The organism is Halochromatium sp. NSM3, from assembly GCF_059621085.1.
The window spans coordinates 1-54,893 of sequence record NZ_JCAQIA010000006.1 but is presented as its reverse complement, the minus strand read 5'-3'; the positions used below and the strand labels follow the sequence as shown (position 1 = coordinate 54,893).

The following is a 54,893-nucleotide window of genomic DNA, read 5'->3' as shown; positions in this document are numbered from 1 at the left end:
TCAGCATCCTCCATGCCCTCAATGCTTCCGAAATCGACACTCGAATTTAGCCGGCCTGCCGACGGGCCTGCACGAGATACAGGCGATGGAGCTGCGCGATGCGGGGGCTGAGCGCGCTCGGCTCCCCGCTGTTGTCGATCACCTCATCGACCGCAGCCAAGCGCTCGGCGCGGCTGATCTGGCTGGCGATGATGCGTTTGATCTCGGCGGGATCGAGACCACTGCGGTGCTGAACACGGGCAATCTGTACGGCTTCGGGCACGTCGACCACCAGCACGCGATCGACCAGTGCCTGTTGGCCGGTCTCGAACAGCAGCGGGATCACCAGCAGCGCGTAAGGCGCGGAAACCGCCTCGGTCTGCGCGAGCATTCGGGCGCGAATCAGCGGATGTAGGATGCCTTCTAGCTGGCGACGCGCGCCGGGGTCGGCGAAAACCCGGCGGCGCAGCCGGGCGCGATCCAACACGCCGTTGGCATCGATTATCTCGGCACCGAAGGCCGCCGCGATCGCGGGTAATGCCTCGCCGTCCGCAGCGGTTAATTGGTGCGCGATGGCATCGGCATCGCTGACCGCCACGCCGAGGGCAGCGAATTGCTCGGCCACGGTGCTCTTGCCGCTGCCAATCCCGCCAGTGAGTGCGACACGATAAGTCATGGATGCGATGCGTGCTGAGGCCGGCTCAGATAAGGCCAGCCCAACGCAGGTAAGCACCGGTGATGGCCTCACCCCAGAGCAGACTGACCCAGCCGGCGATGGCCAGGAAGGGGCCATAAGGGATGGGCTCTCCAACCCGCGCGCGGCCGCTGGCGATGAGCGCGAGCCCGACCAGGGCGCCGGGCAACGACGACAGCAAAATCACCTGCGGCACGGCTTGCCAACCGAGCCAGGCGCCGAAGAGCGCAAGCAGCTTGAAATCGCCGCGCCCCATGCCCTCCTTGCCGGTGGTGAGTCGGAATGCTTGGTACACCAGCCAGAGCAGCAGGTAACCGCTGGCGGCGCCGAGGATGGCCGAGGCGGGATCGGTGAAGGTGCCCGCGAGGCTCAGTAAGAGACCCAGCCAGAGCAGTGGCAGCGTTAGGCTGTCGGGTAATAACTGGGTATCCAGGTCGATCATTGCCAGCGCGATCAGCCCCCAGGTCAGGATGAGCGCCGCCAGTGCGGCGCTGGTGAGGCCGAGCTGCCAGACCACCACCACCGACAACATCGCCGTGAGCGCCTCGATCAGCGGATAGCGCAATGGGATACCGACCTTGCAGGCGCGGCAGCGGCCGCGCAACAGCAGCCAGCTCAGGATCGGGATGTTGTCCCAAGGCTTGATTGTCGCGCCACAGGACCAGCAATGCGAGCCCGGTCGGGCCAAGCCCAGATGCGCCTCCTGGGGTGGCGCCTGATGTGGCTCGGTCGCCTTGGCCTCGGTTGCCTTGGGCTCGGTTTCCTGAGCTGCGGTTGACGCCTCGGCGGCGAGAAACTCCAGGCACTCCTGGTGCCATTCCTGCTCCATCATGCGCGGCAGGCGCAGGATCAGCACATTGAGAAAACTGCCCACGAGCAGTCCGACGAGCGCGGTGCTCAGGTAGAGCAGGGTCGGCGCCTGCTCGAAGAGACGGATGAGGTCGCTCGGCATCCTGGTGTCCCGGGCCTAGATCACGGTCGCGAGCTTGAAGATGGGCAGGTACATGGCGACCACCAGACTGCCGACGAGGCCGCCGATCACGATCATGATCAGCGGTTCGAGGAGACTGCTCAAGGCGTCGACGGCATTGTCGACCTGCTCTTCGTAGAAATCGGCGACCTTGCCGAGCATGGCATCGAGGGCGCCGGATTCTTCGCCAATCGCGGTCATCTGGATCACCATGGGCGGGAACAGGCCGCGCTGGCGCATCGCGAACTGCAGGCTCTGGCCGGTGGCCACCTCGTCGCGCATCGTCTTCACCGCCTCGGCATGAACGACGCTGCCGGTCGCGCCCGAGACCGAATCAAGCGCGTCCACCAGGGGCACGCCAGCGGCAAAGAGGGTCGACAGGGTGCGCGCGAAGCGGGCCACCGCCGCTTGATGCAGGAGCGGGCCGATCACCGGCATGCGAAGCGCGCCGCGCTCGAGGATCTCGCGAAAGGCCCGCGAGCGCTTGAAGGCGGCGTGGATGGCATAGCCCAGCGCCGCAGCCGCGCCGGCCATCGGCAGCCAGTCATCGCGCATGAGGTCGGAGAGCGCGATCACCAGTAGCGTGAAGGCCGGCAGGTCGGCACCGAAGCTCGCGAACAGGGCTTTGAACTGCGGGATCACGAACAGCATGATGACCACAGTGACGATGATCGCAACGACAATCACCGCCGCTGGATAGAACATCGCCTTCTTGAGCTTGCCCTTGAGCGACTCGGTCTTTTCCTTGTAGGTCGCGATCTTGTCCAACAGGATGTCGAGCACACCGGCCTGCTCGCCGGCCGCGACCAGATTGCAGACCAGGGCGTCGAAACAGGCCGGGTGTTTGCGCAGTGCCGCCGCCATGCTGGTCCCGCTCTCGATGTCGCCCTTGATGCGCAGCAAGAGTTCCTGCATCGAAGGATTATGATGACCACGGCCAACGCTCTCGAAGGACTGCACCAGCGGCACGCCAGCGGCCATCATGGTCGCGAGCTGGCGACTGAAGAGGCTGATATCGGCGGCGGTGATCTTCTTCTTGCCGCCGCCGAACAGCGGTTGCGGTTTCTTGCGCACCTTGAGCGGTTTGATGCCCTGGCGGCGAAGCTCAGCGCGGGCTAGCGCGGGACTCGAGGCGCGTAGATCCCCTTTGACGCGCGCGCCGCGCCGATCGACCCCTTCCCAGAGGTAGATCGCTGTCTTTTCCTTGCGTTGCTTGGTTGCGGCTGCCGCGACCATCGGGCTCAATCCCGGGTCACGCGGTTGAGTTCGAGCAGGCTGGTGAGGCCCTCCTTGACCTTCTGCAAGCCGGACTGTCGCAGGTCAAGATACCCTTCTTGCGCGGCCTGGTGGGCGAGGTCGAGGGAATTGCCGCCTTCCATGATGGTGCGTCCCATCGCCTCCGAGACCTCAACCACTTGGAAAAGACCGATGCGCCCCTTGTAGCCCTCGGTGCAGCGCTCGCAGCCGACGGCCTTGTAGAGGGTCAGCCCCGCGTCGACCTCTTGCGCGCTGAAGCCCTCCTCGAGCAGAGCTTCGCGCGGCAGCGTTTCCACAGTGCGGCAATGCAGGCAGAGCCGACGCGCAAGGCGCTGCGCCATGATCAATAACACCGATGATGCGATATTGAACGGGGCTACGCCCATGTTCGCCAGCCGCGTCAGTGATTGCGGCGCATCGTTGGTGTGCAGCGTCGAGAGCACGAGATGACCTGTTTGCGCCGCCTTGACCGCGATCTCGGCGGTTTCCTGATCACGGATCTCGCCGACCATGATGATGTCCGGGTCTTGGCGCAGGAACGCCCGCAGCGCAGCGGCGAAGGTCAGCCCGGTCTTGGCATTCATGCTGACCTGGTTGATGCCGGGCACCTGGATCTCGACCGGGTCTTCGACGGTGGAGATATTCACGGCGGTCCGATTCAGGATGTTCAGCGCCGAGTAGAGAGTGACCGTCTTGCCGGAGCCGGTGGGCCCGGTGACCAGGATCATGCCATAGGGACGGGCGATCGCCCGCCGAAAGAGCACCTGCTGCGCAGGGTCCATGCCGAGCTTGTTGATGCCAACCGTGCTGCCCGCCGAGTCGAGGATACGCAGCACGACCTTTTCGCCATAGAGCGTCGGCAAAGTGTTGACGCGAAAATCGATATCGCGTGAGGCGCCGAGCTTGAGCTTGAGCCTGCCATCCTGAGGCACGCGACGCTCGGCGATATTCATGCGCGACATGACCTTGAGCCGCGCGATTAACCGCGAGGCAATGCTCAGTGGGGGGTGAGCGATCTCGTGCAGCACCCCGTCCTGGCGGAAGCGGATGCGGAAGGAGCGTTCGTAGGGCTCGAAGTGGGCATCGGAGGCGGCGGCATTGATCGCATCGAGCAGGATCTTGTTGACGTAGCGCACGACCGGGGCATCGTCGACGTTGGGGTCGGCATCGATCACCTCGACCCCCGCCTCGGCGATGCCCTCGGCCTCACCGAGGTCGGCATCGATGAGATCGGAGAGGGTGGTGTCTTGCGCCTGCAGCACCTGCTTGATGGCGGCGGCGAGTTTGTCGTCCTCGACCAGCACGGCGCTCAGGCTCAAGCCGGTATTGAAACGGATGTCGTCTAGGGCCTGATCATTGGTCGGGTCCGACACCGCGATGAACAGACGATTGCCCCGGCGCAACAGCGGCAGCACGCGATGTTTTTGCACCAGGCGCGTATCGACCAGGCCCATGGGCACATTCAGCAGATCGACAGCAACCAGGTCCAGCAGCGGCACCCCGAACTCCTCGGAGGCCGCCACCGCGATGCTGTGGCTGTCGAGCAGCTTCTGCTCGACTAGATATTGCACGAAGGCTTGTTGCCGGCCTGCGGCTTCACGCTGCGCTGTTTGCGCCCGTTGTTCCGAGAGCAAACCATCCTGAACCAGGCGCCGCGCCAGGCCGGAGGGGTTGATCGCAGATGCCGCAGTGGCCATGGGTGATGGGCGCTGTTGCTCGAAGCCTTGTCGTTAGCGACTGATATTGAACGCGAGCCTGACGTTATTGGCAACCAAGCCGTTGTCCTTTTGTTCGCTCTCGTTGAGATAGAACTCAAGGATCGTTTCGCGATTCATCAGCATGTCCTCGGTCACATCCTCGGCGACCTCGTTGGCATGGCAAAAGACACTGACATAGGGCGATTCCGGCTCGCGCGGATCGGTGATCCAGAGATCGGGCGAGATGTCCTGAATGAAGCGCAGGAAGCCGTAGCCCTTGTCCGGGAACCACTTGGTGCAGACCCCGCGCACACAGGAGCCGGACTTGCCCCATTCATTGCGCGGCTCGTAGGAGACCGGCAACAGATCCGGGATCAGGAAGCCTGGCCAGAATGCGTCAACTTCCTGCTGCAGCGCGCGCGAGACGTTCTTGAAGCCGATCAGCTCGACGCGGCAACCGCGATTCTGCAGGGCTTCCACGACCTGTAGGAAATCGCCATCGCCAGTGACCAGGATCACCTGATCGAGCTTCTCTGCCTGCAGCATGGCGTCGACCGCCATGTCCAGGTCGGCGTTGGCTTTCATCGAGATATTGCCGGCTTCATCGGTATACCGGCGTACATATTTCACCGTGATCTTCCAACCGAAGTCGCGCACCATCTGCTGATAGCCGCGGCTCTTCTTCGCGTATTCAGGATCTTCGCGGGCGCGTTCCGAATCGTAGGAAATATAAGTATTGAGTCGTTGCAAGATGCCATTTTCACGCGCGGCGAACCGTCGCAGCACGTCGTAACGCATCTGATAACCACCGTTGTAACGGACATTCTCGGCGTCGACGTAGACGCCTACTCGCTGACATAAAGGCAAGGAGGTGGACCTCGTGGGGGCTGAGCGCTTACCAGGATTCCGTTCGTGATGGGGCGTAATTTGGGGGGCGGCGGAGCCGCCGGGAATCGCATGACCGGTTGCGGCCGATGGCGCCGCAACCGGGGCTGGATGGCCTATTGATTGGCGCGGTTGTCGATGAGTTCCTCGACCACGCCAGGATCGGCCAGGGTCGAGGTATCGCCCAGGGTGCTGATCTCGTTGGCGGCGATCTTGCGCAGGATGCGGCGCATGATCTTGCCCGAGCGGGTCTTTGGCAGGCCCGGTGACCACTGGATGACATCGATGGTGGCGATCGGGCCGATCTCCGTGCGCACTAGCTTGATCAGTTCCTTCTTCAGCTCATCGCTGGGTTCGACGCCGGTCATGGTGGTGACGTAGGCATAGATGCCCTGGCCCTTGAGGTCGTGCGGATAGCCGACCACGGCCGCCTCGGCGACACCATCGTGCAGCACCAGCGCGGACTCGATCTCGGCGGTGCCGAGGCGGTGACCGGAGACGTTGAGCACATCATCGATGCGCCCGGTGATCCAGTAGTAGCCATCGGCATCGCGCTTGGCGCCGTCGCCGGAGAAGTAATAGCCCGGATACTGCTTGAAGTAGGTGTCGATGAAGCGCTGGTGGTCACCGTAGACGGTGCGCATCTGCCCAGGCCAGGGCCGGGTGATCACCAGCGCGCCCTCGGCCTCGCCCTCAAGCAGGGTGCCGCTGGCGGCATCGACCAGCGCCGGCACCACGCCGAAGAACGGCTTGGTCGCCGAGCCCGGCTTGGTCGGCGTGGCGCCGGGCAGCGGCGTGATCAGATGACCGCCGGTCTCGGTCTGCCACCAGGTATCGACGATCGGGCAGCGTTCGTCGCCGACCACGCGGTGATACCACTCCCAAGCCTCGGGGTTGATCGGCTCGCCGACGGTGCCAAGGATGCGCAGGCTCTTGCGCGAGGTCTTTTTCACCGGCTCCTCGCCGGCGCGCATCAGCGCGCGGATCGCGGTCGGCGCGGTGTAGAAGGTGGCGACATTGTGCTTGTCGATCACCTGCCAGAAGCGCGACATATCCGGATAGTTCGGGATGCCCTCGAACATCAACGAGATGGCGCCGTTGGCCAGCGGACCATAGACGATGTAGGTGTGCCCAGTGACCCAACCGACATCGGCGGTGCACCAGTAGACCTCGCCCTCGCGGTAATCGAAGGTGTACTTGTGCGTCATCGCCGCAAAGACGAGATAGCCGCCGGTGGTGTGCAGCACGCCCTTGGGCTTGCCGGTCGAGCCCGAGGTGTAGAGGATGAACAGCGGGTCCTCGGCGTCCATCGGCTCGGCCTCGCATTCGGCGGAGGCATCGGCGAGGGCTTCGTGGTACCAGAGGTCGCGGCCCTCGCTCCAGGCTATCTCGCCACCGGTGCGGCGCACGACGATGCAGCTATCAATGCTCGGGCATTCCTCGAGCGCCTTGTCCGCGTTCTTCTTCAGCGCCACGTTGCGTCCGCCGCGCACGCCCTCGTCGGAGGTGATCAACAGGCGACACTCGGAATCCTGGATGCGGTCGCGCAGCGAATCGGGCGAGAAGCCGCCGAAGACGATCGAGTGCACGGCGCCGATGCGGGTGCAAGCGAGCATGGCGACGGCCGCCTCGGGGATCATCGGCAGGTAGATACAGACCCGGTCACCCTTGCGCACGCCGCGTGCTTTCATCACGTTCGCCAGCTTGCAGACCTCGGCATGCAGCTCGCGATAGGTGAGCTTGCGGTCTTCTTCTGGGTTGTCGCCCTCCCAGAGGATCGCGACCTGATCGCCGCGCGTGGCCAGGTGTCGGTCCAGGCAGTTGTGCGACACATTCAGCTTGCCGCCCTCGAACCAACGGATGTGGACATCCTCCGGACCAAAGTTGTAATCCATCACCTTGTTCCACTTCTCGAACCAGGAGATGTGCTTTTCGGCATGCTCGGCCCAGAAGCCCTCGGGATCATCGACCGAGCGCTGATACAGGCTGCGGTAGGTTTCTTCGTCGATCAGCGCCTCGGCGGCGATGTCGGCGGGCACGGGGTAGATTTTCGAATCCGACATGAGAGTGAGTCCTCCTCGGGGCAGCTCTGATGATGACAAGCGCGGCGCCCCTTTTGCTTGTTGCGCTTTGGAATGCTAAGCCTGCGAAGTCTAAACCCTCGCTCGCGGGGCTGCCAGATCAGCGGTCAATGCGTTGCGCTAATGCGACCGTGTAATGGGCGCCCTGCTTGAGCTTGTCGTAGTTGCCGAAAACCTCTTGCAGGTTGCGCTTGAAGAAGGCGCGTAGACCACTGATGGTCACCAGATAGAGCTGGCCGCCCGGGCGCAGGCGTGCATGGGCATCGTGCAGCAGGATCGAGAGCAGCTCCTTGCCGACCTTGGCCGGGACATTGCTGGCGATCAGGTCGAAGCGCGCCTCGGGCGGCACCTGCGCGAAGCCATTGCTCAACAGGCTGCTGGCGTTCTTCAGGCCGTTCAGGGTGGCGTTGCGCTGGGCGAAGTCGACAGCGACGAAGTCCTTGTCGATCATCAGGGTCTGGCCATGCGGCGCCAGTGCCGCCAGGGTCAGCCCGATGGGGCCATAGCCGCAGCCGAGGTCGAGACAGTCGGCCTCCGGCGCGACCCGCACATGCTGCAGCAGCAGGCGAGTGCCTTCATCAATCTCGCGTGGGGAGAACAGTCCCCAGGTCGATTCGAACCGCAGCCGTTGCCCGCGCGGGTCGGCCTCGAACTGGATTGGCGCGCGCAGGGCCGCAAGTTGGTCGGGGTCAAGCATCCGGGAGGCTGTCCATCGATCAAAAGCCCTTAGTCTACAGGGCTATCAGTGCTTGCGCGTTGGTTAAACTGCAGGATGTGATTTGGAATTAGGTCTGTGCCAGCGCTTGTTCCTGGTGCTTACGGCGCGGCGCTGGAAGAGAAACCGCTTGTCATGCACGGTAAACCTGGTGTGTTCGATGTCCGATCTCGCCGGCCAGCTCAAGATTCGCCTGGATACGGGCAGCAGCGCGGTTACCATTCACTCAAGCCGCCCGGTGACCGCCGCGCGCGTCTTCGCCGGTAAGTCGCCCGCCGAGGTCGTGCGTCAGTTGCCGACGCTCTTCAGCCTTTGTGGGACCGCGCAGGCGGCGGCCTGTGTCGGTGCCTGCGAGCAGGCGCTCGGCCGCCGGCCGAGCGCGGCCGTTTTGGCGCGCCGCCAGGCATTGGTGCATGCCGAGACGATCAAGGAACATCTGTGGCGGTTATTACTCGACTGGCCACGGATCTTGGCGGCGACTCAGGCCAGGTCGCCTGCAGCGTCGGCGATGCCGCAGGTCATGCGTGCCTTCATGGCGCTGCGTCAAGCTCAGCAAGCGGTCGCTGACCCTTTCACAGTGCATCCGCAACAGGCCGAGCAGAGCACCGCCGCCGCTCTCGATTCGAGCGCGCTGCTGGACCTGGTCACCGAGCAGGCATTGGGCACCGTGCCAGATGCCTGGCTGCAAGCGCTGGATCGTCCGGCGGCGGTGCGGCGCTGGGCTGAGCAGACCCGAACCCCAGCGGCTGGCTTGGTGCGCGCGGTGTTCGCGCAGGGGCTTTTTGCGTGTGGTGCAAACGCAGTTGCGAGGCTGCCGGAAGCGCCTTGGCGGTGGCTCGCAGAGTCGTTAGCGAATGCCGACGCCGATTCGTTCATCGCCGCGCCCCACTGGCAGCAGGAATGCGCCGAAACCGGCCCCTTGGCGCGGGTGGCCGCGCAACCGCTCATCGCAGCCCTGCTCGCCGAGTACGGCAATGGCTTGCTCACGCGGCTGATGGCGCTCCTCGTCGATCTGGCACAGAGCGCGCGCGGGCTTGAGGCCACCCTGGACGCCGGAATGGACAATCCGGGCAGCGCAGTTCAGTTGGCGATAAAAGAGGCTGGCGTTGATGCCGAGGTAGATGCAGGCGTTGGCATCGGCGTGGCCGAAGCCGCCCGCGGGCTGCTCGTGCATCGCGTCCGCATCGCGGCTGGCCGGGTCGAGCAGTATCAGGTCCTGGCCCCAACTGAGTGGAATTTTCACCCCAAGGGCGTGGTCGCTCAGGGGCTTGCCGCCATCGCGCGCAGCGGTGTCCAGGGGCCGGAACTCGAACGCCTAGCCCGGCTTTACATCACCGCAGTCGATCCCTGTGTCGACTACCAACTTTCTTTGATGCCTCCCCCGGCTGAAGCCGGGAGATTCCCGGCAATCGTAGGGACTTCGTCTAGTGAGATTGGCACCCCAATCCGGCATTGAGTATATTGATCGCGGCATTCACGTCGCGATCATGTTCTGCTCCACAGTCCGAGCACACCCAATGCCTTACTCCAAGACCTGCTCTACCTTTCGGACTGCTGTCGGGAATGCACCCGCAGCACGAACAGGTCTGGGTACTGTACATTTCGCTGACTTCCGCAAACACAACTGACTGCCCAATGGCTTTATACTTCAACTGTGTTTTGAGCATGTGCCAACCTGCATCTAAAACAGACTTTGCCATGTCTGTTTTGGCCAGCTTGGAACTTATCAAGCCGAGCGATTGAGGCTTAATCAACTGTTGGGCTGCATGAAACTCAACCGTGGACGACGCTCGGTAGCGAAATCGAAAAATGCATGTTGGTTCCCCAGCTACTTTGCGAGTAGCACTGATGGCGCTCCAACCGAGACCAGAACAGGCCCGATTGAAGACCTCCGCCCTAGAAGGGCGGGGCTTGTCGTTTTGGTCAAAGTCCATTATTTTCTTCTGAACGCCGCCGGCGTCGCTCAGCCCCTTCGGATCATCGCCTATGTGTCTTGCCATTCCCGCCCAGATCCTTGCGCTCGATCCGGCAACCGACGTCGCTACCGTCTCGCTTGGTGGTGTGCGCCGGCCCGTCTCTCTGGCGCTGATCGAGGATGCCGAGGTCGGCGATTTCGTCCTCGTCCATGTCGGCTATGCGTTGAACAAGATCAGCGCCGAGGAGGCCGAGCGCACGCTGGCCATGATGCGCGAGATCGGCGAACTCGCTGATCAGGCTGCCGAACTGGCCGATCACGAAGCCGAATTGATCGATCAGACCCATCAGGCCAATCAGGCCACCGAGCTGGATGCCACCCACTCAGAGCATGCCACCAACTCGGAGCCGGGCCGATGAAATACATCGATGAATTCCGCGACGGCAATCTGGCGCGGGGACTGGCCCGGAGCATCAGCGCCGAGGCCGATCCCGCTCGGACCTATCGGCTGATGGAGTTCTGCGGCGGTCATACTCACGCCATCTTCCGCTATGGGGTCCAGGACCTGATGCCGGCCAATGTCCGCTTCGTGCACGGCCCTGGCTGTCCGGTCTGCGTGCTGCCGATGGCGCGCATCGATCAGGCCATCGCCATGGCCGTCGAACACGGGGTCACGCTCTGCACCTACGGCGACCTGATGCGCGTGCCGGCCAGCGAGCGCAAGAGCCTGCTCAAAGCCAAGGCCGAGGGCGCCGACATCCGCATGATTTACTCGACCCAGGACGCGCTGACCATCGCGCGCCGGGCGCCAGAGCGCCAAGTCGTGCTGTTCGCGATCGGCTTCGAGACCACCACACCGCCGACGGCGGTCGCGCTCAAGACCGCCCGCGCCGAGGGGCTCGAGAACTTCTCGGTCTACTGCAATCATGTCCTCACGCCGGCCGCGCTCGGCACCATTCTCGCCGCCGCCAAAGAGACGTCTGGCGACAACGCGGGCGTGCAGCTCGATGGCATCCTCGGCCCCTCGCATGTCAGCACGGTGATCGGCAGCCGGTCCTATGAATGCGTGCCGGCCGAGTTCGGCAAGCCGGTGGTGATTGCCGGTTTCGAGCCGCTGGATGTGATGCAGAGCGCGCTGATGCTGATTCGTCAGATCAACAGTGGCCAGGCGCGGGTCGAGAACCAGTACACGCGCGCGGTGACCCGCGACGGTAATCGTAAGGCCCAGGCGTTGATGGCGGAGGTCTTCCGCCCACGCGAGACCTTCGAATGGCGCGGGCTCGGTTTCCTGCCAGGGAGTGCGCTGCACATTGCCGAGGCCTATGCCGATCTCGATGCCGAGCAGCGCTTCCCGGTCGCGCCGAGCAGCGGCCGCGAGATCAAGGGCTGCGAATGCCCGAGCGTGCTGCGCGGTGTGATGGAGCCGACCGACTGCAAGCTCTTCGGCACCGTTTGCACGCCGGAGAATCCGATGGGTGCCTGCATGGTTTCCTCGGAAGGGGCCTGTGCCGCCTATTGGAGCTATGGGCGGTTTCGGCAAACTGCTCGGCCATCGGGCCAGGCGCCGGGTCAGCCATCAGGGCAGCCGGCGGCCACGACTGCGGGTGTCGCCTGATGGCCAGTGCGGACACCAAGCAGTCGCCGGCGCCACGCCGTTTCGCCTGCCGACTCGATATCAAGCACGGCACCGTTGATATGAGCCACGGCAGTGGTGGCCGTGCGATGGCGCAACTGATCGACGAGCTGTTTCGCGTGCATCTGAATAACGCACTACTGGCGCAAGGTAATGATCAGGCGCTGTTCGAGCCGCCGCCCGGTCGCCTGGTCACCAGCACCGATGGCCATGTGATCTCGCCGCTGTTCTTTCCGGGAGGCGATATCGGCGCGCTGGCGGTGCACGGTACCGTCAACGATGTGGCCATGGCCGGCGCCCGTCCGCTCTATCTGACCGCGAGCTTCATCCTTGAAGAGGGGCTGCCGCTGACCGATCTCGAGCGCATCGTCGCCAGCATGGGTGCCGCCGCCCGTGCGGCCGGCGTGCAGGTGATCGCGGGCGACACCAAGGTCGTCGAGCGCGGCAAGGGCGATGGCTGCTTCATCTCGACGACCGGGATCGGCGTGGTGCCGGACGGCATCCAGATCAGTGGCGATCGTGCCCGACCCGGCGATGCGATCCTGGTCAGCGGCAGCATCGGCGACCACGGCGTCGCCATCCTCTCAAAACGCGAGAACCTTGGTTTCGAGACCGAGATCGCCTCCGACAGCCAGTCACTGAATGATCTTGTGGCCGCGATGATCGAGGCCGTGCCGGACATCCATTGCCTGCGCGATCCGACCCGTGGCGGCTTGGCGACCACCCTCAACGAACTGGCGCTGCAATCGCGGGTCGGCATGCAGATCCGCGAACCCGCGATCCCGGTTCGCGCCGAGGTCAGCTCCGCCTGCGAGCTGCTTGGCCTCGACCCCCTCTATGTCGCCAATGAAGGCAAGCTGATCGCGATCTGCCCCGGCGATCGGGCTGAGACCCTACTCGCGGCGATGCGCGCCCATCCCAAGGGCCGGGAGGCGGCGATCATCGGCCAGGTGGTCGCCGACCCGCATCAGTTCGTGCAGATGGAGACCGCGTTCGGCGGCAGCCGCATCGTCGATTGGCTGGCCGGCGAGCAACTGCCGCGCATCTGCTGAGAAGCTGTCTGACATCCCAATCGCGGCGGCCAAGTCCCGGGCTCGAAAGGCTTCTGGGGCGCCGCCGCCGGCTCAGCGCAATGAACTCAGCAGGCGCACCACCTCCATGCTGGCAGTGAAGACATCATCCTCGGGGTTGGCTTTGCAGTGGCTCAGGATGCGGCGCATCAGGGTGTCGATCCCGGAACCGCTGAGCACATCCTCATCGAGGGCCAGGTTGAGCCCGGAGACGAAGCCGGTCACCCAGTCTTCATAGCGTTGATACTCCGCCGTGTCGCCGTCGTCGGCGGCGCTGGCCCGCTCATACGCGGCGCAGCTGCGTACGCCGTAGCCCCAGAGCGTGGGCTTCAGCGCGAGCGCGCTCTGACTGGTTCCCGCGAGCAGCAGGAGCAAGAGGAGGCGCCCGACCCTGGAAATCGAAAGCCGCCCTGCCCAACGTCGAGCTGGTACCATCTGTAACTTTGCGCCCGCGCGCCACGGGTCTTTGCGAGGTCTGGTCTGCCGATGCGTGTCTTGATGATTTCGGACGTCTACTTCCCCCGCGTCAATGGGGTGTCGACGTCTATTCAGACCTTTGGTCGCGAACTCGTCGCCAAGGGGCATCAGGTGACGCTGATCACGCCCAGCTATGGCGTCGAGATCCCGGACCCGTTGGACCCGTTGGACCCGTTCGAGATCATCCGCGTTCCATCGCGTTACCTCCCGTTCGACCCCGAGGATCGCATCATGCGTTGGGGGTTGTTGCGCGGCTATCGCCAGCGCTTGCGCGCGCAACGCTTTGATCTGGTTCACATTCACACCCCCTTCGTTGCCCACTACGCCGGGTTGGCGCTGGCGCGTTGGCTCTCGATACCGGTGGTGGAAAGCTATCACACCTTCTTCGAGCAGTACCTGGATAAGTACATCCCCTTGATCCCCGGGGCCTGGCTGCGCTTCGCGGCGCGGCGTTTCTCCGCCGAGCAGTGCAATGATGTCGATGCCCTCGCGGTGCCCTCGCAGGTGATGCTCGATGTGCTCACCCGCTATGGCATCCAGCGTCCGGCCGATGTGGTGCCGACCGGGATCGATCTGGAAAAGTTCAGCCGGGGCGACGGTGAGCGCTTCCGCCAGCGCTGGGGGATCGCCGCCGAGCGCCCGCTGCTGGTCCATGTCGGACGGCTGGCGTTCGAGAAGAACTGCGACTTTTTGCTGCGCATGCTGGTGCGGGTCAAGGCCGAGATGCCGGACGTGCTGTTGGTGATCGCCGGCGATGGCCCCGCCCTGAAGCGCTTGCAACGGCTCACCCATCGGCTCGGGCTGCGGGAGCAAGTGTTGTTCACCGGCTATCTGGCGCGCGACGGCTCGCTCGAAGACTGTTACAGCGCGGGTAAGGCCTTCGTCTTCTCCTCGCTGACCGAGACCCAGGGCCTGGTGCTGCTGGAGTCCATGGCGCTGGGCACGCCGGTGGTTGCGATCGCCGAGATGGGCACGCGCGAGGTGCTGCGCGACAGCGAGGGCTGCCTGATCGCCCAGCATGACGAGGGCCATTTTGCCCAGCAATGCCTGCGACTGCTGCATGAGCCCGAGTTGCGGGCCCAGCTCGCCGTGCGTGCCCGCGCCTATGCGCGTCGTTGGTCCGCACCGGTGCTCGCCGAGCGCATGCTCGCGTTCTACGCCGGCACCCTGCTGCGTGCCGAGGCCAAGAAGGAGCGTTCGGCGCAGGAGGGGATCGGCATTGCTGATGTCGCTGCGGGGCTGCCGCCGAGCATCGATGCATTGGATCTAGAGAGTGAACCTAATCGGAGCACATCATGACGACCCAGGACATCCTCGACGCCTTCGAGCTGCTTGATGAGTGGGACGCGCGTTACGAGTTCATCGGCGAACTCGCGCGCGAGCTGGTCCCGGTCAGCGATGAGGAGCACCAAGAGGCCAATCTGGTACCCGGTTGCAACACCCGCACCTGGCTCACCGCCGGCCCTCGGCCCGGCGACCCGGCGCGTCTCGAATATCGCGCCGATGCGGAGACCCCGCTGGTGCGGGGCTTGGTGGCGCTGCTGCTGGTGCCCTTCCAGCATCGAACGCCGCAACAGGTGCTCGCGACCGATCCGGGCGACTACATCGCTCGCCTCGGGCTAACCGAGCATCTGAGCGCCAACCGTCAAGCCGGTATGGAACACTTCATCGAGCGCGTCTATCGGCTCGCGCGCGAGGTACAGGCGAGCGCGTAAAACGTGCTCGGACTCCAGCGCGAGCCGGCGCTCTCGCGGCGAATAGGTTGGATGATCCGCTCAGCACGGGATGGATTCGCCCAGCATCTGCCCGGCGCCGGCGCATCTAGGGTGACTACTTGATCGCTTCCATCGTACGGTCAAGGCGTTCGCGGACCTTCGCGGCGAGTTCGGGAATCTGGGGATTGTCGACCAATCCGAGGACGGTCAACGGGTCCATGAACAGCACGCGCACGTCGCCCTCATCGTCCACGCGCACGACGACATTGCAGGGCAGCAGCGCGCCGATATCGGGCTCGGCGGTGATTGCCTGGTGCGCCAGCTTCGGGTTGCAGGCACCGAGGATGCGATAGGGGGCTTGATCCACACCGAGCTTGCTGTTCAGGGTCTTGGCCACATCGATGTCGCTGAGCACACCGAAGCCTTCGTCTTTTAGCGCCTGGGTGACGCGCTCGATGGTCTCATCGAAGCCGGTGCTGACCTTGGTTGATACGCTGTACATCGTTTGGGTTCTCCTGCTGGTTAGGGGGTCACCCTAGACGTGGGGCTGATGCGCTCGATTTGCGAAACCGATGCACATTCGGATTGCGTTTGGCGGTCCGGTATAGTGCTGAAGGATTGGCGCCGACGCTTGTAGGGCGGTCGGCGCTTTAGGTCGCTTCACATCAAGGGCCGAGCATCAACAGGCTGAATCGAGACGAACCATGTCGACAAAAAGGGCACACTCGGTGTCTGCGGGGCCAGGCCCTGGAGCCGAATCTGGACTGCTATGGGGGCTGTTGCGTCCACTCTTGTTTCGGCTCGATGCGGAGCGGGCGCATGGCCTTGCCCTCACATTGGCCGCGCGTTGGTCAAAGCATTTCAGCGGCCGGCTTGGCGCCTCGGATGTGGCACGGGCTCCAGCGCTAGGGGTCGAGAAGATGGGACTGCGCTTCGCGAATCCGATCGGGCTGGCGGCCGGGCTCGATAAGGATGCGGAGGCGGTGCCGCTGTGGCAGCGCTTGGGGTTCGGCTTTGTCGAGGTCGGTACGGTCACGGCCCTGGCCCAGCCTGGCAATCCGCGCCCGCGTCTGTTTCGACTGCCGGCCGATGCGGCGTTGATCAACCGCATGGGCTTTAATAACGCCGGTGCCGAAGCGATGGCGGTGCGCTTGGCGCGTCTGCGTGAGCGAGAAATCCTGCAAGTGCCGCTCGGGGTCAATCTGGGCAAGTCCAAGGTGACGCCGCCCGAGCAGGCGGCGACGGATTACCAGCGCAGCTGCGCCTTGCTCGCCGAGTTGGCCGATTATCTCGTAGTGAACATCTCAAGCCCGAATACGCCCGGGCTGCGGGATCTGCAAACCACGGAGCAGGTCCGCGTGCTGGTGGATGCGGTGCAGGGGCCAAACCAGCGTCTGCGCAAACCACGGCCGGTGTTGTTGAAGCTGGCGCCGGATCTGGCCGACGAGGACGCCATCGCCTGTGCCGAGACGGCGCTCGATGCCGGTTGCGCCGGTCTGATCCTCACCAATACGACGATCCGCTTCGATGGGCTCAACACCTCGACCGAGGGCCTGAGCGGTGGCCTGTCGGGACGGCCCTTGTTCGTGCGCAGTACCGAGCTGCTGGGGCAAGTGCGCAAGGCATTGGGGACGGGGCCGGTGCTGATCGGAACTGGAGGCATCTTCGCGCCAGAAGACGCGGCCGCGAAGCTTGCGGCGGGCGCCGATCTGGTCCAGCTCTATACCGGACTCATCTATCGCGGCCCGGGGATCGTGCGCCGGCTGTTAGCCGAGCTGAGGGCCCGGCAGCCATGAGCACTGGAGGCGGTCGCCCTTGGTCCCCACACTGTGACCTTCTATGATCAACGGAGCAAGACCATGCAGGATCGACCCCAAATCAAGACCGCCCTGCCGAAACAGCGCTATCAGATCGGCGACCATACCGCAACGCTCCTGGGCGAGATCGAGACCGATGACGAGCGCCGCTATCACTTCATCCTGGCGCTGGTGCCCATGGGCGAACAAGAGCCCGTGCTCTACGTGACCAGCGAGCAGGCGTCGGCGGAGCGGCGTGCCCAGGGCGCCTATGATCTGCGGGTGATCAGCGCCAGCCTGACCGATGTGCTCGACACCGCCGACCGTTGGCAGCGCCTGGATCAGTTCGCCGAGCAGGCGATCGATCTCGCGCAACAGGTACTGGGGCTGCGCAACCAGCAGGTGGTCAAACTGATGTGATCGCGGTCGCCGGCGGGCTCGGATCGCGCCGCGACGCCGGTATGAGCAGGAGAGCATCGAGCGCGGCGCGCTCGTCATCGCAGCAGCGGCGAAGCTCCAGCGCGTTGGCGCGGCTGTCCTCAATGGCCTGTTGCAGTTGTTCGGCCTCGGCCTCAAGCACGATGAGGCGGCCATGCTGCTCGTCGAGCGCCTTCTGATCCGGCCCCAAGGCGCGCTCAAGGCGCTTGATGGTGCGCCGCAGGGTCCGCGCACGAGCCGCCAAGGGCCCGAAGTAGCCCTGTGAACCCGTCGCCGCGCGCTGCTGTGCGACGGCGGCGAGTTCAACGCGCGAGGCCTCCAGCCCGGGCTGCTTGGCCGTGATCTTGGCCTCGATGGAGGCCGCCGCCTTGCGCGCCGCGCTGATGGCTTGCTGATTGTCGGCGAGGGTTCGCGCAAGGCGCAGTTGCTGCTCGCGCGCTTGGGTGAGCTGGGCGCGATGGCGCTCGAGGCGCTGGCGCAGGTCGTCTCGCTGCTGATCGTGATGCTTGCGTTCGGTCTCGGTCTGGGCCAGGGCCTGATCCTGGCGTTCGCGCTCCAACTGCAGACGATCGCGCTCGCGCTGCAGGTCGGTTTCGTCGCCGAGACGGGCTTTCATCTGCTGGAGCCGCAGCGCAAGCTCGTGCTCGCGGGCCTTGAGTTCGGCCTCGCGCTGCCGATGCTCGAGCGCGAGCTGATGATCGATGCCCTCGCGGCGGCGGCTGAGCAACTCGCGCTCGTGCGTGTGGTCGGCGCTGAGCCGTGCAAGATGCGCCTGCGCCTCGAGTTCAGAGCGGTGGTCGGCAACAAACGCGGCGGGGTCGCGCTCCCACTGCTCCCAGCGGCGCGCGAACTCGGCCGGCGAGAGCCGACGCTTCGCGTCTTGAGGATGCCAGAAACCCGGGATATCGGCCAAGTCGCCGTTGAGATAATGGCGGTATTGGACCTGAACGGTCTCGCTGTAGTAAGCCTGCACGGCGGCCGGCTCGAATAGCTTGAGCGCGATCAACGCGAAGAACAGGATGCCAAGCGCGGCCTGAGCGAAGCCTTCGACGGTCTCGAAATGGGGCACGCCTTGCTCGGCGGGGCTTTCGCGCAGCGCATTCAGGGCCTTGGATTGCGCGGCAAAGGTGAGTTTGGGCGGCGAGGCTGGGGGTTGCTCGGCCTCGACCTCGTCGGCGATGCGCTCGAGCAGGGCGCGTTCCTGGTCGCGCACCGCTAAGCTGTCGGCATTGAGGGCATCGAGGCGCTGGCGCAGCTCTTGGATGCGTGCCTCGATCGGTGCCAGGCGCTCGGCGAGTTCGCGGCGTTTAGCAGCCAGGGTGTCTTCCAGCGCCTGTGCCTGCACCTCCCAGCGGCGCGCCTCGGGGCCATAGCCTTGGGGCCGGCCTTCGCGCCCGAGCAGCTCATCGCCGACCCGCTTGCGGGCCTCGGCGAGGTCCTGGGTGAGCACCTCGATCTCGGGGCGCTCATCGGCGCTGAGTTGATCGCGACGCTCGCGTTCTGCGGCCAGCTCTTCCTGGAGATCGCGCATCTGCTGCTCGATGCCCTGGATGCGGGCGCGATAGCCCGCCTCATGTTGCGCGACGCGCTCCTCAATCTGCGCGCGCAGCACGCGTTCTCGCTCGTCGAAGTAGCGCTCGACTTGGGCCTGGTGCCAGGCGGTGATGTCATCGGCACGAATCAGTTTCTCGATGAAAGGTGCGGTGACATAGAGCGAGATAGCAACGATCGCGATCCGCACCAGCAGCCCGACGAGCCAGCGCAGCCGTGGGCCGGCATTGCCCAGCGTGATGCCGACGCGCTCCGCGCCTGGCCGCGCTTGGCCGCGCAAGCGGGGCTTCTCGGACATGATCAGCGAGACGTCGAGGATCCAGATGACCGAGAACATCAACGCGAACAGGAACAGCCCGATCAACGGCGCGAGCCAGGCTGTAGCCTCGGGCACCAACGAGAAGCCGACGGCGCCCCAGACGAAGCCTTCGAGGCTGGCCATCAGCAGGATCACCATCCGCGCGGAGCCGATCCAGGCCGCTGCGGCAGGTGTTAGCAGTGTCCGTCCATAGGGCTGCAATCGCAGATAGTCGATGAGGCGCAGTGCCGGGCTGCTCGTGCCGGTACGTTCACTTGACCCGCTGAACGCACTCACTCGCTGTTGCAGTGCGTTGCGCGGCCGAGCGAATCGGCGCGATAGCGGTGATGGGCCAGAAGCATGCATCGTGGCGGACGGCTCGGTATGCCGCGCTGGGTTGCTGGGGCGGCCTTCGCAGCGGAGTGGTTTATCATAAAGCATCTATGGCTCTAGGTTGGCCGCTCTCTTTGCTGAGCCCCGCGCTCGGGCTTGTGTGTTCAACAACTTCCGGTGTTATCCGCATGATCGTCACGTCTCCTGATGAATCCGTCGCACCTCGGCACGACTGTCCTTCGTCGCTCGTCCGCATATGGCAGGGGGCATGGCAGGGAATGCGCAGGTCGGTGGCGCGCGGGTGCCGCGTGCTGGGCGTGCTCTGTGGGGCGCTGTTACTTGCGGGATTACTCGCTGGCTGCGAGCGGGCCGAGGACCCGCGCGTTCTGGTGCTGCGCGGCTCGACCATGGGCACGAGCTACAGCGTGCAGATCGTCGAGCCACCCGCCGCCGTGGACCGCGACGCGCTGGCCGAGCAGATCACCGTGCGGTTGGCGGACATCAACAAGCTGATGTCGACCTACCAGCCCGGCTCGGAACTCTCGCGCTTCAATCACGCGGACGTCACCGAGTGGTTCCTAGTCTCGCCGGAGCTGGTGGCGGTGATCGAGGCGGCGCGGACGGTGAGCGAGGCGAGCGCCGGGGCCTTCGATGTCACCGTCGGGCCGTTGGTGAACCTCTGGGGATTCGGGCCGGCGCCACGCACCGAGGATCTCCCAACAGCGGGCGATATCCAAGCCGCGCGCGCGCGGGTCGGCTGGCGTCAGCTCGAGATGCAGGCGCGGCCGCCGGCGTTGCGCAAGTCGCGACCCGATCTCTATGTCGACCTCTCGGCCATCGCCAAGGGCTACGCGGTCGATCAGCTTGCGGCGCTGGTCGAGTCACAGGGCGTTGACGATTACCTGGTCGAGATCGGCGGCGAGCTGCGCGGACGTGGAGTCAACGGTCGCGGCGAGCCCTGGCGGATCGCGATCGAGCGTCCCGAGGCGAGCCAGCGCGCGGTGTTCCAGGTCGTCGCCTTGCGCGACCTCGGCATGGCGACTTCGGGCGATTATCGGAATTTCGTCGAGATCGATGGCCAGCGCTATGCACATACCATCGATCCCGCCACCGGCCGGCCGGTCGGTCATCGGCTGGCCTCGGTGACGGTCTTAGCGGACGACTGCATGCAGGCCGACGCCTGGGCCACCGCGCTGCTGGTGCTCGGACCCGAGCGCGGCCTAGAGTTGGCCGAGCAACGGGGGTTGGCCGCGCTCTTCATCGAGCACGCGCGGGAGGCGTCCGATGGGGAGGCGTTCGTCGCTCAGGCCACCGCTGCCTTTGGTGCCCTGAGCGTCTCGCGCTGATGGCTTGGTACGCAAACCGGACAGCGATGCTCGTCGTCGATGAGAGCCCACAGTGCTAAGCGTCGCCGACCGTTATCTGTTCGTCGAGATCACCAAGGTCTTCTCGGCCATCATCCTGACCCTGCTCATGATCATGGTCAGCATGCTCCTGCTGCGCACCCTTGAGGACGTCAACCTGGGTGCCCTCGGCAGCGACGCCGTGCTGCGCTACCTCGGCCTGCAGGTGCTGCGCGACACCGCGAGCCTGCTGCCGCCGGCGTTCTTCATCGCCGCCCTCGTCACGCTCGGCCGCCTCGCTCGCGATAGCGAGTTGATCGCCTTCGGCGCCTGTGGCTTCGGGCCGGTGCGGCTGTACCGCGCCTTCCTGCTGTTCGCGGTGCCACTGTCCCTCATCACTGGCTGGTTTGCCTTGGTTGGCCAACCCTACGCCTCGCTGCACATCCAGATCATCGAAGACACCAAGGGTGAGCGATCAACCCAAATTGCCGGCCTGCGCGCTGGACGCTTTTACCAGCAGGATGATGGCAACATCACCTTCTACGCCGCTGGCATCGACAACAGCAATCGCTTCGAGGGGATCTTTATCCAGGATCGCCGCGCCGACCCACCGCGCCTCATCATCAGCAGCCGAGGCGTCTATCAGCGCGATCTCAACACCGGCGAACAGCGCGTCATCCTTGAGGATGGGCGCCGCTATGACGGTGATCCCGGAACGGCCAACTACAGCCTGGGCGAGTTCGATCGCTACACCTACTTTCTCGCGCCCGAGAGTCAGACTGAGGTCGAGCGTCGACGCCGCGCCGCGCTACCAACGCGTGAACTCATCGGCTCGGAGTCGCTGCTCGACCGCGCCGAGCTTGGACATCGCCTCGCGGCCCCGGTCGCGATCTACGCCCTCGCGCTGCTCGCGATTCCGCTCACCACGCTTTCGCCGCGACAACGCGGTACCGGCCGACTGATGCTCGCGTTCTTAACCTATTTCGCGTTCTTCAATCTGCAACATCTCGCCGAGAACTGGCTCGAGACGGGGGTGACCCCAATCTGGATGGGGATGCTGTGGTATCAGGTTGCGATTCTGCTGTTGGTCTATCTCAGTCTGGCGCCCAGTTCCTTCTGGGTCCGCCAGTTATTCGACCGCTTACGGCGATAACGCTTCAACATAGAGACAACATAGCTCCAAAGAGGATATGGCCTTGACAGATGCCGAACAGCCGCTCAACGGCCAGACCTATCGGATCGGCGCGGTGGCCCGTCTCACCGGGATTCCGCCCGATACCTTGCGCGTCTGGGAGCGGCGCTACGCGGTGGTGGAGCCGATCCGCTCGGAGGCTGGCACGCGGCTTTACTCGGCGGAAGATGTTGGTCGCCTGACGCTGATCAAGCGATTGGTGGATAACGGCGACGCCATCAGCCATGTCGCCGCCCTGAATCTGGCGCAGTTGCAGGAGCGCTCGCGCGGCCTCCACCTCATTCCAGCCGCTGATGCCGATCGGCCCCCCTGCCGTGTCGCCGTGCTCGGATCGACGCTGCCCACCCTGTTGACGCGCGACGATGCGCGCGTCGCGACCCTGGGCAAGGGCGTCGAACTAGTCGGGGCCTTTGAGGACGAGCATCATTTCCATGCCGCGATCGCCGACCTCAGGGTGGATCTGCTGGTGCTCGAGCGGCCAACGCTGCAGCTCGATCGGGTCGCGCAGATGATCGATCTCATCACCGCCTCCGGCGCCGCGCGGGGATTGGTGATCTATGGCTTCGCGGCGCGCGCTGCGGTCGAGCGACTCGAGTCACAACGCATTGTCACCAAGCGCGCGCCGGTGGATGTGACCGAACTCGCGCGCTGGTGCGCGGCCCTGCACGGCAGCGAGAAGGCGCCGACGCCGGAGGCGATCCTCGACGGCGTGGACCTGGCCTCGCCGATCCCCCCGCGCTTGTACGACAGCGCCACTCTCGCGCGGATCGCGATCGCTTCGCCGACGATACGCTGCGAGTGCCCACACCATTTGGTGCATCTGGTCGCGAGCCTAGTCGCGTTCGAGCAGTACAGCCGCGAGTGCGAAAACCGCAACGCCGACGACGCCGCCTTGCATGCCTTCTTGCACGCGGCCACCGCCCGCGCCCGCGCGACCATGGAAGCGGCGCTGGCCCGGGTGGTCGAGGCCGAGGGCATCGATATCTGATGCGGCCGTCGACTGCTAAACTTCGGCTTCGAACGATTGCCCTGGCTGTCTCATCCTCATGATCTCGCTTCTCGACTACGGCGCTGGTAACGTGCGCAGCGTCCGCAACGCCATCGCCAAGCTCGGCTTCGAGCTGACCGATATTCGCCGCCCGGCCGATATCCTCGACGCCGACTATCTGATTTTCCCTGGCGTCGGCGCGTTCGGCGCGGCGATGCAGCGCCTTGAGGCGCTGGGCTACACCGAACCGCTGAAGGCCTATCTGGCGGCGGATCGACCCTTCCTCGGTATCTGCATCGGATTGCAAAGTCTCTTCGAGGGCAGCGAGGAGTCGCCCGGCGTGCCGGGGCTTGGACTGATTCCAGGTCAGGTGCGCCGCTTCACCGACTCGCGGCTCGCGGTCCCGCACATGGGCTGGAACGGCCTGCGGCTGCAGCGCAAAGGGGCCCTGCTCGCGGGACTGGAGCAGCAACGCTTCTACTTCGTGCATTCCTATCATGCCGAGGCCACAGCCGAGAATGCGGCCTGGACGCTGGCCGAGACCGACTACGGCGGCACCTTCATCAGCGCGGTCCAGCGCGGACGCGTCGCCGCAGTCCAATTCCATCCGGAAAAGAGCGGCGCGGCTGGGCTCGAGGTGCTGCGCCGCTTCCTCAGCGGCGAGGCCGTGCGGCCGCCGGCAGCGGCTAGTTCCGCCGTCGCGAATGAGGCGTCCCTTCGCCACACGTCCGCAAGTGCCGAACCGGGCCATGCTGGGCCGAGTCATGTGGAGCCGACGCAACTCGCCAAGCGCGTGATCGCCTGCCTGGATGTGCGCAGCAACGATGCCGGCGATCTGGTCGTCACCAAAGGCGATCAGTACGACGTGCGCGAGTCCGGCGGCGAGGTGCGCAACCTCGGCAAGCCGGTCGAACTCGCGCGTCGCTACTACGAGGAGGGCGCCGATGAGATCACCTTCCTCAATATCACCGCGTTCCGTGATTTTCCGCTCTCGGATCAACCGATGCTCGAGGTCTTGCGGCGCACCTCGGAGAACGTCTTCGTGCCGCTGACCATTGGCGGTGGCATCCGCGCCTTCACCGATGCCGAGGGACATGCTTACAGCGCGCTCGATGTGGCCGGCGAGTATTTCCGCTCCGGCGCCGACAAGATCTCGATCGGTTCGGATGCGGTCGGCACGGTCGAAGAGGTCCGCGCGCGCGGCGGCGGCGACGAGCGCAGCGCCATCGAGCAGATCGCCCGGGTGTACGGGAATCAAGCCGTGGTGATCTCGGTCGATCCGCGCCGGGTCTATGTCCGCTCGCCGGAGGCGACCGAGCGACCAGTGATCGAGACCGCGATCCCGGGACCGAACGGTGAGCGCTTCTGCTGGTTCCAGTGCACGGTCAAGGGCGGGCGCGAAGGGCGCGATGTCGATGCAGTCGAACTGGCGCGCGTCTGCGAGCAGCTTGGCGCCGGCGAGATTCTGCTCAACTCGATCGACCGCGATGGCACCGGCAGCGGCTTTGACCTGGAACTGATCAGCGCGGTGCGCGCGGCCGTCGGCATTCCGGTCATCGCCTCGAGCGGTGCCGGCGAGCCCGCGCATTTCTCCGAGGTCTTCGCGCGCACGGGGGCCGAGGCGGCGCTCGCGGCCGGCATCTTCCATCGCCGCGAAGTACCGATCGCCGCAGTCAAGGCGCAGATGCGCGCGGATCGGATTGCGGTCCGAGACTGAACGGGTGAGCAGCGGACTAGGCAAGGGCGCGCGGGCGCGACTGAGCGGGTATGTCCGGATGCGAATGCTGCTCGCGGCGTTGATCCTGATCCTCGCGAGTTCGCTGCTCAGCGGTTGTGCCGGGTTGCTTGCAGGCAGTCCACCCCTGCCAGAGGGGGTTGATGTTGATGAATTGCTCAGCGAGATTGCCGCCTGCCACCTGCTGCGCGTAGTGCAGAACGGGGATCGGACGGTGACCGATGCGGTGGTGATCGCGGCGCTGGATCAGTATGGATTCGAGGTCGAGCAGATGATCGAGCGCGCCAATGCGCTGGCGCGGATCGCTGCGAGCCGGCCTGCTCAGCATGAGCAGATGTATGACATGGCGCGCAGTGCCTGCGCCCGTCTGGCGGCCTGGACCGGCGCGGCCTCCGGGCTGGTGCGCTTTGCCGAGGACGGGGGCGTCGATAAGACTTGGCTATTGGTCGACGGCGAGATCAACCCGGGCTTCGCCGATAAGGTGATTACCCGCCTGCGCGGGGAAAAAGCGGTGGGCTTGGTGATCAACAGCCCCGGTGGCTCACTTTACGAGGCGCGGCGCCTTGGCCGCTGGCTGCGCGAGAACGGGCTGCCGGTTGGCGTCAATGAACTCTGCACCTCGGCCTGTGTCGACGTGCTGGCTGGAGGCATCGAGCGCTATGTGACCGCCAACGCGCGCCTGGGCATCCACCAGAGTCGGGTGCCCGCGCACCTGAGCAGTCATGAGGGTGGACAATTCTCGGTGGTCAGCGCGGCACTCTATCTGCGCGAGATGGGCATCGACTCCAGTATTGCGTTAGCGGCCGCTGCGGTGCCCAATAATGCGATGTACTGGATCTCGCACGGCGAGGCTTTGGAGACTGGTCTTGTGACGAAGGTCGTTTCCAGCTTTTAGACGCTGTCTAAACAGGCTGCATTGGGCGCTCCAGAAGCCTTCAACCTAAATAGAGCAGTTGCCCCCCTCGGCGGTCGCCGGAGCGACCGCGATCAGGTGCGGGAGAGAAGGCTGAGCGGCGCCTGAGGACCTAGGCGGCTGCAAGTCACGCCCCTGGAGGTACTTTCGCAGCGTCCGCGAGAGGATGCGGTACCAGCGTTGCATCGGGGTCAACTGCTCCGCAGTTAAGCGCAGGCCTCTGAGGAAGGCGGCGAGATTGCGACAGGCGCGCTCGACCCAATCGGCTTCAGCGTGCTGATGGCTGATGACCAGGCGGCGCTGGCGCCCATGGATGATCTGCCGCGCCGGGGCATTGAGCAGCAGCGGACGACTGGTGATGGCCTCCAGATAAAAGTGTTCTCACAATCGGCGTGGTCGCGGTACAGCCCGGCAACGGTGAGGATCTCGGACTCCAGCGAGGTGACCAGCCCCCCATACTCATAGAGCCGCACGTTCTCCTCGACCTCGGTGACGCTCAGGCGCAGCTGCCCGGACTCATCGGGCGCTTCGAGAGCGATGTCGTTGTAGATACTCGGCGAAGAACGGCAGCTGCCCGAGTGGGGTGAGCGCCGCATCGGCGTTCCACTCCACATGCACGCGCCCGCCGAAGGTGTCGACGACCACCGGGCCTTCAGCTGGAACGAGGGCTCGGCAGTCGGATTCGGGGGCCTTTTGCGGTGCACCCGCAGGGTGAAGAGAAAGATCGTTCTTAAGCACTTCCTTGTGCATGGATTTCAGCAGCTTAGGCTGGATTGGGCAAGCTCCAACTGCTCTTTATAGGTTCAATCGTCCAGCGCTCGGCAGACTCCTGCAGTGCCTGGGCGGCATAGGCGTCACTGGCGATGAGCAGCCATTCGCCGTCTTCCAGGCGCTTGGCGCTCAGGTAGAGGGGCTGCCCCCAGAGCCAACGCGGCTTGCGCAGCACACGCTGCTCATGGACCTGAAGGGACGGCGGTATTTTGGAATGAAAACAACGTGATATTTGCACTCCCACTTGGAGTGACTTAGGCTCTCAATCTTGTCCATCGGGACTCTCCAACATCGTGTGCTTGGCGGCTCACGATCGGAGTGTCCCTGATGGACTTCCGTAAATGTCAAACTGGTACTGTCACCCCGGCAGAGCCGGGGGATTACCTGGTTTATTTAAATGGCGCGCCTGACAGGATTCGAACCTGTGACCCCTGCCTTCGGAGGGCAGTACTCTATCCAGCTGAGCTACAGGCGCGTGGTCAGGAAGCATAACGCGATTGCTGGTGGTCGTCCATGGCTGCCGCGCTCCCGGTGTCCGCCGACCCCATGACTCAGCTCGGTCGCGCCAGCAGTTCCTTGAGTGCCGCGAGATGCGCCTTGGTGCGCTCGCGCCGCTCGGCTTCGCTCACGGGCTCCTGGTCGACGTGATGCAGCTCGGCGCTCGGTAGCTCGTCGAGGAAGCGGCTCGGCTCGCACAGCACCCGCTCGCCATAGCGTCGTCGGTGGCGCGCGAGGCTGAAGTTGAGCCGATGGCGCGCGCGGGTGATGCCGACATAGGCCAGGCGCCGCTCCTCCTCGATGGTGTCGTCCTCGATGCTGCTGCGATGGGGCAAGAGTTCCTCCTCCATGCCGACTAGGAAGACCTCCGGGAATTCGAGCCCCTTGGCCGCGTGCAGGGTCATCAGCGAGACCCGGTCGCCGCCGTCTTCTTCGTCCTGGCGCTCGAGCACGTCCATCAGCGTCAGGTGGGCGACCATCTCCGGCAGGCCGCCGTCTTGCACGGCGCCCTTGCGCAGCGCCTCGAGCCAGCCGATCAGCTCGGCGACGTTTTCGATACGCCGCTCGGCCGCCTTCAGGCTCGAACTCGTGTCCTTGAGCCAGCCGTGATAGTCGCTCTGATCGACCAGGGCGCGCACGGCGCCGAGCGGGTCGGTGCGCGCGCGTTGCTGGTAGTGTTCTATCCAGGTCTTGAATTCAGCCAGACGTCGGCGTTGTCGCTCGGTCAGATGCTCGGCCAGGGCGAGATCAGTGCAGGCGCTGAACAGGCTGGTCTGGCGCTGTCCTGCCACTCCGGCTAGCTTTTCCAGCGTGCCGGGGCCGATCTCGCGGCGGGGCACGTTGATGATGCGCAGGAAGGCGGCGTCGTCATCCGGATTCGCGATCAAGCGCAGATAGGCCATCACATCCTTGACCTCGGTACGGGCGAAGAAGGCGTTGCCGCCAGAGAGGAAGTAGGGGATGTTCAGCGTTCGCAGCGCCTTCTCGAACGGGCGCGCCTGATGGTTGCCGCGGTAGAGGATGGCGTAGTCGCCATAGGCGCGGCCCTTGGTCTGATGCCCGTGCAGGATCTCGCTGGCGACGCGTTCGGCCTCGTGGGTCTCGTCGCGGCAGCTGAGCACGCGCGCGCGCTCGCCGGGTCCGAGCGCGCTCCAGAGCTGTTTCTCGAACAGGTGCGGGTTGTTGGCGATCAGACCATTGGCGAGATTCAGGATGCGTCCGGACGAGCGGTAGTTCTGCTCGAGCATGATCACCTTGAGCAGCGGGAAGTCGTCCTTCAAGCGCGCGAGGTTTTCTGGCTTTGCGCCACGCCAGGCATAGATGGATTGATCGTCGTCACCGACCACGGTGAAGGCACCATCGGGGCCGACCAGGAGCTTGACCAACTCATACTGGGCGTTGTTGGTGTCCTGGTATTCGTCGACCAGCAGATGCCGGATGCGACCTTGCCAATACTCGCGCACCGCTGGGGCCTCGCGCAGCAGCCGCACCGGGCGCAGGATCAGGTCGTCGAAGTCGACCGCGTTGTAGGCGGCCAGGCTGCGCTCGTAACGGGCATAGAGCCGCGCCAGGCCGGCCTCGAACGCGTCCTCGGCCAGGCTCTCGGCGCGCGCGGGGTCGATCATGGCGTTCTTCCAGTGCGAGATGCGCGTCAGCGCCGCCGCCGGGCTGGTGGCCTCGTTCAGGTCCGCCTCGCGCAGATGCTCTTTCAGGATCTGTTCGCCGTCCTGCGGGTCGACCAGCGAAAAGCCCGGGCGCAGCGCGCCGTGGGCGATCTCGCGCCGCAGCAGCTCGAGGCCGAAGGTGTGGAAGGTCGAGACCCGCAGTCCATGTCCGGCGCGGCCCTTGACCAGGTGGCCGACGCGCGTCTTCATCTCGCGCGCGGCCTTGTTGGTGAAGGTCAGCGCGACGATGGCGCGCGCCGCGACCCCGCGCTCGCCGATCAGGTGGGCGATCTTGTGCGTGATCACACGGGTTTTGCCCGAGCCGGCGCAGGCGATGACCAGCAGCGGGCCTTGGCAGTCGCGCACGGCCTCGATCTGCCGTGGGTTGAGGCCTTTCATCAGTGATTCCTTGGGATTGAGGGTGAGGCGGTAACCGGGTTGGGCGTCGAACCGGGCCGCGAGCTACACTAGGCGTTTCAATTTTGCATCGAGGTCGAGGCCCATGTCAGCGTTCGCATTCTTACCGACACCCGCCCGTCATGGCCTCGTGGCCCTGCTGTTACTCGCGGTGGCGTTTGCGCCAGCCGCGTTGCTCGCACAAGAGGGTGGGGGTGGCTTCTTGTCCGCGCCCGAGGTGCCCTCGATCCCCGGTCCCTACGCCGGCGATAGTGCCAGCGCACCCGAGGTCACCATCACCGAGACCGATGAAGGCACCGTCTACGAGTATCGGGTCAAGGGGCAAGTCTACATGGTCAAGATCCAGCCCATCGTGGGACCACCTTATTTTCTGCTGGATACCAACGGCGATGGCATTCTTGATGTCGAGGAGCGGCAGGAGCCGGATCTCGCGGTTCCTCAATGGCTGCTGTTCAGCTGGTAGCGACGTGGGGGAGGCCGAGCGCATGAGCCGTGCATCCGTCCCCGGCGTGGCGCGTCACGTGCTGCGGCTGGCCGACTGGCTGGACTGGATCAACCGCGCGGTCGGCGCGGCGGTGGCCTGGTTGGCGCTGGCGATGGTGCTGGTCACCTTCATCGTTGTGGTGCTGCGCTATGGGTTTGACTATGGCTCGATCGCGCTGCAAGAGTCGATCACCTACATGTACGCGATCCTGTTCATGCTCGGCGTCGCCTACACGCTGCGGCAGAACGGTCATGTGCGGGTGGATATCCTCTACCAGCGCTTCTCGCGGCGCGCTCGCGCCTGGGTCGACCTGCTTGGCACCCTGTTCCTGCTGACGCCCGTCTGTGTGTTCCTGTTCATCTCGTCCTGGGATTACGTGGCCGATGCCTGGTCGGTCCGCGAGGGCTCGCGCGAGGCGGGTGGTATTCCAGGCGTTTGGCTGTTAAAGACGCTGCTGCTGGTGATGCCGGCGCTGATGCTGCTGCAAGGGTTGATCTGGGTGCTGCGCAATGGGTTATTCATTGCCGGTGGCGATACCACCTCGGACGCGGCTGACTCGCCGGAGAGCGACGACAGCGACGAGCCAGGCGCTCGGCGGGAGCCCAGTGCTCGTGGCTGAGCTGATGCCGATCCTGCTGGTGCTGGCCGTCGGTATCGTCCTGCTGCTCGGGTACCCGGTGGCGCTATCGCTTGGCGGCACCGCGTTGGCGATGGCCCTGATTGGCGAATGGCTCGGCTACTTCGATCCCGCCTTTATCGCGGCGCTGCCGAATCGGGTCTACGGCGTGATGACCAACGAGACCCTGATCGCGGTGCCGTTGTTCGTGTTCATGGGGGTGATGCTGGAGCGCTCGCGCGTGGCCGAGCATCTGCTCGATACCATGGCGCTGTTGTTCGGCCCGATGCGCGGCGGACTCGGCATCTCGGTCACTGTTGTCGGCATGCTGCTCGCCGCGAGCACCGGCATCGTCGGCGCCACCGTGGTCACCATGGGGCTCTTGTCCCTGCCGACCATGCTCAAGCGCCATTACGACCCGAGCGTGGCGGCGGGCACGATCTGTGCGTCGGGCACCCTGGGACAGATCATCCCGCCGTCGATCGTGCTGGTGCTGCTCGGCGATGTGCTCTCCTCGGCCTATCAGCAGGCGCAGCTCGACATGGGCATCTTCTCGCCGGAGACGGTCTCGGTGGGCGATCTGTTTGTGGGCGCCTTAATCCCGGGGTTGATGCTGGTGGCCGGCTATATCGCCTACATGCTGGGCGTGGCGGTGTTTCGACCACGGGCGGTGCCGGCCATCCCCGCTGAGGAGCGGCGGCAGCACGATGCGCGTTTCTGGCTGCGGGTGCTACAGGTATTACTGCCGCCGCTGGCGCTGATCATCGCGGTGCTGGGATCGATCCTTTACGGCATCGCGACGCCGACCGAGGCGGCCTCGGTCGGCGCGGTTGGAGCCTTGCTGCTTGCGGCCTCGCATCGCCAACTGGGCGTTAAGACCCTGTTCGCGGTGGTGCGTCAGACCACCATCGTGACCAGCATGGTGTTCCTGATCTTCATCGGCGCGGCGATCTTCTCGCTGGTCTTCCGCGGCTTCGGCGGCGACGAGCTGGTGACCGAGTTCTTGAGCGATCTGCCGGGCGGCACGGTGGGCGCGGTGGCGCTGGTGATGCTGGTGCTGTTCCTGCTCGGGTTCATCCTCGACTTCATCGAGATCACCTTCGTCGTCGTGCCCATCGTTGGCCCGGTCTTGCTCGCGATGGGGTTGGACCCGGTCTGGCTCGGGGTGATGATCGCAATCAACCTGCAGACCTCGTTCTTGACGCCACCGTTTGGCTTTTCGCTCTTCTATCTGCGCGGGGTCGCGCCACCCGAGTTGCGTACCAGCCAGATCTACCGGGGTGTCGTGCCCTTCATCCTGATCCAGCTGCTGATGCTGGCGCTGCTGGCGCTGTTTCCGGCGCTCGCGACCTGGCTGCCGCACCGGGTCTATCAGTAGCAGGTCTCGCGGGCGCTGGGTCCGAGCCCGAGTCGACAAGGAAGATGGAGTGCCTCTGTTCGGTTCCGGCGGAGACGGGGGGTTTGGCGGGATGGTTAGGCGCGAAGCGGTTCGCCCGTATCGCCGGCGACGATTGGCTGCGGTAAGGCGTCGGCCTGCTGGATCAGGTCATGGAACAGTTCGCTTTGCGGCGACGTGAACATGACGCCGATGCCGCTGTTGTCACCATGGATGACGAGGGCCGGCAGCAGCCAGCGCTTGCCGAGACAACGGAACTCGAGTTCGATCGGTGTCCCGGTGGGCAAGGTTAGCGCCTTGACCGACAAGAACAGGCCGCCGGCCGACACATTACGCGCCGTCGCGGTGAGGAATGGGCGTTTGTGGTAACGGATGTAGACCGGCAGCTCGAGCGGGTGTCGGGCGCAATAACGTTTTTCCCCTGGCATCGATCGTCTCCTCGTTTTGTCTCTTTCTACTGATGATGCACGATCTTAGACGTTAAACTTTACCATCGAGTTCAGCTTCAGTGACGCCTTTGTGACCATTTGCCTGGGCGATGCCGTGATTGATGTCGTGCCTTGTGGCTCTGCTTGATGTAGCCTCGAGCCGCTTTTCGTTCCCCCCTGCTTTCACGCGCGGCGTTCTCGCCGCGCCGATTCACACTCAATGAGGAGAGCCCCATGTTCCCATTCACGTTGCATTATTCCCGCCCAGCCCCGTCCCCAGCCTCCGCACTCGGAGCACGACTCGCACTCGGAGCCCTGCTAACGATCGGCAGCGGCGCGGCACTCGCCGAGAACCCGAAGGTTGCAATGGACGTGAGCATCGGTGGCGAGCCGGCCGGCACCATCGAGGCCGAGCTGTTCGCCGATGTGGTACCGAAGACTGCCGAGAACTTCCGCGTGCTCTGCAGCGGCGAAAAGGGCAAGAAGCTGCGCTACGCCGGCAGCCCGTTCCATCGCATCATCCCCGGCTTCATGGTCCAGGGCGGCGACATCACCCGCGGCAACGGCAAGGGTGGCACATCGATCTACGGCCGTCGGTTCGATGATGAGAACTTCGAACTCAAGCACACCGAAGCCGGTTTGCTATCGATGGCCAATTCCGGTCCGAACAGCAACAGCTCGCAGTTCTTCATCACCGTTGCGCCCACCTCCTGGCTCGATGGCCGCCATGTCGTCTTCGGCAAGGTGACCTCGGGCATGGACGTGGTCGCGGCGATGGAAGCGCAGGGCTCGCGCCGGGGCCGCACTAAGACCGATGTCATGATGAGCGACTGCCGGGTGCTCTGAGCCAGCCGCGAAAGCGCTGGCGCTTCTCGCGGATCCCGCGCGGTCAGCCTTGGGCATCAGGCGGCGGCGACTCGCGGCCGTGATAGGAGCCTGCAGGCACCGATCTGGAATCAAGCAATCGCAAGTTCAAACGCGCGGGTTGATGGCCCTTACTGATGAGCCCGTCCCTGAAAGAGCCTGGCCTGATCCGGGGTCTCTGGTGGTGAACCTTCAAGCATTAGGCCGTGGTGATCCACGGCAACCACTGGAGAGCCGATCATGAACACCTCGAGCATCAATCTTCCCGAGCATTCACTGGCCGATCGCGCCAGCGCCCTTGACCTGAGCGCCCAGGCGCACTGGCTGATTCGGCTGCCGTTCGCGGCCGTGTTTCTGTTCCATGGCGTTGGCAAGTTTGTCGACATGGCGGCCTTTGCTGGGATGATGGAGCTGCCGCTATTCGTCGCCTGGCTGGTGGCGCTAGCCGAAGTTGCCGGCGGGCTTGGTATCCTTATCGGCGGCATACTGAGGACCGATCTGGTTACCCGTCTAGCCGGTCTCGCAACAGTGCCGGTGATGCTTGGCGCCATTTTGATGGTGCACTGGGGCCAATGGAGCTTCGTCGCCAGCGACACGCATCCGATGGGCGGCATGGAGTTTCAGATCCTGCTGCTTGGCATCGGTCTCTGGTTCGCGCTGGTTGGCAACAGGTCCAAGCGCCAGCAACCACAATGAAGGCATCTTGATGTCCACTGGGGGCTTTCGCTGGGCCTTACGCTGGGGTCTTAGGTTCGGGCCTATCGGTCATCCTCGCGCCCGTTTGAAGAGCGCTTGCCAGGTTGCTGAATGTGGCGGTCTAAGGCCAGCTCGGGCATGACGTGGAGCCGGAAGGGCTCGACGATCAACGAGATCAACTGGCCGTTCTGAGAGCGGTTCAGAGACTGAGCCGCTCGCGCAGCGATCGATCAGTGCGAACCCACATGGCCAGGGCGATGGCCGGCAGCCCGAGCGCTGTTGCCACGACAAAGAACCAGGGATACCCGTAAGCACTGACAAAAACGCCGCCAAAGCCACTGAGGAACTTGCCGGGCAGGGTCATGAGCGAGGAGAACAGCGCGTACTGGGTGGCCGTATAGGCGCGCGATGTAAGCGCCGAGAGAAAGGCGATGAACACGGCACTGGCCAGCCCGTTGGCAAGATTATCACCCACAATAGCCAACGCCAGCATGGGTAGGCTGGGGCCGGCCAATGCGAGCGCCGTGAACAGCAGATTGGTGAACGTCGCAGCAAACGCCGCGAATACAATCACGCTGGCCACGCCATGGCGTGCGACGAAGAGGCCGCCAAGGATGCCACCGCCGATGCTCATGGCAATACCGAACAGGTTACTCATATTGGCGATGGTCGCCAGCGAGAAACCGAGATCGATGTAGAGCGGGTTTGCCATGGAGGCCATGGCCAGGTCGCTGATGCGAAACACCGCGACGAAGGCCAGCAACCACCAGGCGCGCGCCCCGAAGCGGGAGAAAAAGTCACTGAAGGGACACACGATGGCGCCGATCATCCAAGCGCCCAGGCGCAGCCACCAGCGCGCGCGGTATCGAGAGCCGCGCAGAAATCGGCGTACCCGTGGCTCGTTGAGCAACTGCACGCTCAAACTGCCGCGCGCAGGCTCGGGCCGCAACAGCACGGTCACCACCCCCACCAACACCAGTGCCGCCATCGCCAGATAGGCGATCTCCCAGGACAGCGCCGCAGCCACATATAGGGCACCGGCACCAGCCGCTATAAGGCCCGCGCGGTAGCCGATGATGTAGGTCGATGCGATAGCCGCCTGCACATCCGGCGGTGCGGATTCTATGCGGAAGGCATCGATCGCGATATCCTGCGTGGCCGAGCCGAAGGCGATCAGCAGGGCGGAGGCAGCGACCAACCCGAGGTGTTGCGTCGGGTCGACCTGCGACAGCGCGAGCAGCCCAAGGCCGATCATGCACTGAGCAAAAAGCATCCAGCCACGGCGCTGGCCGAACCGGCGGCCGAGCAGCGGCAGCGGCAGGCGGTCGACCACGGGCGCCCAGAAAAACTTGATCGAGTAGAGCATGCCGATCCAGGCAAAAAAGCCGATCGCCGCCACCTCCACCCCAGTGCTGCGCAACCAGGCGGACAGCGTTGAAAACACCAGCAGAAACGGCAGGCCGGCCGAGAAGCCAAGAAACAGCATGGCAATGACGGGCGGCTGGCGGTAGATCGCAATGCTCTCGCGCCAGCTGCGCGCCGTGGTCGTGGCATCGCCCTCGGACATAGGCATGGAAAAGACACCTGTTAGAAGGATTAGGCCGCTAATGTACCGCAGCCCGTAAAGCGAGACACCGTTCCCGGCAAGCGAAGACCTAAACGCAAGCGGGGCGTTTCCCGGGCACGGTTTGCCAAGAACAAGGACAGGTCCATACTAGGGTCGTTTCCCGCTTCGAGAGGATGATCGTCATGGCCAGCGCTGTACTCAGACAAGACGTCGATGAACTTCGCGAGTACATGAAGGAACTCAGTTATCAGGCGATGCGTACCGAGATGTCGCTGAATCGACTGTCGGACGAGATGCGCGAGTTCAAGGACGATACCGTCCGCGACCGACAACGTATGAACAAACAATGGGGCGATCTGGCCAACCGGCTCGGTACGCTGGTCGAGGATATCGTCGCTCCCAGCCTGCCCAGGGTGGCGGCCGAGCTGCTTGGTTGCGATGCCCCGGAGCTGTTCGCGCTGCGAGTAGTCAGACGCCGCAACGGCGAGTCTCGTGAATACGATGCGATGGTCGTCTGCCAGGACAGCCTCCTGATCAACGAGACCAAATCCCGTCTCCAGAGCAGCCATGTCGAGGCGTTCCTGGAGAAGCTGGCGGACCTGCCCGTGTTTTGCCGGGAGTACGCAGGCAAGCGGATGATCGGCGTGCTCTCCAGCCTTTATCCTGATCCGAGTGTGGTACGTCGGGCCACCGCTGCCGGCATTCTGGTCATGGGCATGGGGGATGAGGCCATGCAGGTGCTGAATCCCGAGGCATTGCGCGAACGCGGCAAGTTCTGACCCCGCTTTCTGACCAGGCACATGGACCTGAGCCACCTCTTATCCGACCTCTGGATCATCAGCTTGCTCGGCCTGCAAACGGCGGCGGTGGTCTTGACCACCACACATCTGGTGCTTAGCAACCGCGATGTGCCCTCGACCGTGGGCTGGGCCGGACTGGTACTGCTGACGCCTTTGGTCGGTGTGGCACTGTACTGGATGTTCGGCATCAACCGGATCAAGCGCAAGGCGCATCGGCTGCGCCCGGAGACCTCGATCCTGAGTGAGGAGGCCAGCGTGCGCGCTGAGCAACGCGCCCATCGTCTGCTCGAGAGCCGGTTCCCAGGGCTGACCCCGCTGGGGCATCTGGGCGACGAACTGACCATCTCGGTGCTCGAGGCCGGCAACAGAATCACGCCGCTGGTCAATGGCGACGCGGCCTATCCCGAGATGCTCGCCGCAATCGATGCCGCGCGGCGCAGCGTGGCACTCTCGAGCTACATCTTCGATAACGACGTCGCCGGCCAGCGCTTCATCGCCGCGCTGCAACGGGCGCATCAACGCGGCGTGCAGGTGCGGGTGCTGATCGACGGCGTCGGCCAGTGGTACAGCCGTCCGCACACGCCCAAGGTCTTGCGCCAGCTGGGCATCCCGACCGGGGTCTTCCTCGAGTCGGCGCTGCCAATCCGTAACCCGTATCTGAACCTGCGCAATCACCGCAAGATCCTGGTGGTCGATGGTCGGCTCGGGTTCACCGGCGGGCTCAATCTGCGCGAGGGCTGTCTGCTTGAGCGCAATCCCCGGCATCCGGTGCAGGATCTGCACTTCAAGGTCGAAGGGCCGGTGGTGCGTGGGCTGATGGAGGCGTTCGGGCTCGACTGGGCCTTCACCACCGGCGAGCGCCTCGGCTGTGATGCCTGGTATCCGACGTTGGAGCCGGTCGGCGACAGCATCGCCCGCTGCGTACCGGATGGCCCGGATGAAGACTTCGACGTGCTACGCCGATTGATTCTGGGCGCACTCGCCCATGCGCGGCGGCGGGTGCGTATCGTCACACCCTATTTTCTGCCAGATCAGACCCTGATCACGGCGCTCAATGTCATCGCGATGAGCGGGGTCGAGGTGCAGATCCTGGTCCCGCAGCGCAACAACCTGCGCTTCGTACAATGGGCGGCTGAGGCCCAGGCCGAGCAGATCCTCGACGGGCGCAGTCGCATCTTCGTGACCCCGCCGCCGTTCGACCATACCAAGCTGATGCTGGTCGACGATGTCTGGTGCTTCTTCGGCTCGGCGAATTGGGATCCACGCAGCCTGCGCCTAAACTTCGAGCTGAATATCGAGTGCTATGACGCCGCGCTGGCGCGGCGCCTCCATGCGTTGGTCGACGAGAAGCTGGCTAGCGCAATCGAAATCCGTGCCGCCGATATGCGTGCCCGCACACTGCCGATCCGCTTGCGCGACGGTTTCGCGCGCCTGCTGACGCCTTATCTTTGAGGTGATAGTGGTAGTCTGGCCTTTTGACGGCTAGGCGCTCTCGCGTGTCGCAGGATCTCCATCAAACCCCCGAGCAAGCCGCTCGCCACCGAATCGATGCACGCCTGCGCGCCTGTGGATGGCAGGTTCAGGACAAACAGACGCTGGATTTCAACGCTGGCCCTGGCTCCAATTCCGGCATTGCGGTGCGCGAGTACCAGACGGCGATCGGCCCGGCCGACTATGTGCTCTTTGTCGACCGACAGCCCCTCGGCGTGGTCGAGGCCAAGCCGGACGCCTGGGGCGCCCGCCTCACCGTCGTCGAGGAGCAATCAGCCGGCTACGCCAACGCTCGACTGCGATGGCTAACGCCAGCCACGCCGCTGCCCTTTGTCTATGAGAGCACCGGACAGATGACCCGCTTCACCGACCGGCGCGATCCCCATCCGCGCTCCCGCGAGGTCTTCAGCTTCCACCGCCCCGAAACGCTGAAGGTCTGGGCACAGGCCGCCACCAGCCTGCGCGCCGGCATCGCCGCGCTGCCGGCGCTCAATCCCAATGGCCTGCGCGACTGCCAGACCGTCGCCATCACCGGCCTGGAAGCCTCGCTCAAAGCCGACAAACCGCGCGCGCTGGTGCAGATGGCCACCGGCTCAGGCAAGACCTTCACCGCCATCACCCAGGTCTATCGGCTGCTGAAACACGCCGGCGCGCGGCGCATCCTGTTCCTAGTCGATACCAAGAACCTTGGCGAGCAGGCCGAACAGGAGTTCATGGCCTTCATCTCCAACGACGACAACCGCAAGTTCACCGAGCTCTACAACGTCCAGCGCCTGACCTCGCCCGCCATCGCCAAGGACAACCAGGTCGTCATCTCCACCATTCAGCGCCTGTACGCCACGCTCAAGGGCGAGCCGCTGGCCGAGGGTGCTGAGGACGACAACCCGGCCGAGCAGACCTGGCGCCGCAAGGAGCCGCTGCCGGTGGTCTACAACGCCGGACTGCCGCCGGAGTTCTTCGATGTCGTCGTCATCGACGAATGCCACCGCTCGATCTACAACCTCTGGCGGCAGGTCATCGAGTATTTCGACGCCTACCTGATCGGCCTCACCGCCACACCCGACAGTCGCACCTATGGCTTTTTCCAAAAGAACGTCGTCAGCGAATACACCCACGAGCAGGCAGTCGCCGACAAGGTCAACGTCGGCAACGAGATCTACCTGATCGACACCCTCATCAGCCAGACCGGCGGGACGCTCAAGGCCGCGCAACTGATCGAAAAACGCGAGCGCGACACCCGCACCCGACGCTGGGAAACCCAGGACGAGGACGAAGCCTACGCCGCCACCCAGCTCGACCGCTCGGTGGTCAATCCCGACCAGATCCGCACCGTCATCCGCGCCTTCCGTGACCACTGGCCGGCGATCTTCCCCGGGCGCACCGAACTGCCGAAAACCCTGATCTTCGCCAAGACCGACAGCCATGCCGACGACATCATCCAGACCGTGCGCCAGGAATTCGGCGCCGGCAACGACTTCTGCCGCAAGATCACCAACGGCGCGAAAAATCCCAAATCCTCCCTCAGCGCCTTTCGCAACGACTACTATCCGCGCATCGCCGTCACCGTCGACATGATTGCCACCGGCACCGACGTCAAGCCGCTCGAATGCCTGCTGTTCATGCGCGACGTGAAGTCGAAAAACTACTTCGAGCAGATGAAGGGTCGCGGCACCCGCGTGCTGCAACCCGATGATCTGAAAAAGGTCTCGCCCTCCGCCCAGGCCAAGACCCACTATGTGATCGTCGATGCCGTCGGCGTCACCCGCTCGCTCAAGACCGCCAGCCGGCCGCTCGACAGCAAACCCTCGATCCCCTTCAAGGATCTTGCCATGGGCCTGATGCTGGGCGATCGCGCCGAGGAGACCGTCAGCTCACTGGCCGCGCGCCTGTCGCGACTCGACCACCAGCTCGGGCCGGAAGCGCAGCAGAAGATCGCCACTGAGGGCGGCAAGCCCCTGACCGCCATCGTGCGCGATCTCTTCAACGCCATCGACCCCGATCAGGTGGAGGCCGACGCCAAGGCTGCTGGCCATCCCGAGCCCGACGCGGTCGCCATACAGCGCGCGCGCGAGGAGCGGATCAGGCGGGCGGCCCATGTCTTCACCGGCCCGCTCATCCACTTGATGGACAGCATCCGCCGCGACCACGAGCAGACCATCGACCACGACAGCCTCGACCAACTGCTGACCGCCGGCTGGGCCGGCGACACCACCGAGAATGCGCGCCAGATTGCCCAGGACTTCGCCGACTATCTGCACGCACACCGCGACCGCATCGAGGCGCTGACCATCTACTTCAACACCCCGGCGCGGCGCTCGGCCGTGACCTACGCCATGGTCAAGGAGGTGCTGAAGCGGCTGACTGCGGACCGCCCGCGCCTGGCCCCGCTCACCGTCTGGCGCGCCTACGCGCATCTCGATGACTACCAGGGCGAGCACCCGGCCAGCGATCTCACCGCGCTGGTCGCGCTGATCCGCCGCGTCTGCGGACTCGACGAGAGGCTCACGCGCCATTCCGAGCGGGTGCGGCGCAATTTCCAGGACTGGGTGTTGAAGCGCCACGCCGGCCACGGCGAGAAATTCACCGAGGAACAGATGGCCTGGCTGCGCATGATCCGCGACCACCTCGCTACCTCCTTCACCATCGAGCGCGACGATCTGGACATGGCGCCCTTCGATGGCCAGGGCGGGCTGGGGCAGATGTATGCGCTGTTCGGCGATGGGATGGAGGACATCATGGCAGAGATGAATGAGGCGTTGGCGGCATGAGGGGGTTGCCGCCGACTTGGGCTAACGCAAGGTTTTCAGATTTCGGGACATGGATTGGAGGAGGCACCCCCTCGAAAGCCAATGCTCGATTCTGGAACGGCCCTATCCCGTGGGTTTCTCCCAAGGACATGAAGACCAAGGTCATTCGGGCAACGATCGACGGTATCACGGAGGATGCCGTCGAACACTCGGCGGCAAAACTCGTTCCCGCCGGTTCCGTTCTGATCGTCACGCGTTCCGGTATTCTGGCTCACTCATTGCCAGTCGCCGTCACTGCCGTCGAAAGCACACTCAACCAAGATATTAAGGCGCTGGCGCTGCCGGACGGCATCATGTCCGACTACATCGCGTGGGGGCTGCGAGCGTTTGAGCAGCGGATCTTGAACAAGTGCCGCAAGGGCGGCACGACTGTTCACAGCATCGAAATGCCGAGTCTTTCCGCGTTCGAGTTGCCAATCGCCCCCGCCAACGAACAACACCGCATCGTGGAGAAGATCGAGGCGCTGTTCGATGAGATCGACAAGGGCGTCGAGAGTCTGCGCACGGCGAAAACCACCCTCGGCCTCTACCGCCAGTCCCTGCTGAAATCCGCCTTCGAAGGCCGGCTCACCCAAGACTGGCGCGCGCAAAATGCCGATAAGCTGGAAAGCCCCGAAGCCCTGCTCGCTCGCATCCGCCAGGAACGCGAAGCCCGCTACAAAGCCGCTCTCGACGATTGGCAAGAGGCTGTCGCCGAATGGCGCGCGGGTGGCGAGAAAGGGAAGAAGCCCGTAAAGCCGAAGCGACCTGTTTGGCCCAAAGATTTTGAATTTTCAAAACTGAGGGACGTGCCGAAGGGTTGGGTTTACCTTCCTTTTGCGGCACTTGCTTGGTCCATAAGAAACGGGATTTCAGCCAAGCCCGATGAAATAGGTCCGCTCAAGATTTTCAGGATCAGTGCGGTGAGACCGATGGCTTTCGACCTTAACGATTTCAGGCGCATCACTGACACAGACAGAAGTATGGAAGGTTACCGCCTGGCATACGGCGACCTGGTTTTCACTCGCTACAATGGTTCACGCGACTATGTCGGGGTCTCGGCCATGTATCGTGGTGACGGCAGTCACGTTTATCCGGACAAGCTCATCAGGTGTGAGATCAAATCGGACATCCTGAACCCCGCCTTCCAGCCCTTTTAAGGTGCATAAAAACAACATTTAAGATCAGCCGGTTACGATATCAGAGTGGATCTTACAGCCATCGAATCCAGCGATCTCCTACAAGCACTTCGAAGAAAAATCAGGGGCTTGCAGCTGGACACATTTCGCCACCTTAAAAGGGCTGCCCCGCCTTCCTAGAAGCAGCGACGAACTGCGGGGAAAGCCGCGCACATCTTGAACGGCGCATCCGAACAACGGCTGGACAATCGGGCATTTCCGGTGGCGACATCAAATCCATGCCAGTTCCCCTCTGCTCCTCCGTTGAACAAACCGAAATCGTCCGCCTCCTCGACACCCGACTCGACGCCGCCGACGCGCTGGAGGCCGACATCGACGCCGCTCTCACCCGCGCCGATGCCCTGCGCCAGTCCATCCTGAAAAAAGCCTTCTCCGGCCAACTCGTCCCCCAAGACCCCGACGACGAACCTGCCTCGGTGCTGCTGGACCGGATCAAGGCGGGCCGCACCACATCCTCGAAACATCGCCGAACGAGAAAGTCCACTGCATGAACAACAAAAAAGGTCGTTCCATCGAGCTGTTCTTTGTCGACGGCTCGCCTGACGGGATGGTGACGGCGACCATCCCGTTTCAGTGGTCGGGCCATGTGTTAGTCACCCAGCGGACGCAGTTAAAAGAGGCCATCGCTACCCGTAACGCTGAACTCATGCATATTCTTCGTCGCATTCGCTATCGGGTTTTTCAGATCAGGAAATGTTGCGAATGAGGTTTGCTCAACCCGGACGATCTGCTTCGGGTGACGCGTGTTCTGCGCGCGCTGCCCTGCCCATTGAGGCAGTGACCTTTGCCGACAGGAACAACAACAGCGGGTTATCTGGTGCTGATTGAAAGCCCAGGCGCCGGTAATAATTTGCCGCCTGTTCATCCAGTGCGTCGACAAACAAACCAATCCCACCCGCTTCGGCGTAGATGCGCTGCGCGCGCGTCATGGCATCGACCAGCAGCAGTTCGCCCAGACCTTTGCGCTGATACTGACTGTCGACAGCCAAGCGCCCCAGCCGTACACCGGGGATGCGACCTGGTAACTTTTTGCGCCAGGCTTCGGACAGATGCCGGTTGTCGAGTTCTGCCAGCGTTAACGCGTAATAGCCGCAAATGCGCTCTGGCGCTTCCTCGCGAACGGCGATGAAGGTCTTCGACAGCCCTTTGTCCTGATGCTGACGGGCGACCTGCCACAGCCAGCTGTTCAGTTCCTGTCGGCCGCAGTCGAAGCCCTGCCGATCATGACTCCCAGTTAAAGCTTGTACCTGCATCATCGCGTTTGGCTGTCTGGTAACGGGTCAGGGCGGCTTTCAACGTGGCATTGGGCTCAGGCGGGTTGTCCATCAGGTCGAGCAACCAGTTCCAGTCGCGCGGCGAGAGGCGGATGACCTCTTGGCGCTCGATGACCTCCTGAGCCTCTTTCAGCGCAGCTTGTACCAGAAACTGATTGACCGTGGCGCCGGTCAGTTCAGCGGCACGGCACAAGGTTTCATAAACTTCGTGGGGCACGCGTGCCCCGATGCGGTCTTGTTTGGTGGTGGCGGTTCGCATTTTCCATGCTCCAGCGAGTGCTTGAGCGCCTAGTCTATCACTGGCGCCAATTTGGCGCCAAACTGGCTCTAAGGCGCTTCCTTATCTGATCGACAGCGTGACCAGGCCGTAAGCTGGCACTCGGCGACCTTGAACAGCGTGCGCGCCGCACCGCTCGGCTGGCGTCTGCCCTGTTCCCATTCCTGCAGGGTTCGCACGGACACCCCGAGCAGTTCAGCGAACCGCGCTTGCGAGAGCCCGGTCCGGTGTCGCGCGGCCTGGGCCGGTGGGTACACCACTGTTCCTTGACCGGCTTTCATCTGGCGGACGGATTCGAGCAGCTTCTCGCCGAGCGCTTCACCCGTGATAATGTCGTTATCTTGCATCGCCGATGGTCTCCCGAACGGCTTTTAAGAGGGCACCGCTCAGCGGGTGCTTGCTGAGCCAGGCGCAAAACTCGCCGCGCTCGTCATCGGTCCAGATGGAGCGCGCATCAGCCGTGAACAGGGGCGTCTCGATGATCGTGTACATCAATCCAGGGTACGTCTAAGACGTATTTCAGGCAAACAGACGCCAACGTCCTTCGCGCAACTGAACAGGCAGCACTCTCATGACCACCGCCCCTATCGTCTCCAAGGTCTGGAGCTTCTGCACCACGCTGCGCGACGATGGCGTCGGCTATGGCGACTATCTGGAGCAGCTCACCTACCTCATCTTCCTCAAGATGGCGGACGAATACGCGCGCCCGCCCTACAACCGCGATGTCGGCATCCCTGCAGGCTATGACTGGACCAGCCTGACCACCCGGCGCGGTGCGGAGCTGGAGGCGCACTACATCCTGCTGCTGCGCCGCCTGGGCGAGCACAAGGGCATGCTCGGGCAAATCTTCACCAAGGCGCAGAACAAGATCACCGACCCGGCCAAGCTCTACCGGCTGATCGACATGGTCGACGGCACTCAGTGGGTGATGCTGGGCGCCGATGTGAAGGGCGACATCTACGAGGGGCTGTTGGAGCGCAACGCCGAGGACACCAAATCCGGCGCCGGTCAGTATTTCACCCCACGCGCGCTGATTCGCGCCATGGTCGAGTGCGTGCGCCCCGAGCCGGGCAAGACCATCGCCGATCCGGCTTGCGGCACTGGCGGGTTTTTCCTCGCCGCGCATGATTACCTGACCGATCCAACGCACCACGCGCTCGACAAGGATCAGAAGGCCTTCCTGAAACACGCCACCTTCCAAGGCAACGAGATCGTCGCCGGTACGCGACGGCTGTGTCTGATGAATATGTTCCTGCACGGGATCGGCGAGATGACGGGCGAGAGCCTGGTCTCGCCTGCCGATGCGCTGATCGCGCCGCCGTCGCAGACCTTCGACCTGGTGCTCGCGAACCCGCCCTTCGGCAAGAAAAGCGCCATGAGCTTCACCAATGCCGAGGGCGAGCAGGCCACCGATGACCTGACCTACAACCGCCAGGATTTCTGGGCCACGACCTCGAACAAGCAGCTCAACTTCGTCCAGCACATCCGCACCCTGCTCAAGACCACCGGCCGCGCCGCCGTGGTGGTGCCGGACAATGTGTTGTTCGAGGGCGGCGCCGGCGAGACCATCCGGCGAAAATTGCTCCAAACCACCGATCTGCACACCATCCTGCGGCTACCGACCGGGATCTTCTATGCCCAGGGCGTGAAGGCGAACGTGATCTTCTTCGATCACCGCCCGGCCAGCCCCGATCCGCAAACCGCCCAAGTCTGGTACTACGACTATCGGACCAACGTGCATCACACGCTCAAGCAAAAGCCGCTCACCTACGCCCATCTCCAGGATTTCGTCGCCTGCTACAACCCGGCCAACCGGCACGAACGCCAACCGACCTGGAGCGAACAGACGCCGGACGGCAGGTGGCGGGCATTTTCGCGGGAGGAACTGCTGGCGCGCGATAAGGCGAGTCTCGATGTCTTCTGGCTGCGTGATGCCACGATGACCGATCTCGACAACCTTCCCGAGCCCGAGGTGCTGGCAGAGGAGATCGTCGAGCACCTGCGCTCGGCGCTTGCAAGCTTTGAGTCCGTCAATGCGGCCTGAGCCAGTCTGCCAACGGCCCATGAACGCAGGGCCTTTCATGCTCGCCTATACTGTGGCTCCTGCCGTTCCTGAGCAGCCGCTATGACAGCACCGAGTTTGTATGAGCAAGACGTCGCCGCCTGGGCCGAGCAGCAAGCGGCATTGATCCGGGCTGGACAGTTCGAGCAGCTCGATCTGGGCCGATGCGGTGACCAAAGCGATCGAGGAGACGGGGCTGGGCGGATTCCCCGAGGACTGCCCTTGGAGCATGGAGGAGATCATGGACGACACCTTCTTTCCCGGATGATGATGTTTACCCTGAAGCGCGCTGAGAGCCATTGAGCCGAGAGCCATCGATATGCTGACACGCCTTGACACCATCACATTGCAGACGACAGCGCCGATCCAGCTTGTCGACATCACCGAGCAGGTGCGCGAATGCTGCGCCCGCAGCGGAGTGCGTAACGGATTGGTAACGCTGCTCTCGCGCCATACCACGGCCTCGCTCTGCCTGAATGAACGCGAGACCCAGCTGCAGCGCGATATGGTGACCTTCCTCAAGCGCCTGGTGCCGCGCGATGGCGATTACCTGCATAACCTCGCGCCGGTCGATGATCGCGACAACGCGCACGCGCATCTGATGGCGCTGTTCACCAATGCCTCCGAGACCATCCCGATCGCCGACGGCGAGTTGTTGCTCGGCGGCTGGCAGTCGGTGTTCTTCGTCGAGCTGGACGGCCCGCGCCCGGAGCGCAGCGTGACCTTGCAGTTTCTTGGCCAAGCGGCGGAGGACTGAGCGATCATGCGTGCTGCCGATATCGATGGTTTCTACACGGATGCGTCGACGCTCGATGCCGAGGCGCATCTGATCCTCGACTACCGCATCGAATGCCGGGGCGATCCGCGCGTCGCTGCCGCCCATCTGTGCAGCGAGCAGTCGACCGCGCAATGGTCCCGGGTCGATATCGACGAGGACTATCGCCCGCGCTTTGCCGCCAAGGTGCTGGATCTGGAGGTCGTGACCGAGCTGTCCGGCACCAGCTATCCGCTCGCCCCGCCGGTCGATGGCCCCGTCAGCGTCTGTCGGGTGCGCATCGCGCATCCGCACGCGAATTTTGGCCCGCGCATCCCGAATCTGCTCAGCGCGATCCTGGGCGAAGGCCCGTTTTTTGCCCCCGATGTGCCGCTGATCAAGTTGCTGGATATCCAGTTTCCGGAGCGCTTCCTGGCCGCGTTCGAGGGGCCGCAATTCGGACTCCAGGGACTGCGCGAACGCTGGCAGATTCATAACCGGCCGTTCTTCTTCGGTGTGATCAAGCCGAATATCGGCTTGGAGCCAGAGCCCTTTGCCGAGCTTGGTTACCAGGGCTGGCTTGGCGGTCTCGATGTCGCCAAGGACGACGAGATGCTGGCCGATCCGGACTGGTCGCCGATCGCGCGCCGTTCGGCCCTGCTCGGTGCCGCGCGCCAGCGAGCGGAGCAAGCGACCGGCGAGCCCAAGGTCTATCTCGCTAATATCACCGATGAGGTCGATCGGCTGCTGCCGCTGCACGATCTGGTGGTCGCCAATGGTGCCAACGCGGCGATGGTTAACGCGCTGCCGGTGGGCTTGAGCGCCGTGCGCATGTTGCGCAAGCAGGCGCAGGTGCCGCTGGTGGCGCACTTCCCGTTGATCGCCGCCGCGAGCCGGCTGCCTTATTTCGGCGTCCATACACGGGTTTGGACCAAGTTGCAGCGTCTGGCCGGCTTCGATGTGGTGATCATGCCTGGTTTCGGCCCGCGCATGATGACAGCGGAGGATGAGGTACTGGAGTGCATCGCCGCCTGCGTCGAGCCGATGGGCACGATCAAGCCCTGTCTGCCGGTGCCGGGCGGGAGCGATTCGGCGGTGACCTTGCCCGGCGTGCATGAGCGGGTGGGCAGCGCCGATTTCGGTTTCGTCCCCGGTCGCGGGGTATTCAGCCATCCGATGGGGCCGCAGGGCGGGGCGGCAAGCCTGCGCCAAGCCTGGGAAGCCATCGCCGCTGGCGTGCCGCTCGCCGAGCATGCCGCTCAGTATCCCGAGCTGGCCGCAGCGATCAGGGCTTTTGGATGACATGTTGCCGGCGTCCGATGGATGCCGGCCAATAGGGATACCTTTAGATGACGACTTGTGGCTGCGCAGGCTTCCGCAACAGCTTCCGGTTGAGCTTGAGCAGCGTCTCCAAACTCTTCCATTGCACTAGGATCAACGGCAGCATCAGCACGAAGAAGGCCGGGGTCAGCGGTGTGACGATGTCGTTGCCGACCAGCCCGAACATGATCCAGAACCAGCCGAAGACGAAGAAGGCGACACCGGGGCAGATCAGACTGTAGGCGCCGGGGCTCTTCTGCTCACCATGCAGATAGTCGCGGAAGTAGCCGAGGCGGCGCATGACCACATAGCCGAGCAGGCCGAACAGGATCTCGAGCGAGAGGATGACCGAGGTCAGCACGAACAGCGCCGGCTTCGGCACCTCGAGATCGAACCCATGCTGCAGGCCCATGATCAGCCGCACCAGGGTGATGCCGGACAGGGTCAGGATCGGGATCAGAATCCACAAGCTGGGCGAGGCGCTGGCGGTCAGCCCATGCCGGAACATCGAGTTCACCCCCACCACCAGCTTGACTAGGCCGAGCAGCGCCGCGAGGCTCAGAAAGAAGATCGCAAAGAACAGCCCAATGGCATTGATGGCCTGGTTCTGACTCATCGCGCCCGGCGCGGCGAAGGCGACCGCGATCATCGCGAAGGCAAAGATCGGCATCATCTGACCCAGGTTGGCATTGCCGATGAAGTCGAAGGAGCCGGTGACCACCAAGCGCGCCAGGTAGCGACCGTACATGCGCAGCGCGAAGGCACCGAGCACGATGAGTATCACCAGCACGCCCGGGAATAGGTACTCGGCGATGCTCCACAGGCCGGGGATGGTGGCGGCGCCGACTGCGAATAGGACGTTGATGGTCATGGTCAGCGTCAGCGGAATGGTCATCAGGGCGACATCCTTGTTGCCGGACTGGATTTGCTCAAGGCTGGTCTCACGGCGCCAACGCCGATACTGCAACAGATTCCAGATCAACAGCCGCAGATGCATGACGGCCATCACCAGCATGCCGGCGAGTCCTAAGATGATCAGCGGGCGCACCCAGTCGGCGCCGGTCGCCCAGAGCAGCAGTAAGTCATCGGCGGTGACCACCGGGGTGTCCGGGTGTGGCACCAGGAACATGAAGTAGAGGAAGAAGGTCACGGTGAGTCCGCCCGCGCCGAGGGCGGCGAGGAAATACAGGGGGTGATAGCCCTGTTGCGGTGTCTTGGGCATGGTACGGCTCCGAGGAAGTGAGAGGATCGTTACAGTATTTAAGCATATACTAATATTATCATTGATAAATCGCAGTGGGCCTGATCGCTGCCTGATCAAGCAGGAGAATGCCCGGTCAGAGGCCCATGCGCTGACGACGCCTGATTTGTCAGTTCAGGCTCGCCGGTCAGGTTAGAAGGTATCCATCCACTGCTTCCCGATTTGAGAGCCACTGTCCGGCAATCATCGGGAAGCAGACAAAGCCCGAGCAGTCAGCTGGCCGTCGCCGACTGGGTGTTGTCCACTGCTCCCGGCTGGCCCAGGTCGGTTGTGCGGTCTGGCTCGTTGAGCCTTGCGGTTGGGTTCGAGTCGGCCAGATAAGGCTCCAGCATCGCGCGCAGATCGACCTGGGCGCGCAAGCGCCGGCAGAGCATGAAGATGCCGGCGAACTTGCGCTGCAGGAACATGGTCGCTGGCTCCGGCATGTGGCTGAACATCCGATCCTTGAACATATCGCGGCCACGCGCGAAGACGCGCTCGAACAGCGTTGAGTCGGCGAAATCATAGGGGCCGTCGCTGGTGATGATCTCGCCGGAGAGGCGGATCAGATCGAGCAGGCGTTCAGCCTGCTCCGTCGGCACCTCGCTGCCGATGTAGCCGAGCGCGCTCGCGCCTTGCCGCATCCTGGCGCGGTCGTCGGCCAGGGTGGCGCGGGCCAGTTGCCGATAGCCGTCGATTAGCGCCGGCGGGACCGCCCGCGTGGCGCCGAAGTCGAGCAGCACGATGCGGCGCGTCTCGGCGTCGTAGAGGAAGTTGCCGAAGTTCGGATCGGTCTGCACCAGCGCGAACTCGAACAGCTCGCGGATCATCAGCCGCGCCATCAGCGTGGCAACGCGGTTGCGCTCGGCGCGGCTGAAGTCGCTGGCGCTGAGGTGGTCGATCGAGACACCCTCGGCGAAATCCATCGCCAGGATGCGCGCGGTCGACAGATCCGCATGCACGGCGGGCACCAGAAAGTCCGGGTCATCGCCGATCAGCGCGCGATAGGCCCGCAAGGAAGCGGCCTCGGCTTCGTAGTCGGCCTCCTCGTGCAGCTGCAGCCGCGCCTCTTCGAGCATCGGCGCCGGGTCGAAGCCCTCGGGCATCGCGCCGAAGTTGCGGCTGAGAAAGCCGAGGTTGGCGATGTCGCTGTCGATCGATTCGCGCACGCCGGGGAACTGGACCTTGAGCGCCAGACGCCGGCCATCGCGGGTCTCGGCGCGATGCACCTGGCCGATCGAGGCGGCGGCGATGGGTTCGAACTCGAAGCGCTTGAACTGCGTGTTCCAGTCCTTGCCCCATTCGGCGGTCAGTACGCGGTTGAGCTGACTCAGCGGCATCGGCTCGGCGCGATCGCGCAGGGTCGCCATGATCTCGGCGGCCTCGGGCGTGAAGACGTCGGAGCCGTCCATCGACATTAGTTGCCCCATCTTCATCACCGCGCCGCGCATACGCGCGAGGCGGTTAGTCAGGCGCTGCGTGGCCTGCGGGCTGAGGCGGATGCGCTGGTCATCGCCTTCGCGGCCACGGGCCAGGTCGATCATGCCGCGCAGGCCGATGCCGGTGGCGAAATCGGTGGTCGCACGCCCCATGTGCCAGAGGCGGCTCAGGCGCTTGCTTGGGACGGCAAGCCCGTTTGTCGATGGTTTGTTCGCCATAGAGGGCACCTTGAGGAAGTCCGTTACACTGTTGTCGTCGTGGAGGCTCGACAATTAATGCACAAGCCTAACAGGGCCCATCATCGCCTGTAGATGATAGATCGCAGGCTCAGCGCCTGGGTCGCCAAGCCGCACAGAGGAATCCCTGACCTATGAGTACGATGATGGCCGTGCTACTGAACGGCGTCGCCCAGGTCGAATACGACCGCGCCAAGCCCCTGCCGGACTACCAGGGCGCCTACCTCGACAAGATGGATCGAAAGATGGAGGCCGAGGGCATCGAGATCGATGGTGAGCCCGTGCAAGCGCCAGCGCTGGCGCAGAAGGCGCAGTTCGTCGCTGCGAACCTGGCCAACGCGATCCTTGCCGATGACGAGTCACAGGTCGCGGCGATGACCACCTGGCTCGCGGTGCGGCTGCTCGACCTCAAGCAGGTCAAACTGCGCCAAGAGGAAGGTGGCTTCGCGATCGAACTCGAGTTCGACCAGGCCTACATCAAGCAGCATCCGGTGCAGATCACGCCGCGCCGGCAATGAGCCACAACTAGAAGGTAACCATCATGAGGCGATCCCTGCTCCTGTTCTCGTTGGCCTTTGGACTCACTGTGTTTGGGGCTAGCGGCTCGGTCTATGCCGCCGGCGATGAGGCCGTGCTCAATGACCTCAGCAACCCCGGCTATCAAGCCAAGCCGAGCTGGTTTAAGAGTTCCTTTCTCGATATTTCGGAAGACGTGGCCGAGGCAGCTGCGAAGGACCGGCGTCTGATCCTCTACTTCTACCAAGATGGCTGCCCCTACTGCGAAAAGCTGTTGCGCGAAAACTTCGCTGATCGCGAGATCGCGAAGACGGCACAGGATGGCTTCGATCTGGTGGCGATCAACATCTGGGGCGACCGCGAAGTGATCGACCTCGAGGGTGAGCCGACCACCGAGAAGCAATTTGCGGCCGCGCTGGGCGTGCAGTACACCCCAACCATGTTGCTATTTGATGAGGAAGGGCAGACGGTGCTGCGCATCGACGGCTATTTTCCGCCCCACCAGTTCCATCAGGGGCTGCGTTATGTTGCCCTCAAGCGCGAGCAGGCGGAAGAGACCTTCACAGAGTTCTACCGCCGGCAGCAGCCGACAGTGGCGAGCGGGCAGCTGCATCAAGAGACCGGCTTTCTGAAGGATCCGCTGCGGCTGGCCGAGAATCGGGCAAGCTCGGATCGGCCGCTGCTGCTGCTCTTCGAGCAGCCGGTCTGCGCTGCTTGCGATGAGCTGCATGAAGATATTCTGCAACGCGACGCAGTTGCTGAGGCACTTGAGGGGTTTGACGCTGCGGTCGTCAACGCCTTCTCTACTGATCCAATCCAGACCCCGGATGGGCGCGAGCTGCCGACCCGGGAGTGGTCGACCGAGCTTGGCATCATCTACACCCCGAGCCTGCTGTTCTTCGACGCTGATGGCAATGAGGTCTTCCGCACCGAGGCCTACCTGAAGACCTTTCATATCAACGGCGCCATGAACTATGTGGCCAGTGGCGCCTACCGCGACGAACCGAGCTTCCAGCGTTTCCTGCAAGGTCGCACCGCCGAACTGCAGGCGGAAGGGGTCGAGATCGATATGATGGAGTGATGCGGGATTGCCTCAGACGCCACGGATGGCGCGGTCGATGCGCGCCTTGGCCTCGACCCAGGCCGGATCGCCGATACCTTCAACCACCGAGTGCTCGATCAACGCATAGGCGATCTGCCGCTGATCGGCGCTTAGATCGCCGAGCTTGCTGAGCTTGAACAGCCGCCCGGCGCGGTCGTATTCCAGGGTGTTGACCAGCGCGTAGAGGGTCAGCGCCGCCGCCGATTCCGGGGCGGCCTCGATCGCGGCGATGGTGTCGGCGATGGCTTGGTTGTGGTCGATCATTCACTCACCGGCGATGGTCATCTCATCGAGCAGCCAGGAGCCGGTCGTTGTGCTGCCAACGAAATCGCAGTCGTTGCCGATCGCGACCAGCCCCTTGAACATGTCCTTCAGATTGCCGGCGATGGTGATCTCTTCGACCGGGTACTGGATCTCGCCGTTCTCGACCCAGAAGCCGGTGGCGCCGCGCGAGTAATCGCCGGTGACGTTGTTCACGCCTTGCCCCATGAGATCAGTCACAAACAGCCCGGTGCCGAGTTCGCGCAGCATGGCCGCACGATCGCGGTCGCTCATGCCGACCGTCATGTTGCGCACGCCGCCGGCATTGGCGGTCGTGGTCATGCCGAGTCGACAGGCCGAGTAGTGATCGAGCAGATAGGTCTGCAGCACACCATCGCGCAGGAGATCTTTCGGCGCGGTCGCCACGCCATCGCCATCGAAGGGCGCGCTGGCAAGACCGCGCGGCTGCAGGGGGTTCTCGCTCAGTTGCACGAAGTCCGGAAAGATCGGCTCGCCGAGCTGATCGAGCAGAAAGCTCATCTTGCGATAGAGACTGGAACCGTTGATGGCTCCGCACAGATGCCGCAATAACCCGGCCGCCTGCTCGGCGCGAAACAACACCGGCGCGCGCCGAGTGCCAAGGCGCCGAGCGCCGAGGCGGGCGACGGTGCGCTCGGCGGCGCGCCGGCCGACGCTTTCAGCGGATTCCAGATCCTCCGGCGCGCGCGCCGAGGTCCACCAATAGTCGCGCTGCATGTCGTCGCCGACCTTGCCGAGCACCGCGACGCTGAGCCCATGGCGTGTGCTGGGATAGCCGCCGACGAAGCCGTGGCTGTTGCCGTAGACCTTGATCCCGGCGTGCGTGCTGAGACTGGCGCCCTCGGAGTTGACGATGCGCGCATCCTGGGCGCGCGCGGCGTCCTCGCACTCGGTCGCCAGCCGCACTGCGTCATCGACGCTGAGGCCCCAAGGATGCTCAAGATCGAGGTTCGGGATCTCGCTCGCCATCAGCTCCGCTGGCGCCAGGCCGGCGCAGGGGTCTTCCTGGGTGTGCTTGGCGATGCTGCAGGCTTGCGCAACCGCGTCGCTGATCGCGCCGGCGCTCAGATCCGAGGTGCTCGCCGAGCCCTTGCGCTTGCCGAAGTAGACGGTGATGCCGAGGCCGTGATCGCGGGTGTGCTCGATGGTCTCGATCTCGCCCATGCGCACCGCGACCTCGAGCCCGGTGCTGGCGCTGACGCCGGCTTCGGCCGCGCTCGCGCCGCAGCGCTTGGCTTCGGTGAGGAGGTGATCGATGGCTGCTTCGAGCCGGTTGAGCTGGGAGCCGCTCTCTGCGGGGGCCAAATGCTTCATGATGTACTTTCTGATGCCTCTTCACTAGCCAGCGATTGCAACATACTCGCGAGTGTTTTGCGATCTTTTGGGATTCTGGGCATGGCGGAGCTGGGCGCCGGCGGCGATGCTGCAAGGGCGTCCACGCTGAGCCGCTCAAGCAACGTGAAGCGCGATCTTTTGCACAGCATTGAGAGCAACCGGTTTCCGGGCCTGTCACCGGCAGCGTTTACAAATTGCAGTTTCAAGCTTCAATTTGTAACATCGCGGCATGATACCTCGCCAAGCCGCACCCACCGCCCATCGTCTCGCGCAGGGCTTCCCCGTGCTCCTGATCACCGGTCCACGCCAGTCCGGCAAGACCACGCTCGCACGAGCGCTGTTTGCCGAGCGGCCCTATGTGACGCTGGAGAACCCGGAAAGCCGGGAATTCGCGCTGAATGATCCACGTGGCTTTTTGGCGCGATTTCCGGATGGCGCGGTGATCGATGAGGTGCAGCGCGCGCCCGAGTTGCTGTCTTACCTACAGGGGCATGTGGATGAGCGCCGGCGCATGGGCGATTTCATCCTGACCGGCTCGCAGCAGTTCGGCCTGATCGCCGGTCTCACGCAATCGCTAGCCGGACGCGTCGGGCGCATCGAGCTGTTGCCGTTCTCGATCCGCGAGCTAACCGCCGTGAATGCGCTCCCGCAGACGCTCGATCGCTTCATGTGGCAAGGCGGCTACCCCCCGCTCTACGATCGGCCGCTCTCGCCGCAGGATTGGTTCCCCAACTACATCGCAACCTATCTGGAGCGCGACGTCCGCCAACTGCTGGCCGTGCGCGATCTGAGCCTGTTCCAGCGCTTCGTGAGGCTTTGTGCGGCACGCACTGGACAACTCCTGAATCTGTCTGCGTTGGCCAACGATGCCGGCGTCTCGCACACCACCGCGCGCGAATGGCTGACGGTCCTCGAGGCAAGCTATCTCATCGTCTTGCTCCGCCCCTACCACGAAAACTTCGGCAAGCGGCTGGTAAAGACACCCAAGCTCTACTTTCTTGATGCCGGGCTGGCGGCCGCCTTGCTCGGTATCAAGGACATCGATGGACTGAGCATCCATGCGCAACGTGGCGCCCTATTCGAGACGTTGGTGGTCTCGGAGTTGATCAAGCAACGTTACAACCAGGGTCAGCCGGCAGAGTTGTACTTCTGGCGCAACAACACCGGCCAAGAGGTCGATGTCTTGTTCGAGGAAGGCACGCGCTTGCGCGCCGTCGAGATCAAGTCCGGGGCGACGCTGGTCAACAGCTGGCTGCGCAGCTTGCACCGTTGGCAAGAGTTAGCCGGTGAGCGGGCGTTGCCGCCTTGGCTGATCTATGGTGGCGACGAGGCTTATCAGCGTGAGGGGGTTGAGGTGATTCCTTGGCGGGCCGTGCTCTGACCGATAGATCATGCGAGTGATGTTCCTGCCAAACGGTCGAGACGGGGGTAAGATCGCGGAGGTGTTGGTTAATGATAATCTGCGCTTCTTTAGAAAAATTTAATGACTGTCTGGCTCTCAAAGAACTTCAATGCTTATTTTGAACCCATATCTTGAACAGCGCTTGACCGTCATCGCGCAGGAGCTTGAAATTTCGGTCCAAGAATTACTTGACGAAGCCGTTCAGACCTATTTACAGGATGCACAGGTTCAGCCCTTTTAAGGTGACCGTCGAGAACGGGCTGCCGCTTGCGCCAAGAGTTTA

At 63.9% G+C, this 54,893-nt stretch carries 55 protein-coding genes, 1 tRNA gene and 2 pseudogenes; 32 read left to right on the top strand and 26 right to left on the bottom strand.

What is annotated here, in order from left to right; genetic code table 11:
* Positions 1 to 46: 46 nt before the first annotated feature.
* The 7 genes from coaE to AC54T3_RS04175 all read right to left on the bottom strand — a co-directional run bounded on the left by coaE (position 47) and on the right by AC54T3_RS04175 (position 8,260).
* Positions 47 to 655 carry a dephospho-CoA kinase gene (gene coaE / locus AC54T3_RS04205; RefSeq protein ID WP_496622605.1) on the bottom strand — a complete coding sequence of 203 codons (609 nt, stop codon included), beginning with the start codon at positions 653 to 655 and terminating at the stop codon, positions 47 to 49.
* A gap of 25 nt (positions 656 to 680) precedes the next feature.
* A complete protein-coding gene (locus AC54T3_RS04200) occupies positions 681 to 1,625 on the bottom strand; it encodes a prepilin peptidase (RefSeq protein ID WP_496622603.1) in 945 nt (314 codons plus the stop codon).
* A gap of 15 nt (positions 1,626 to 1,640) precedes the next feature.
* Positions 1,641 to 2,879, bottom strand: coding sequence for a type II secretion system F family protein (locus tag AC54T3_RS04195; RefSeq protein ID WP_496622601.1), 1,239 nt, complete (start codon positions 2,877 to 2,879; stop codon positions 1,641 to 1,643).
* Between the two features lie 5 nt (positions 2,880 to 2,884).
* Positions 2,885 to 4,597 (bottom strand): type IV-A pilus assembly ATPase PilB, encoded by a 1,713-nt coding sequence (pilB, locus tag AC54T3_RS04190; RefSeq protein ID WP_496622599.1) that lies wholly within the window; start codon positions 4,595 to 4,597, stop codon positions 2,885 to 2,887.
* Between the two features lie 33 nt (positions 4,598 to 4,630).
* Positions 4,631 to 5,464: an NYN domain-containing protein gene (locus AC54T3_RS04185; RefSeq protein WP_496622598.1), complete on the bottom strand. Its 834-nt coding sequence runs from the start codon at positions 5,462 to 5,464 to the stop codon at positions 4,631 to 4,633.
* A gap of 134 nt (positions 5,465 to 5,598) precedes the next feature.
* Positions 5,599 to 7,545 (bottom strand): acetate--CoA ligase, encoded by a 1,947-nt coding sequence (acs, locus tag AC54T3_RS04180; RefSeq protein WP_496622597.1) that lies wholly within the window; start codon positions 7,543 to 7,545, stop codon positions 5,599 to 5,601.
* A gap of 118 nt (positions 7,546 to 7,663) precedes the next feature.
* A complete protein-coding gene (locus AC54T3_RS04175) occupies positions 7,664 to 8,260 on the bottom strand; it encodes a class I SAM-dependent methyltransferase (protein ID WP_496622595.1) in 597 nt (198 codons plus the stop codon).
* Between the two features lie 178 nt (positions 8,261 to 8,438).
* Between AC54T3_RS04175 and AC54T3_RS04170 the strand changes: the two genes are divergently transcribed.
* Positions 8,439 to 9,734 (top strand): nickel-dependent hydrogenase large subunit, encoded by a 1,296-nt coding sequence (locus tag AC54T3_RS04170; RefSeq protein ID WP_496622593.1) that lies wholly within the window; start codon positions 8,439 to 8,441, stop codon positions 9,732 to 9,734.
* Here AC54T3_RS04170 and AC54T3_RS04165 read toward each other — a convergent pair.
* Complete coding sequence (locus AC54T3_RS04165; RefSeq protein WP_496622725.1) at positions 9,703 to 10,212, bottom strand: RNA-guided endonuclease InsQ/TnpB family protein; 510 nt, start codon at positions 10,210 to 10,212, stop codon at positions 9,703 to 9,705. The two genes, AC54T3_RS04170 and AC54T3_RS04165, sit on opposite strands and share 32 nt — an antisense overlap.
* A gap of 52 nt (positions 10,213 to 10,264) precedes the next feature.
* Between AC54T3_RS04165 and AC54T3_RS04160 the strand changes: the two genes are divergently transcribed.
* The 3 genes from AC54T3_RS04160 to hypE are packed head-to-tail and all read left to right on the top strand — an operon-like array spanning position 10,265 to position 12,878.
* Positions 10,265 to 10,612 carry a HypC/HybG/HupF family hydrogenase formation chaperone gene (locus AC54T3_RS04160; RefSeq protein WP_496622591.1) on the top strand — a complete coding sequence of 116 codons (348 nt, stop codon included), beginning with the start codon at positions 10,265 to 10,267 and terminating at the stop codon, positions 10,610 to 10,612.
* On the top strand, positions 10,609 to 11,808 hold the full coding sequence (hypD, locus tag AC54T3_RS04155; protein WP_496622590.1) for a hydrogenase formation protein HypD: 1,200 nt from the start codon (positions 10,609 to 10,611) through the stop codon (positions 11,806 to 11,808). Before AC54T3_RS04160 ends, hypD begins: the two co-directional genes overlap by 4 nt.
* Positions 11,808 to 12,878: a hydrogenase expression/formation protein HypE gene (gene hypE / locus AC54T3_RS04150; protein ID WP_496622588.1), complete on the top strand. Its 1,071-nt coding sequence runs from the start codon at positions 11,808 to 11,810 to the stop codon at positions 12,876 to 12,878. Before hypD ends, hypE begins: the two co-directional genes overlap by 1 nt.
* Positions 12,879 to 12,950: 72 nt before the next feature.
* Here the strand turns inward: hypE and AC54T3_RS04145 are convergent, their stop codons facing one another.
* On the bottom strand, positions 12,951 to 13,271 hold the full coding sequence (locus AC54T3_RS04145; RefSeq protein ID WP_496622587.1) for a hypothetical protein: 321 nt from the start codon (positions 13,269 to 13,271) through the stop codon (positions 12,951 to 12,953).
* Positions 13,272 to 13,382: 111 nt separating this feature from the next.
* On the opposite strand from AC54T3_RS04145, the gene AC54T3_RS04140 reads away from it, so the two are divergent.
* Positions 13,383 to 14,672 carry a glycosyltransferase gene (locus AC54T3_RS04140; RefSeq protein WP_496622585.1) on the top strand — a complete coding sequence of 430 codons (1,290 nt, stop codon included), beginning with the start codon at positions 13,383 to 13,385 and terminating at the stop codon, positions 14,670 to 14,672.
* Positions 14,669 to 15,088, top strand: a complete 420-nt coding sequence (locus AC54T3_RS04135; protein ID WP_496622584.1) for a SufE family protein — start codon at positions 14,669 to 14,671, stop codon at positions 15,086 to 15,088. Before AC54T3_RS04140 ends, AC54T3_RS04135 begins: the two co-directional genes overlap by 4 nt.
* A 115-nt stretch (positions 15,089 to 15,203) precedes the next feature.
* Here AC54T3_RS04135 and AC54T3_RS04130 read toward each other — a convergent pair whose 3' ends face one another.
* On the bottom strand, positions 15,204 to 15,590 hold the full coding sequence (locus AC54T3_RS04130) for a DUF302 domain-containing protein (RefSeq protein ID WP_496622582.1): 387 nt from the start codon (positions 15,588 to 15,590) through the stop codon (positions 15,204 to 15,206).
* Between the two features lie 277 nt (positions 15,591 to 15,867).
* Between AC54T3_RS04130 and AC54T3_RS04125 the strand changes: the two genes are divergently transcribed.
* Both AC54T3_RS04125 and AC54T3_RS04120 read left to right on the top strand, forming a co-directional pair.
* The gene (locus tag AC54T3_RS04125; RefSeq protein WP_496622580.1) at positions 15,868 to 16,884 is read left to right on the top strand and encodes a quinone-dependent dihydroorotate dehydrogenase; all 1,017 of its coding nucleotides are present in this window, start codon (positions 15,868 to 15,870) and stop codon (positions 16,882 to 16,884) included.
* Between the two features lie 63 nt (positions 16,885 to 16,947).
* Complete coding sequence (locus AC54T3_RS04120; RefSeq protein ID WP_496622578.1) at positions 16,948 to 17,304, top strand: hypothetical protein; 357 nt, start codon at positions 16,948 to 16,950, stop codon at positions 17,302 to 17,304.
* Here the strand turns inward: AC54T3_RS04120 and AC54T3_RS04115 are convergent.
* Positions 17,291 to 19,468 carry a coiled-coil domain-containing protein gene (locus AC54T3_RS04115; protein ID WP_496622576.1) on the bottom strand — a complete coding sequence of 726 codons (2,178 nt, stop codon included), beginning with the start codon at positions 19,466 to 19,468 and terminating at the stop codon, positions 17,291 to 17,293. The genes AC54T3_RS04120 and AC54T3_RS04115 overlap by 14 nt on opposite strands.
* 314 nt (positions 19,469 to 19,782) lie before the next feature.
* Between AC54T3_RS04115 and AC54T3_RS04110 the strand changes: the two genes are divergently transcribed.
* The 5 genes from AC54T3_RS04110 to AC54T3_RS04090 are packed head-to-tail and all read left to right on the top strand — an operon-like array spanning position 19,783 to position 25,657.
* On the top strand, positions 19,783 to 20,850 hold the full coding sequence (locus AC54T3_RS04110; RefSeq protein ID WP_496622574.1) for an FAD:protein FMN transferase: 1,068 nt from the start codon (positions 19,783 to 19,785) through the stop codon (positions 20,848 to 20,850).
* 52 nt (positions 20,851 to 20,902) lie between these two features.
* The gene (lptF, locus tag AC54T3_RS04105) at positions 20,903 to 22,000 is read left to right on the top strand and encodes an LPS export ABC transporter permease LptF (protein WP_496622573.1); all 1,098 of its coding nucleotides are present in this window, start codon (positions 20,903 to 20,905) and stop codon (positions 21,998 to 22,000) included.
* A gap of 37 nt (positions 22,001 to 22,037) precedes the next feature.
* Positions 22,038 to 23,027 carry a MerR family transcriptional regulator gene (locus AC54T3_RS04100; protein WP_496622571.1) on the top strand — a complete coding sequence of 330 codons (990 nt, stop codon included), beginning with the start codon at positions 22,038 to 22,040 and terminating at the stop codon, positions 23,025 to 23,027.
* A gap of 58 nt (positions 23,028 to 23,085) precedes the next feature.
* Positions 23,086 to 24,744, top strand: coding sequence for an imidazole glycerol phosphate synthase subunit HisF (gene hisF / locus AC54T3_RS04095; RefSeq protein ID WP_496622569.1), 1,659 nt, complete (start codon positions 23,086 to 23,088; stop codon positions 24,742 to 24,744).
* A gap of 4 nt (positions 24,745 to 24,748) precedes the next feature.
* On the top strand, positions 24,749 to 25,657 hold the full coding sequence (locus AC54T3_RS04090; protein WP_496622567.1) for a COG3904 family protein: 909 nt from the start codon (positions 24,749 to 24,751) through the stop codon (positions 25,655 to 25,657).
* Positions 25,658 to 26,191: 534 nt separating this feature from the next.
* Here the strand turns inward: AC54T3_RS04090 and AC54T3_RS04085 are convergent.
* From AC54T3_RS04085 to AC54T3_RS04065, 5 genes and pseudogenes are all read right to left on the bottom strand, one after another.
* Positions 26,192 to 26,425 (bottom strand): hypothetical protein, encoded by a 234-nt coding sequence (locus tag AC54T3_RS04085; RefSeq protein ID WP_496622565.1) that lies wholly within the window; start codon positions 26,423 to 26,425, stop codon positions 26,192 to 26,194.
* A 13-nt stretch (positions 26,426 to 26,438) separates the two neighbouring features.
* Positions 26,439 to 26,621: a hypothetical protein gene (locus AC54T3_RS04080; RefSeq protein WP_496622564.1), complete on the bottom strand. Its 183-nt coding sequence runs from the start codon at positions 26,619 to 26,621 to the stop codon at positions 26,439 to 26,441.
* Between the two features lie 23 nt (positions 26,622 to 26,644).
* Positions 26,645 to 26,722: pseudogene (locus AC54T3_RS04075) on the bottom strand (IS200/IS605 family transposase); the annotation flags it as partial.
* Positions 26,723 to 26,844: 122 nt separating this feature from the next.
* Positions 26,845 to 26,921 (bottom strand) — tRNA-Arg (locus tag AC54T3_RS04070).
* A gap of 76 nt (positions 26,922 to 26,997) precedes the next feature.
* Positions 26,998 to 29,007, bottom strand: a complete 2,010-nt coding sequence (locus tag AC54T3_RS04065) for a UvrD-helicase domain-containing protein (protein WP_496622563.1) — start codon at positions 29,005 to 29,007, stop codon at positions 26,998 to 27,000.
* A gap of 103 nt (positions 29,008 to 29,110) precedes the next feature.
* Between AC54T3_RS04065 and AC54T3_RS04060 the strand changes: the two genes are divergently transcribed.
* From AC54T3_RS04060 to AC54T3_RS04050, 3 genes are read left to right on the top strand one after another with little or no spacing between them, the layout of a single operon-like run.
* The gene (locus AC54T3_RS04060) at positions 29,111 to 29,488 is read left to right on the top strand and encodes a DUF2782 domain-containing protein (RefSeq protein WP_496622561.1); all 378 of its coding nucleotides are present in this window, start codon (positions 29,111 to 29,113) and stop codon (positions 29,486 to 29,488) included.
* Positions 29,489 to 29,510: 22 nt separating this feature from the next.
* Positions 29,511 to 30,128: a TRAP transporter small permease subunit gene (locus tag AC54T3_RS04055; protein ID WP_496622559.1), complete on the top strand. Its 618-nt coding sequence runs from the start codon at positions 29,511 to 29,513 to the stop codon at positions 30,126 to 30,128.
* Positions 30,121 to 31,503, top strand: coding sequence for a TRAP transporter large permease (locus tag AC54T3_RS04050; protein ID WP_496622557.1), 1,383 nt, complete (start codon positions 30,121 to 30,123; stop codon positions 31,501 to 31,503). Before AC54T3_RS04055 ends, AC54T3_RS04050 begins: the two co-directional genes overlap by 8 nt.
* A 95-nt stretch (positions 31,504 to 31,598) precedes the next feature.
* On the opposite strand, the gene AC54T3_RS04045 is transcribed toward AC54T3_RS04050, so the two are convergent.
* Positions 31,599 to 31,949, bottom strand: a complete 351-nt coding sequence (locus AC54T3_RS04045; protein WP_496622555.1) for a PilZ domain-containing protein — start codon at positions 31,947 to 31,949, stop codon at positions 31,599 to 31,601.
* A gap of 234 nt (positions 31,950 to 32,183) precedes the next feature.
* On the opposite strand from AC54T3_RS04045, the gene AC54T3_RS04040 reads away from it, so the two are divergent.
* Together AC54T3_RS04040 and AC54T3_RS04035 are read left to right on the top strand one after the other, a co-directional pair.
* Positions 32,184 to 32,795, top strand: a complete 612-nt coding sequence (locus AC54T3_RS04040; protein ID WP_496622554.1) for a peptidylprolyl isomerase — start codon at positions 32,184 to 32,186, stop codon at positions 32,793 to 32,795.
* A gap of 258 nt (positions 32,796 to 33,053) precedes the next feature.
* Positions 33,054 to 33,509, top strand: a complete 456-nt coding sequence (locus tag AC54T3_RS04035) for a DoxX family protein (protein ID WP_496622552.1) — start codon at positions 33,054 to 33,056, stop codon at positions 33,507 to 33,509.
* Positions 33,510 to 33,708: 199 nt separating this feature from the next.
* Here the strand turns inward: AC54T3_RS04035 and AC54T3_RS04030 are convergent, their stop codons facing one another.
* Positions 33,709 to 35,082 (bottom strand): AmpG family muropeptide MFS transporter, encoded by a 1,374-nt coding sequence (locus AC54T3_RS04030; RefSeq protein WP_496622551.1) that lies wholly within the window; start codon positions 35,080 to 35,082, stop codon positions 33,709 to 33,711.
* Positions 35,083 to 35,258: 176 nt separating this feature from the next.
* Between AC54T3_RS04030 and AC54T3_RS04025 the strand changes: the two genes are divergently transcribed.
* From AC54T3_RS04025 to AC54T3_RS04000, 6 genes are all read left to right on the top strand, one after another.
* A complete protein-coding gene (locus AC54T3_RS04025; RefSeq protein WP_496622550.1) occupies positions 35,259 to 35,855 on the top strand; it encodes a hypothetical protein in 597 nt (198 codons plus the stop codon).
* Positions 35,856 to 35,876: 21 nt separating this feature from the next.
* Positions 35,877 to 37,328 carry a phospholipase D-like domain-containing protein gene (locus AC54T3_RS04020; RefSeq protein ID WP_496622549.1) on the top strand — a complete coding sequence of 484 codons (1,452 nt, stop codon included), beginning with the start codon at positions 35,877 to 35,879 and terminating at the stop codon, positions 37,326 to 37,328.
* A 44-nt stretch (positions 37,329 to 37,372) separates the two neighbouring features.
* On the top strand, positions 37,373 to 40,135 hold the full coding sequence (locus tag AC54T3_RS04015; protein ID WP_496622548.1) for a type I restriction endonuclease subunit R: 2,763 nt from the start codon (positions 37,373 to 37,375) through the stop codon (positions 40,133 to 40,135).
* The gene (locus AC54T3_RS04010) at positions 40,132 to 41,313 is read left to right on the top strand and encodes a restriction endonuclease subunit S (protein ID WP_496622546.1); all 1,182 of its coding nucleotides are present in this window, start codon (positions 40,132 to 40,134) and stop codon (positions 41,311 to 41,313) included. The genes AC54T3_RS04015 and AC54T3_RS04010 overlap by 4 nt, the downstream gene beginning before the upstream one ends.
* Before the next feature lie 257 nt (positions 41,314 to 41,570).
* On the top strand, positions 41,571 to 41,843 hold the full coding sequence (locus tag AC54T3_RS04005; RefSeq protein ID WP_496622545.1) for a hypothetical protein: 273 nt from the start codon (positions 41,571 to 41,573) through the stop codon (positions 41,841 to 41,843).
* Positions 41,840 to 42,058, top strand: coding sequence for a hypothetical protein (locus tag AC54T3_RS04000; RefSeq protein WP_496622544.1), 219 nt, complete (start codon positions 41,840 to 41,842; stop codon positions 42,056 to 42,058). Before AC54T3_RS04005 ends, AC54T3_RS04000 begins: the two co-directional genes overlap by 4 nt.
* 7 nt (positions 42,059 to 42,065) lie before the next feature.
* Here AC54T3_RS04000 and AC54T3_RS03995 read toward each other — a convergent pair whose 3' ends face one another.
* The 4 genes from AC54T3_RS03995 to AC54T3_RS03980 all read right to left on the bottom strand — a co-directional run bounded on the left by AC54T3_RS03995 (position 42,066) and on the right by AC54T3_RS03980 (position 43,395).
* On the bottom strand, positions 42,066 to 42,608 hold the full coding sequence (locus tag AC54T3_RS03995) for a GNAT family N-acetyltransferase (RefSeq protein WP_496622542.1): 543 nt from the start codon (positions 42,606 to 42,608) through the stop codon (positions 42,066 to 42,068).
* Positions 42,574 to 42,885 carry a type II toxin-antitoxin system TacA family antitoxin gene (locus tag AC54T3_RS03990; RefSeq protein WP_496622541.1) on the bottom strand — a complete coding sequence of 104 codons (312 nt, stop codon included), beginning with the start codon at positions 42,883 to 42,885 and terminating at the stop codon, positions 42,574 to 42,576. Before AC54T3_RS03990 ends, AC54T3_RS03995 begins: the two co-directional genes overlap by 35 nt.
* A gap of 68 nt (positions 42,886 to 42,953) precedes the next feature.
* Positions 42,954 to 43,250, bottom strand: coding sequence for a helix-turn-helix domain-containing protein (locus tag AC54T3_RS03985; protein WP_496622540.1), 297 nt, complete (start codon positions 43,248 to 43,250; stop codon positions 42,954 to 42,956).
* Positions 43,240 to 43,395 (bottom strand): hypothetical protein, encoded by a 156-nt coding sequence (locus AC54T3_RS03980; RefSeq protein ID WP_496622538.1) that lies wholly within the window; start codon positions 43,393 to 43,395, stop codon positions 43,240 to 43,242. Before AC54T3_RS03980 ends, AC54T3_RS03985 begins: the two co-directional genes overlap by 11 nt.
* Before the next feature lie 79 nt (positions 43,396 to 43,474).
* On the opposite strand from AC54T3_RS03980, the gene AC54T3_RS03975 reads away from it, so the two are divergent.
* The 5 genes and pseudogenes from AC54T3_RS03975 (at position 43,475) to AC54T3_RS03955 (ending at position 47,021) form a co-directional block, all read left to right on the top strand.
* Entirely contained in the window at positions 43,475 to 44,947 is a 1,473-nt protein-coding gene (locus AC54T3_RS03975; RefSeq protein WP_496622536.1) for a type I restriction-modification system subunit M, read from the top strand.
* Positions 44,948 to 45,028: 81 nt separating this feature from the next.
* Positions 45,029 to 45,088: pseudogene (locus tag AC54T3_RS03970) on the top strand (hypothetical protein); the annotation flags it as partial.
* A 46-nt stretch (positions 45,089 to 45,134) separates the two neighbouring features.
* On the top strand, positions 45,135 to 45,233 hold the full coding sequence (locus AC54T3_RS03965) for a hypothetical protein (RefSeq protein ID WP_496622535.1): 99 nt from the start codon (positions 45,135 to 45,137) through the stop codon (positions 45,231 to 45,233).
* 51 nt (positions 45,234 to 45,284) lie between these two features.
* Positions 45,285 to 45,722, top strand: coding sequence for a secondary thiamine-phosphate synthase enzyme YjbQ (locus tag AC54T3_RS03960; RefSeq protein WP_496622533.1), 438 nt, complete (start codon positions 45,285 to 45,287; stop codon positions 45,720 to 45,722).
* A gap of 6 nt (positions 45,723 to 45,728) precedes the next feature.
* Complete coding sequence (locus AC54T3_RS03955; protein ID WP_496622532.1) at positions 45,729 to 47,021, top strand: RuBisCO large subunit C-terminal-like domain-containing protein; 1,293 nt, start codon at positions 45,729 to 45,731, stop codon at positions 47,019 to 47,021.
* A 43-nt stretch (positions 47,022 to 47,064) separates the two neighbouring features.
* Here the strand turns inward: AC54T3_RS03955 and AC54T3_RS03950 are convergent, their stop codons facing one another.
* Together AC54T3_RS03950 and AC54T3_RS03945 are read right to left on the bottom strand one after the other, a co-directional pair.
* Positions 47,065 to 48,261 carry a TsoY family (seleno)protein gene (locus tag AC54T3_RS03950; RefSeq protein ID WP_496622530.1) on the bottom strand — a complete coding sequence of 399 codons (1,197 nt, stop codon included), beginning with the start codon at positions 48,259 to 48,261 and terminating at the stop codon, positions 47,065 to 47,067.
* Between the two features lie 251 nt (positions 48,262 to 48,512).
* A complete protein-coding gene (locus AC54T3_RS03945; protein ID WP_496622528.1) occupies positions 48,513 to 49,937 on the bottom strand; it encodes an ABC1 kinase family protein in 1,425 nt (474 codons plus the stop codon).
* A 152-nt stretch (positions 49,938 to 50,089) separates the two neighbouring features.
* Here AC54T3_RS03945 and AC54T3_RS03940 point away from each other — a divergent pair, with 152 nt between their 5' ends.
* Both AC54T3_RS03940 and AC54T3_RS03935 read left to right on the top strand, forming a co-directional pair.
* Positions 50,090 to 50,473 carry a hypothetical protein gene (locus AC54T3_RS03940; protein ID WP_496622527.1) on the top strand — a complete coding sequence of 128 codons (384 nt, stop codon included), beginning with the start codon at positions 50,090 to 50,092 and terminating at the stop codon, positions 50,471 to 50,473.
* Between the two features lie 23 nt (positions 50,474 to 50,496).
* Entirely contained in the window at positions 50,497 to 51,552 is a 1,056-nt protein-coding gene (locus AC54T3_RS03935; protein ID WP_496622525.1) for a thioredoxin family protein, read from the top strand.
* Positions 51,553 to 51,564: 12 nt separating this feature from the next.
* Here AC54T3_RS03935 and AC54T3_RS03930 read toward each other — a convergent pair whose 3' ends face one another.
* Positions 51,565 to 51,837: a hypothetical protein gene (locus tag AC54T3_RS03930; protein ID WP_496622524.1), complete on the bottom strand. Its 273-nt coding sequence runs from the start codon at positions 51,835 to 51,837 to the stop codon at positions 51,565 to 51,567.
* A complete protein-coding gene (gene pmbA / locus AC54T3_RS03925; RefSeq protein ID WP_496622522.1) occupies positions 51,838 to 53,187 on the bottom strand; it encodes a metalloprotease PmbA in 1,350 nt (449 codons plus the stop codon).
* Between the two features lie 250 nt (positions 53,188 to 53,437).
* On the opposite strand from pmbA, the gene AC54T3_RS03920 reads away from it, so the two are divergent.
* Complete coding sequence (locus AC54T3_RS03920) at positions 53,438 to 54,589, top strand: ATP-binding protein (protein ID WP_496622520.1); 1,152 nt, start codon at positions 53,438 to 53,440, stop codon at positions 54,587 to 54,589.
* Positions 54,590 to 54,893 lie beyond the last annotated feature (304 nt).

Excerpts from the sequence above, each read along its gene's own strand:
- AC54T3_RS03920 (WP_496622520.1), top strand. The coding sequence starts at position 53,438 with ATGATACCTCGCCAAGCCGCACCCACCGCCCATCGTCTCGCGCAGGGC.
- AC54T3_RS04195 (WP_496622601.1), bottom strand. The coding sequence starts at position 2,879 with ATGGTCGCGGCAGCCGCAACCAAGCAACGCAAGGAAAAGACAGCGATC.
- AC54T3_RS04135 (WP_496622584.1), top strand. The coding sequence starts at position 14,669 with ATGACGACCCAGGACATCCTCGACGCCTTCGAGCTGCTTGATGAGTGG.
- hisF (WP_496622569.1), top strand. The coding sequence starts at position 23,086 with ATGATCTCGCTTCTCGACTACGGCGCTGGTAACGTGCGCAGCGTCCGC.
- AC54T3_RS04020 (WP_496622549.1), top strand. The coding sequence starts at position 35,877 with ATGGACCTGAGCCACCTCTTATCCGACCTCTGGATCATCAGCTTGCTC.
- AC54T3_RS04085 (WP_496622565.1), bottom strand. The coding sequence starts at position 26,425 with ATGCACAAGGAAGTGCTTAAGAACGATCTTTCTCTTCACCCTGCGGGT.
- AC54T3_RS04035 (WP_496622552.1), top strand. The coding sequence starts at position 33,054 with ATGAACACCTCGAGCATCAATCTTCCCGAGCATTCACTGGCCGATCGC.
- AC54T3_RS04160 (WP_496622591.1), top strand. The coding sequence starts at position 10,265 with ATGTGTCTTGCCATTCCCGCCCAGATCCTTGCGCTCGATCCGGCAACC.
- AC54T3_RS04175 (WP_496622595.1), bottom strand. The coding sequence starts at position 8,260 with ATGCTTGACCCCGACCAACTTGCGGCCCTGCGCGCGCCAATCCAGTTC.
- AC54T3_RS04055 (WP_496622559.1), top strand. The coding sequence starts at position 29,511 with ATGAGCCGTGCATCCGTCCCCGGCGTGGCGCGTCACGTGCTGCGGCTG.
- AC54T3_RS03935 (WP_496622525.1), top strand. The coding sequence starts at position 50,497 with ATGAGGCGATCCCTGCTCCTGTTCTCGTTGGCCTTTGGACTCACTGTG.
- hypE (WP_496622588.1), top strand. The coding sequence starts at position 11,808 with ATGGCCAGTGCGGACACCAAGCAGTCGCCGGCGCCACGCCGTTTCGCC.
- AC54T3_RS04120 (WP_496622578.1), top strand. The coding sequence starts at position 16,948 with ATGCAGGATCGACCCCAAATCAAGACCGCCCTGCCGAAACAGCGCTAT.
- AC54T3_RS04165 (WP_496622725.1), bottom strand. The coding sequence starts at position 10,212 with ATGGACTTTGACCAAAACGACAAGCCCCGCCCTTCTAGGGCGGAGGTC.
- AC54T3_RS04025 (WP_496622550.1), top strand. The coding sequence starts at position 35,259 with ATGGCCAGCGCTGTACTCAGACAAGACGTCGATGAACTTCGCGAGTAC.
- pmbA (WP_496622522.1), bottom strand. The coding sequence starts at position 53,187 with ATGAAGCATTTGGCCCCCGCAGAGAGCGGCTCCCAGCTCAACCGGCTC.
- pilB (WP_496622599.1), bottom strand. The coding sequence starts at position 4,597 with ATGGCCACTGCGGCATCTGCGATCAACCCCTCCGGCCTGGCGCGGCGC.
- AC54T3_RS03960 (WP_496622533.1), top strand. The coding sequence starts at position 45,285 with ATGCTGACACGCCTTGACACCATCACATTGCAGACGACAGCGCCGATC.
- AC54T3_RS03945 (WP_496622528.1), bottom strand. The coding sequence starts at position 49,937 with ATGGCGAACAAACCATCGACAAACGGGCTTGCCGTCCCAAGCAAGCGC.
- AC54T3_RS04030 (WP_496622551.1), bottom strand. The coding sequence starts at position 35,082 with ATGCCTATGTCCGAGGGCGATGCCACGACCACGGCGCGCAGCTGGCGC.
- AC54T3_RS04200 (WP_496622603.1), bottom strand. The coding sequence starts at position 1,625 with ATGCCGAGCGACCTCATCCGTCTCTTCGAGCAGGCGCCGACCCTGCTC.
- AC54T3_RS03975 (WP_496622536.1), top strand. The coding sequence starts at position 43,475 with ATGACCACCGCCCCTATCGTCTCCAAGGTCTGGAGCTTCTGCACCACG.
- acs (WP_496622597.1), bottom strand. The coding sequence starts at position 7,545 with ATGTCGGATTCGAAAATCTACCCCGTGCCCGCCGACATCGCCGCCGAG.
- AC54T3_RS03955 (WP_496622532.1), top strand. The coding sequence starts at position 45,729 with ATGCGTGCTGCCGATATCGATGGTTTCTACACGGATGCGTCGACGCTC.
- AC54T3_RS04040 (WP_496622554.1), top strand. The coding sequence starts at position 32,184 with ATGTTCCCATTCACGTTGCATTATTCCCGCCCAGCCCCGTCCCCAGCC.
- AC54T3_RS03980 (WP_496622538.1), bottom strand. The coding sequence starts at position 43,395 with ATGTACACGATCATCGAGACGCCCCTGTTCACGGCTGATGCGCGCTCC.
- AC54T3_RS04045 (WP_496622555.1), bottom strand. The coding sequence starts at position 31,949 with ATGCCAGGGGAAAAACGTTATTGCGCCCGACACCCGCTCGAGCTGCCG.
- AC54T3_RS03940 (WP_496622527.1), top strand. The coding sequence starts at position 50,090 with ATGAGTACGATGATGGCCGTGCTACTGAACGGCGTCGCCCAGGTCGAA.
- coaE (WP_496622605.1), bottom strand. The coding sequence starts at position 655 with ATGACTTATCGTGTCGCACTCACTGGCGGGATTGGCAGCGGCAAGAGC.
- AC54T3_RS04005 (WP_496622545.1), top strand. The coding sequence starts at position 41,571 with ATGCCAGTTCCCCTCTGCTCCTCCGTTGAACAAACCGAAATCGTCCGC.
- AC54T3_RS03990 (WP_496622541.1), bottom strand. The coding sequence starts at position 42,885 with ATGCGAACCGCCACCACCAAACAAGACCGCATCGGGGCACGCGTGCCC.
- AC54T3_RS03995 (WP_496622542.1), bottom strand. The coding sequence starts at position 42,608 with ATGATGCAGGTACAAGCTTTAACTGGGAGTCATGATCGGCAGGGCTTC.
- AC54T3_RS04000 (WP_496622544.1), top strand. The coding sequence starts at position 41,840 with ATGAACAACAAAAAAGGTCGTTCCATCGAGCTGTTCTTTGTCGACGGC.
- AC54T3_RS04140 (WP_496622585.1), top strand. The coding sequence starts at position 13,383 with ATGCGTGTCTTGATGATTTCGGACGTCTACTTCCCCCGCGTCAATGGG.
- AC54T3_RS04110 (WP_496622574.1), top strand. The coding sequence starts at position 19,783 with ATGCGCAGGTCGGTGGCGCGCGGGTGCCGCGTGCTGGGCGTGCTCTGT.
- AC54T3_RS03930 (WP_496622524.1), bottom strand. The coding sequence starts at position 51,837 with ATGATCGACCACAACCAAGCCATCGCCGACACCATCGCCGCGATCGAG.
- hypD (WP_496622590.1), top strand. The coding sequence starts at position 10,609 with ATGAAATACATCGATGAATTCCGCGACGGCAATCTGGCGCGGGGACTG.
- AC54T3_RS04100 (WP_496622571.1), top strand. The coding sequence starts at position 22,038 with ATGGCCTTGACAGATGCCGAACAGCCGCTCAACGGCCAGACCTATCGG.
- AC54T3_RS04170 (WP_496622593.1), top strand. The coding sequence starts at position 8,439 with ATGTCCGATCTCGCCGGCCAGCTCAAGATTCGCCTGGATACGGGCAGC.
- AC54T3_RS04065 (WP_496622563.1), bottom strand. The coding sequence starts at position 29,007 with ATGAAAGGCCTCAACCCACGGCAGATCGAGGCCGTGCGCGACTGCCAA.
- AC54T3_RS03950 (WP_496622530.1), bottom strand. The coding sequence starts at position 48,261 with ATGCCCAAGACACCGCAACAGGGCTATCACCCCCTGTATTTCCTCGCC.
- AC54T3_RS04060 (WP_496622561.1), top strand. The coding sequence starts at position 29,111 with ATGTCAGCGTTCGCATTCTTACCGACACCCGCCCGTCATGGCCTCGTG.
- AC54T3_RS04010 (WP_496622546.1), top strand. The coding sequence starts at position 40,132 with ATGAGGGGGTTGCCGCCGACTTGGGCTAACGCAAGGTTTTCAGATTTC.
- AC54T3_RS04130 (WP_496622582.1), bottom strand. The coding sequence starts at position 15,590 with ATGTACAGCGTATCAACCAAGGTCAGCACCGGCTTCGATGAGACCATC.
- AC54T3_RS03985 (WP_496622540.1), bottom strand. The coding sequence starts at position 43,250 with ATGCAAGATAACGACATTATCACGGGTGAAGCGCTCGGCGAGAAGCTG.